Origin of the sequence: Bacteroides xylanisolvens XB1A (assembly GCF_000210075.1) — a bacterium.
GTDB classification, from domain to species: domain Bacteria; phylum Bacteroidota; class Bacteroidia; order Bacteroidales; family Bacteroidaceae; genus Bacteroides; species Bacteroides xylanisolvens.
The window spans coordinates 4519216-4559872 of sequence record NC_021017.1 but is presented as its reverse complement, the minus strand read 5'-3'; the positions used below and the strand labels follow the sequence as shown (position 1 = coordinate 4559872).

Genomic DNA, 40657 nt, shown 5'->3' with positions numbered 1-40657 from the left:
TTAGCTCTTCCGGAATAATTGATTTAAATACCTTTTTTTCACGGCGACTTTTATACTCCCACGTTTCTTCCTGTGCATCATAAACTTTTAGGAAGAATAGCCAAACCATTTGTTCAATACGCTGTGCATCACCACTAATACCTGCGTCTTGACGCATTATATTCTGTAATCGTTTTATTATATTATTAACTGCCATAAATTATGCTACATATAATTCGTTTTCTAAATCTTTAAGTGCTTTTTCAAATTTCTCCCATCCACCAAACAACTTAACTATCTTTTGAGGCTTACCGATTGTATTAAAAGGAGGGGTATCAAGTATATCCTCATTCTCAAATTCCAAAATGCCTTTATCAGCATATTTATCTAACAATGCTTCTAAAACTTGTTTAGCCACACCTTCATATCTAGATAAATAATCTCTCTTCTTTACATTATTAGCACGTTCCTTCCGCGTAAGCGGTTGCTTATCAAAAGCCACATGACATATTATATCAAAAATGTCTGCATTAAGTAAATCAGGACGCTTTTCACGAACTGCATCAAGTAAAACATTGTATTCTTTAAGTTCATCAACAATAACTTTCTTCTTATCAGCAGCAGTCCAGTTCTTTATAAACTCATCCAACGTAGCATACTTACCTCGAATATTCTTACGTGTAAAATCTGTTAAACTTTCTGTGACAAGAGTATGTCCATCAGCACCAAGGTATGAAACAATTTCTGTGTTTATCTGAATATCTTTTCCATTAATGTAATATTTCTTGCGACCATATTCCCTTGGAGGTTGGTCATGTGATACAGTCCGACGCGGACGATATGGAGGATATGTTTTACTCCCTCCACCTTCCAGCTCTGGATCACCATCAAATTCTGGATCTTTAAACAATTGGGTCACATTCCTGAAATCAAGAATTTCAAAATGCCACTTCCCCTTATCAGTACGCAACCGAGTACCACGCCCTACAATCTGCTTAAATTCTGTCATAGAACCTATTTCTTTATCAATAACAATAAGTCCGCAGGTTTTACAATCGACACCAGTAGAAAGCATTTCGGAAGTCGTAACGAGCGTAGGATATGGTTGATCTGGATCTATAAAATTATCAAGTTGTTTCTTCCCAATATTCTCATCTCCAGTGATACGCATAATATAGCGAGAATCCTTCTTGCACAAATCAGAGTTATAATTAACCAAAAGTTGCCGCATCGCCTCCGCTTCTTCTATATCTGCACAAAAGATTATAGATTTTGTCATGCGTCCTATTCTATGGAGCATTTTAGTTATGCGTCGAGCAACAATATCTCGGCGTTGCATAATAACTAACTCACGTCCAAATGTTTTCCGGTTATAAAAACCAGCTTTAATGAGATTACCTTTTATATCCAACTCATCTTCCTCGGGCGTCCATCCTTCTAAATCGATATTCAAAAAAGAGTTAGTTACTCTATACGGAGCTAAAAAACCATCTTCAATACCTTGCTTTAATGAGTATGTATACAAAGGCTCATTGAAATAGTCAAGATTATTAGCTCCTTCTTTTACTTTAGGGGTTGCAGTCATACCAATCTGAGTTGCGGAAGAAAAATACTCTAACACTTTTCGCCACTCCGATTCATCTTTAGCACTTCCACGATGACACTCATCTACAAGAATCAAATCAAAGAAAGTTGATTTGAACTCTTTAAAAGGATCGGGAATATTCTCGTCATAAGAAACTAATTGTTGATATAGAGCCATATATATTTCAAAAGAAGAGTCCATATTCTTCTTTTGAATCTTCGTCATAACTTTTTTAAAAGGCTTAAAATCTTGAGCCATAGTCTGATCTATCAAGACATTTCTATCTGCAAGATATAAGACTCGCCTTTTTAATCCAGATTTTGTCAACCGATGAATAATCTGGAAAGCTGTAAAAGTTTTTCCTGTACCTGTTGCCATTACCAATAAAATTCGATTTTGTCCACGGGCAACAGCTTCAATTGTTCTATTTATAGCTATTCGCTGATAATAACGAGGAATGTTAGTATGAGCATCCCAATAATAAGGTTCTTCAATAGCCTTTATTTCTTCCGAAGTATATTTTTTAGAATCACGTAAACGTTTTAACAGTTCATCAGGAGTTGGAAACTCATCCATATTAATATTAGTTTCCTTACCAGTAAGAAAATCATGCTCAATAAAACCGTCTCCGTTAGAACTGTAAGCAAAAGGTATATCCAGAATTTTCGCATAGTCCATTGCCTGTTGCAGTCCAGCTCCCACAGCTTTATTATTATCTTTTGCCTCAACTATAGCAATAGGATTATTTGCAGAATAATGCAATAAATAGTCAGCTTTCTTTCCTTGTTTCCGGGCATGAACATTCCCTTGAAATATTACTCGCCCATCAGTAAAGTAATATTCCATCTTTATGAGTTCTTTTTGCCATCCTGCCTTTTCAACAATAGCTGGAGTTATAAAACGTAATTTTATATCTTCCTCTGTTAATGACTTCTTATCCATATACCTAACACTTAACTTCTTATAATTGTGTATTATCGGAAGTTGCAAATCTAATTAAAATAATTAACAAGAAGAAATTATTTACTCGTTTTTGTAGAAATAATGTAATTACATAGTTTTACCAGGGGTAACACATATATTTCACAAACTATACCTATATTAAATAATCATCCTTCTGCAATGTTTAAGAAGATATTTTCCTCACAAAAAATCAGATGACTAAAAGTTACTTTCCGTACAATTCAAAGAATAAAACTAGATATAAAATTCAGTACCATGTTTAATATATTGTTTACCCAAACTAACAATAAATTTCATCAAATAAAATAACCAAAACTACAGAAACAAAAACATACACTAAAAAATAAAGCATACTTTCATTTGAATTAAACTGTTTCTTGTTATCTTTGCCTAGACGTATTCATTTAAAGAACAATAATATGGATGTTGAAATAAAAGAGAAAGAAAACCGGAGACATGTCGGACGCAATTTACAAAGGATTCGTGTATATTTAGGCATGAAACAGGAAGCGCTGGCTGCCGATCTTGGTGTAAATCAGCAGGTCATTTCAAAGATTGAGAAACAAGAGGAAATAGAAGAAGGCTTTCTAAAAAGAATTGCTGAAGTGTTGGGTATATCCGAAGAAGTCATTAAAGACTTTGATGTTGAAAAGACGATTTTCAATATTAATCATCATAATTATAAGGATGCAAATATCTCTGAAGGTGCTACTACATACGCCATCGTTCAACAAATAAATCCACTTGAAAAGATAGTTGAGTTATATGAGCGTTTATTGAAAAGTGAGCAAGATAAAATTGAGATCCTGAAAAAATATATGAAATAATCACTGCTAGATTCAGCAATCTAATATATAGAAGAATGGAAACAATAGAAAATATAAAATCAAATCACCTTCACCTTGGGAAAAAGATAGAACGTGTACGCAGACTTCGCGGTATGACTCAAACGGAGCTAGGCCAATTATTAGGAATAACCAAGCAGGCTGTTTCAAAAATGGAACAAACCGAGAAAATTGACGATGAACGATTAGAAAAAATAGCCTCTGCATTAGGAGTTACTACCGACGGATTGAAAGAGTATAACGAAGAAACAGTTTTATATAACACAAATAATTTTTACGAGAATTGCGGTGTAAAAAATGCAATTGGTAATAACCAAACATTCAATAATTTTCCCATAGAACAAACGATTGAACTCTTTGAGAAACTGTTAGAGAAACAGAAAGAACAATTTGAGAGCTTAAAAAAAGAGAAATAGATGACCTTTATAAAATACTCAACTTCGTTTATAACAATTATTTCCCTAAGGAAGTTGTAGATGAATTGATTTCCTCAAAGAACAAAGAAATTGATTGGCTAAAAATAGAGATAAAGAACCTTAAACAAGAAAGAGAAACCTTGCTGCAAATAATTAGGGATATGTATTGAGTATCCCTAATTACCAAATGTTGATAAGAAATCCCCATAACATACAAATAAAACAATCCCAACGCTTCCCATTCCCAAAATAAAGTCCTACTTTTGTGAAGAATTCTGTTTGCAATATTTACAACAGTATTTCACAAATAAAATAAACCCTACAAAATGAAAGAAGAACCCGACAGTCTGTCTGTCCCTTACAATTTTGCCCGTTGTTTCAACGCTCAATGTCCACAAGCCTCCAAATGCCTGCGCCACATAGCTACACAACTTGATACAACAGATTACCTTTATATCTCCATCGTTAATCCGGCACGTTATCCTGCGGATGGAAACCAATGCGAATGTTTCAAAACTACAGTAAAAGTCCATGTGGCATGGGGACTTAAACAGTTGCTTAACAGAATCCCCTATGAGGATGCAGTCAGTATCAGAATACAATTGGTAGGACACTATGGAAAAACGGGATATTATCGATTCTATCGTGGAGAACGGGGGCTTATGCCTAAAGACCAAGCCTACATCAGACAACTATTCCGCAATAAAGGGATAAAAGAAGAGCCAACTTACCAACGCTACACAGAAGAATATATTTGGTGAGTTGCTGTCATCTGTCACAATTTAGGGGTTAATTGTTTAGTAATGAACCGATAAGACTGTGACAGCAAGAGGTGACGGCAGGGTGATGGCATTTTTGCCGTCACCTGGTTATTAGTCTTACAACATGATAGAGTGTACCGCTACGCGTATGTTTGGAAGGTATTTCTTGCTTTTTCAGTATTCTTCCGAAGGAATTAACCCTCTTGACAGACATCGGGATTGAACTGCCTTTTTGAATATCTTCCATAATCTCCGCTGGAGACAACCACTCCCCTTCTTCAGGCTGTGCGGCACGGAAATAACGGAAGAAAAGTTGCTCTTCCGGCGGGACTTGTTCAAATTCACGGTTGTTTTCCACCATGATCTTTTCTTCCTCCTGGTCGAACCAGTAACGTTCGCCATGTTCCAATTCGTACATAGCTTGTGCGTAAAGCTGCTCATAGTCTATCGGACGGTTGGTGTCAATCACTCCGGTCACTTCGATGCAAATAAAACGACGACTGCCGGAAGGGTCGGTCAACAAGTCTTTCTGGTTACTTGTAGCTATGAATGAGGCGTACCGACGCATTTCAAGCACGGCACTGCCATGAGGTTTCTTCACATTCAGTACAGGCTTTTGCAGAATATGTTTCAGAAAGCCTTGTTGTGTCGAACTCACCTGGTCAAATTCATCGATATTGATAAGCGCAAAACGATTGAGGTAAAGTTCGGCATCTTTCTTTCGGGAGAAATCAATGCTGTCAGTATAGTAGGAACGCTCGGAAGGGGGCATTATGCTCCGGCAAAAGGTGGATTTACGTGTCCCTTGCGGTCCGACAAGTAAGGGCGAAACACTGTTTGCATACTTTTTATTGCTTCCTTTCCAATGAGAAACCATATTGAGGAACCAACGGTGGAACAAATCCATCCAATACGGATTCTTACAAGGGACGGTGGCTGCCAATGCACGAATACGGTCTTTACCGTCCCATGCGGGAAGCCGGTAGAGGAAATCTTCCAACGGGTTGAATACAGGGACGCGGTTGGAGTAAATATAACGACTAATATCCCTATCCCACAACGGGATACCTTCCATCTGTGCATCCAAAGCAATGCTGTTCAGCGCACGTTTATCGAGAGGATTGAAACGGAAACGAAAAGAAAGCCTTTCACGATATTCTACCTCACCAATTTGGGTATTATGACGGAATTCATAGCGGCGTTTCATAAATTCTTCAGTCTGCAAGGCGAGTTGCTGCTCTTTAGTCAGGCTGATATTCTTGCCGAAACCTTTGCACTCGGTATATATATTGCCAATCATTTGCCGGATAAGCTCTTCCTGTCTATACATATAGAAGTGGAAAACAGTACGTTTCACAACTTCTTCTTGTGGAAGTCCCGAAGCAAAACAGTTTTTAGCCAGTTGGACAACTAAAGGATGCCATGTGTCTTTGCTCAATTCGAGCCCCGCTTCCCGGAGATCGGCATAAGCTTTCCGAAAAGCGGCTTCGAAAAGCATCAGGAAGGCATTTTCCGCATCATATCCCGGTACGGCACGGGTCAATGGAGATTTCTCCGCCTGAACCGCTTCACGGAAAGTGGTTTCTTCGGGCATTGATGATGGTTGAGAGAGATAAAATTGGACTGAATTCGGACGATATATGATGTCCGGATCGTGGGATAATCGCGAATATTGTTCCAGAGTCGGTTCTTTGGGAAGTATATCGAACGGGATTTGGGGCTGATAACATTTCACAGCCAGTCGATAAGCATGGGCATGGAATAGTTCCGCTTCTTCCCGTGTTTTGGGAAGGGAGTTGTCCGGTCGGGTGAAGGTAGTCCATATTTTCACAGTTTTGCCACTTGAACCCATAAAAACACAACGGGTTTGTGGTTGCTCACAGGCTTTTTGTTTCACTAAAGCGATTTCCGACTTATTGGATAAAGGGCCAATGGTCAGTTCTACAATACCGTTGTAGCTTTTCATCTGTTTCTGACCGTTTACTTTTCGGAATTCAGCGGCAGGAATTATCTTGGGCAGTTTATCGGCAAACATACACCGTTCATCGGAAAGGGTATATCGCAGATGTTCTCTGAATGTAGAAACAGGACGGGATTTTATTTCTGTCTTTATCTTATTTACCAGTATATCAAGATCCATTACGCTGAGCGCTATCGTATCTTCATTCTTACGAAATTGAGTAATTTTCATTAATTTGATAATAAATTGTTTTGTCAGCGCCTTTGTGATCGTTGAGACTGCTAAATTAGTCATAATATCCGAAACCAGCAAAGAAAACAAGTTTTTAATACAGAAAATTATTGATATATCAAGCATCTCTTTATCTGAAAGAAACGGGATTGTCACGACCTAATTACGGGGCAAATTAGTTTTCTCCGCTTGAAACTACAGTTCCAGCGAAGGGAAACTATAGTTTCATCGGTGAGAAACCAATGGTTTCAAGTAATTGGAACTAGAGTTTCAAGCGTATGAAACTAAAGTTTCAAACCGCAGAACCAACAGTTTCACGCCTTGAAACCGTTAGTTTAAAGGCAGAGCACAACTCATAAGTACGGGGATAATAAATTGAACGACTTATCTTTCTATAGCTGATACTATCAAATTCCAAACAGTATCTTTGATTTTTTCTTTGTTTTTTGGGGTGACAGCATTATTGCTATCACACTGCTGTCACCTTGTGCTGTCACGCTACTAAGTTCTTATACTCTGCAAGTTAGATTATAATCTGTGACAGATGACAGATATATTTTGTTTTTTATTTCATAGGAGGGCTAGTCTTATTTCACAGGGGACAATTATTCCGTCATCATATCATATTCCACAATCTTCTTCTTACATAAGCGTTCAGTAATATCTTTCAGAATATCTATGCGGGAAATAAGATATTCCAGTTGTTCTTGTGAGATACTGAAATCTTTGTTATAGCGAGCTTCAATGTAAGAACGGCATAATAAATCAAAACATTCTTTCTCTACATCCGTATTTTGAGGAAAGACTGTAGTTAATTCCATAGAAAAACGTTTCACCATCCCACCGAGTTCCTTGATTTTATGACTCTTTGGGCGATAGTTCGTAAAGACCATCAAGATACAATTATAAAGTTTCTCACAAGCTTGATGAAGCATGAAAGCTGATAAGTTATATTGTCCTTTAGGCACGAAATATTCCTTCACACTACCTAAAAAGTCACAGGCATAAGGAAAAAGCTTATTAAATTCACTCTGCGCAATATCCCGAATCTCCTTAAAACTCAGCTTCCGTGGTTTAGCCAATTCGTGTTTGCCACTATTATAAAGCATAATGCCCTCCTTTACTATATCCGTAAAGAAATACTGGCTGACTTCCAAGTTACGGTTTACTGTATTAATATGCTCTACTATAAATTGTGGGAATGCATGACGGCGGTCTGCAAACAAGTCATGATATTTATTAGTAATACGATAGAGTTTTTCTTCCACGTGTTTAGTAGGTCCGGTCACGACGACAAGAATGTCATAATCGCTTTGATAGGAAGTATGAACACCAAATTCTATATTAGTGTCCCATAAAACATAGTTTCCCCTTGCATAACTTCCGAACAGGATAACCATCTGACAATTCCCGATGCTTTTACACACTAAATCCAGCAAAACTGTCAATTCTTCCTGTGTACATTTGGGTAAACGTTTTATAGACTTCTTCATTATCATTCTTATTTGTAACTTTACAAAGGTACGAACTTTATCATCCCTAAACTACAGAGATACAAAAAAACTTATAATAAAGTCTTTTCAAAAATCCTTCAACACTTCCATCATTGCCGGACGACGTTTATATTTTATCCGAAATTCCGCTACTATGTTTTTCACTGCAGTCTGTCCTCCCTTTAGTTTATGTATGCACGGTAACACTTGTGCGATAAATTCATAATTCCTCCGTCCCATTTTCCGTTCGGCATAGTCATTCAACGAAGAAGTATACATAGCAATCAGCTGTTCCGAATGAGTATCCTTCAAATAATGAGCATACCGCATCAATGCTTCCAGTTGATCATATCTAGTTGATGACAACAAGGTGAACAGACGCTCATTATCCTGTTCTTTCACATAGATATCAGCTTCAGCACTTCCACCGAAAGAAAAATAGTTACTAAATTCTGTTTCCTTCATCATCGCATCCAGAAAACTCTTCCATTGTTCTTTCGGAATCAGAGTTTTGAGTTTATTGTAATATGTCAGTTTATCCCTGCCTGTCACAAACAATAGACGACATGTATCAATTACTTCGGAAGTCCGGTTGGTCGTCTCGTAAATCTTAAGTTTTATTTCCAACCATTTACTATCGGTACCGGGATATATCTCTTCTTTCGCAATCTCTATTCCTTCATCCAGCAAACGGATGGCTTCATCGTATTGGCAACGGACAATCAATTTTTCAACCTCCATCTCCCGTATTTCAGTCAGATAAAGATATTGGCGGATCATTTCATTCGCTTTTTGCTCTTCATTCTGCTCCAATAATAAGTTGACTTTGCGAAGAACTAACTGATATAAATCATGAGTGTCCTTTCTTGTTTCAAGAAGTCCATCAATCAATTCCAAGGCTTTTTCTGTCGGCTGAATCGAAAGATTGATTTGCATCATAAGTTCATCTATATCATAGATTCCGTAATTTCGATAAGTAGATATTTCAGCAATCTGACGTAATTCCTGTAGAATATCCGTCTTTTGTTTCTGAGTTGTTTTAGGATGTCCAACCACTTTCATGAGTAAACCTCCTGCATGCTCACAATAAAGGGAAGTGCCAAAGTCATCATCATCGTCAATATATAGTAATTCATCCTCATAATTCTCACCGATAGAACGAAGTGTTTGAAGAGCTATGGCAATAGTACTATCCATATCTCCCAGACTCAAAAAGAAGTCTGCTTTCTTCAGAAAAACATCCATTCGATTGAAAACAGTTTCCCAATCACGACTGTAATCATTATAACGATTATGATAACGAGACTTTTTACTGTCACCGAAACTATTAAAAATCTTTTGGATTTCCGTTCTATAATCTTTTCCCTTTGATGTCGAAGACGATTCCTTGAATATAAAACGCTTCAAAAACGCTGCCTTAAATTCCGGATTCGTTGAGGCATATTCACTGATAAATGTAGAAATTTCTTGCGGACTAATGAATGACAGCAATTGTTTGATGTCCACATCGGGCTGTACAACCTCTTCTTCCTTTGTAACTATTCTCATTTTTGAAAATGCACTACGACTTACTCGTTTATTATTATCACGAATTGCCAGAAGTGCTGCCACGACATGCTTGCAGATTTCTCCATCATACGGACAATCACAGTACCAGGATTCTACTTCCTTTCCGTTCATAGATATTTCTACATTATAATCATCCGTTCCCTCTACGGTTGCAGTCCATTCACCGGGTGAGGTTTCTTCCAGTTCGGAAACGGCATCTGTATCATAATACTCTTCTCCGCGCACTAATATTCTATAGGGTACACAGCTCTCAAAATTATCTAATGTAATCATAATGAATATTTTACTCTTTTATATAACCTTCTTGTTCATACGCTTTCCCATATTTATGAATCATTGCCACCAATGGCCTTAAACGTTCGTCAGAAACCAACATAGCCCTATAACGCAAATACTGATTATCATAAAGCTGCCGGTTTCCGTCCTTGAGGCGTTTCTTCACATCCGCAGGAATGAAAAATTCCGCACGGTTGCCCAATTTGACATAGAATTCATTTAAAAAGATAGAAATGCCAGCCAAATCTATATCTCCGAAATGGATATAACGATTGGGAATTATCTTTAGCCAGTTACACAAATCCTTCGATTGCGGATAACGGGACACGAAAAGAACTTTCATTCCTTCAAACAAGTACTTTTGGGCACGGATATGCTGGAAATTCTCTCCATTCTCTATACCCACTACTACGACATCTTCAGGAATACGGAAATATTCGTAATCCTGCATGAAAATAGAAGTGCCTTGCAAGGGAGAAAGCACACATGGTTCGCCATGAAACGTAGCTTCTATAGGCGTATAACAATTGAGGAGAAAACCTTTGAACGTACGGGTATATCTCAATTTAGAGTCCCCCGCCTTCGCCACTTGCTCCGAACGCGACACTTCATCCGGACAGTTCTTCATCTCAATCCAATCTTCCAGCTCCATGCCAGAAGTATAATTCTGGGAGATGTAGATACGGCATCCTTCCGGGTCAATCATACGAAAACTACGCTTACTCCCTCGGGGAACAATAGTGATGATTCCCTCATCCATTAATCTATTTGCTATCAGTCCATCAAACTTTGTGTAAGGTATGAGCTCGCCGCCCAGCATTTTCAGAACCAGCCTCGCCATTGCCAATGTAAATAAACTGCCACTCATTTTTCTATCTTATTATAGGTTAACAATGGGACAACCTGTGTATTTGACCGCCCGTCCTTACTCAATAAATAGGTATAACGATAGTCCTCCACATTATAAGTAGTGGGAGAACTGTTTACCAACAATATATTCCGGCAATTGGCAAAATCCAGAATGCCTTTCACATTGTTGGGGTGTAACTTGCCTATTTCATCCATCATACAATGGATTTTAAAGTCACCAAACTTACGTGATGCCTTTTCTTTGAATACATTAATCAGCATGATATTGACCATGGCTTTCACCAGAATGTCCGTACCGTCGGAACCTACATTGGCTATCTTCTCCACCCATCCCGTGTCATTATCATTCTCTTTCACACGGAACTCCAGTTTGAATGTATCGGCAAGCGCCAACCGCCTGCGTCCCGGCTCGTCAAGCAGGAATTTCATAAACGACAACAAATGCCGGACAGCCACCGCATTGACATCTTCACGGGAATCCTGCGAGAACAAATCAACCTTTCCCATATTATATTGGTTCTCATCGCTAAACCGTTTAATCTCCAGCAATAACTGCATCAGTTTATCGCTGCTCTGAAGCGGGCGAAGAGCTATTTCCTTTATTACTCCGGCAAAATTCCGCTTGACAAAATCGTCGTTGATATCCTTTATTGTTCTGTGTATCTCGCTTTCATTACGGGTCAGTCCTCCCACTTCCTGCGAAATCCGGCGGATTATATCCGTATACCGTTCACTGATATGTTTCTGATAATCGGAAATCTTATCATTATCTACAAACTCGCACAGATTGGAAGCGAAATCATAGTAATCCTGTTCTCCAACCAGTTCCGTACGGAAATGAAACGTGTTTTTTGACGAGAAGTTTCCATTGAACTGCGTCACCGCTTTCTTGAATTCTTCTGTTTTTCTGATAGTGGATACGATGAGCGACTTCAACTCTTCCACAATAACATCGCAATTTTTCCGAGTAGGCTTCTCTCCTATTTCTGTCACAGAAGGCGGACAGAAAGTTTCATCTTTCCGGAACATATCCACTTTATTCAATCCATCCTCCAATAAGTGCAATTCCTTGTTAATCCGGTCGAGGTGCTCGTCCGCCCCTTTTTTCTGAACCTGCAACTTCTCCTTTTTCAGAGCGAAACGTTCGTCCAATGCAACTAGCTTCGCATCCAGTTCTTTCTTCCTGCTTCGCGTAGCAGGTTCTTTATCAAACAGCTCCTCCTTGTCTCTTTCATAAAAAAGAACTTGTGGGCGGGATTTACCTATATAATCTAATTCTTTATTTATTTCGGCAAGCCTGTCATCATACTTGCGGATAGTGACCGTATCAGCACCCTTTCCATTCAATTCATTCTCCTGCGCCTGCTTCAATTCCTTTTTCCGCTCCGCAGTTTGCTGTTTCATCCGCTCTATCTCTTGCTGAATGCCGGCAACAAACTCCTCCAGTTCCTTCCGGAGTTCCGTCCTGCTATCATTATACACTTTCCGGCAAGCTTTCAACAGTTTTTCCCGTTCCGCCAAATGCTTCTCCTTCTCGCCTTCCGCCACATAAAGACGATGACCGATATCATTCAGTTGCGCCTGTAATTCTTCGGTACATCCTCTTTTCCATTCCTCTTCCTTCGTCTTCCATGAGGCGTAATCAGCCTGCAAATTCTTCAATTTTGCAGGAATCTGCATTCGCTCGGCTTCCATCAGATGTTGTTCTTCCAAAATACTATGTATTTGCTTCGAATACTTCTTCTCCAAAGAAGAAACAGCTTCCCCCTCTTCTTCCGTCAGTCGGGTGAGACGGTCGGTACAGAGTTGCCGGGCTGCTTGTTGCCTATCGCGCTCCTGCTTCATTTCCTCGGGAGTGCGGACAGAACGCTCGATTGCTGTCAGATTGAGTGAAACGCCGAACAAAGTAGCTTCCTTATTCACTAATTGAGGTTGCAGTTCATTGTTGTACAACACCAGTTCCTCATCCGCCACCTTGCCTATCGTCTCCTGCCAATCCGGTTTGTTCTTCTCCAGCCATTCACACAAAGAACCTTTTCGTTTCTCAATCAAGGCATCCAATGTTTGCAACTGTTCTTCAATCGCGCTCCGTTCTTTACGAACGGTCTCCATCTTTGTCTGAAATTCCCATTTCAATTCTTTCACTTTCCATTCACAATCCTGCCTCAACTGCTTTATTTCTCCTTGTTGCTGACGGATGCTATGTTCCAGTTCCTTGTCCTTTTTGCGCAGTTCGTTGATGCCGTCTTCACAATCGGACATTTCCTTTTGATGGGGATGTTCGTATTTCACCTTTTGAAGTTTCAGGTTACACTGTGCCTGTTCGTCGCGCAACTGCCGGATACGATTATCCACAGTCTGCACTTTCTCTTCTTGCGTTACCCTTACTTTTTCTTCTTCCACACGAAGCTGTTGCATCAATTCTTCCTGCTTGCCGGCAATCTCCGCATTCCGAGCATTTATCCGTGCTTGCTGGCTATTCTCAAAAGTACGGAAATCAGCTTCCAGTTTCTCAAACAGCAATCGGTACTTACTCAATACGTCCTCATAAGCTCTTGTCAGTTCCGATTTCATATTCCGGACTTGTTCAAGTTCCTGAATCAGTAATTCTTCGCAAGATACCCGTTTGATGATTTCTTCAATCTGCATCTGCTCGTAATGCAGACGTTTCTCACGTATCTTTTTGAGCAAATCGTTTATTATACCTATATCCCTAATTAAGCCATCACGCTCATTGGTGTACTTTTGTTGCAGTTCACCCATAAGCCGCAGCAACCGTTCACGTTCCGTCTCCGCTTTAGCCTGTTCTTCCTTCACTAACGGAATCTCATGCAAAGCCTGTTTCTCCGCAAAGTTAAGCTCCGCACGCCCTTCACCAATCTGCTTTTGAGTATAAATCAAGTCACGATAGGCGTTCATTACTTTCTCCGCCATCTTCCGGACAGGCACTTCTCCATTCTTGTTCTTTGTAAACCAAAGCATCACGTCCCTGTATTCCTGCTCGAATTCCTTTATCTGGCTACGATAGAAGTCCAAATCGACAGAAATATCCTCATCACTCATCGAACGGATAATGGTATCTTTTATAAAATCAGCATCCAGTTTGGAATTTAAAAAGACGTTCTGTATCGTACGGGGAATATTCTGATATTTTGCACTTTCCACAATGGCAAACTTGCGGTAGGGTATCATTTCGTGCTTGCGGTTATTACCGAAAATAATGTCCCGATACATTTCATAGCTAGTCACTTGTGCAGTAATCTGAATCTTCGAACCGATATGTTCGCGGATGCGTCCCCACTCGGAATGTACCACATTGTGTTCGTCAATGAACCAGTCCTGTTGGAATGGCGCATCAATAAAACGGAAAAACACCCGTCCCTGGGATTTGGCAGCTACCACACAATACGCCCCATTCTCCCGCATCACCTCATAGATAATGTAAGAATTGGCGTATGGAAAGTAAAAAGCATCGAAGCTTTTCTTCTCCTTCGGAATGCCTAGTCTTAGTTTGTCAGCATTATAAAAGAATAGGATGGCACGGAGCAGCGTACTCTTACCGACACCTTGCGTACCTATAAAATGTACGTTCCCATCCAACTTCACTTCCGCATACGGAATATGGGCACTGTTCAGAAAAATAATCTTATTCAGGTATCTCATCTTGCACCTCCTCTGAAATTGTGATACAATCAACCAAGTCCTCCATATAATGGAAAGCCGACAATACTTTATACGTCCCGTCAAGTTCGTTTTCTTTCTCTATCAGTCCTATACTCTCCAGTTCTTTCAGCAGTTTGCCGACTACTTCATCATATTTCTTCTTATCCGAAAACAGTTTGGTTGCCTTTTCTTTCAGTTCGATATCGCATCCTATCTGAATCTCAATATCAGCGGCACGAAACAGAAAGCCCGGGCCGAATGCCGAATGATAGGTTTTCAGGAAACTCAAGTAATCAATCCACTTCTGAATTGCTTCCAGTTTACGTTCCAAATCGACTTTCGATTCCTTGCGGGTAAAGTAGTAATAACCGTCACCGCCTTCCAGATAAAAACCGATGCCTTTGTAGTAATCATAATAATCGGGCAAATCTTCCTCAATGGCATCATACAAGCGTTTCACTTGGGTAGAGACACTATTGGAAGAAATGAATCCCCCTTTGCTAAGTATATTAAATATCTCTTCAGTATATTTCATAGTCATCTGTTTTTAGCATTCAGCATACATCATTTGGCATATATTAAAGGGTATTCCACTTCATCGGAGATTTCATAAGTATCCGTAAAGCGAAGTTCGTCGGCATACTGTGACGCCAATTGGCAGAAAAAGATTAATTTCTCTCCACGTGTCACCTCTTTCCGGTAGCGATAGTTCATCACAAAAGAGAACAGGTGGGTGCTGGACGCCATAAATGAATTATGCACTTCCTGCAAGTTTACGGTATCTATCATTTGCGACTGCCCATCCAGGTATCCTTCCGGAATGGCATCTGCCAGTTGTTTCATTCCTTTCGGAGAATTTCTCTGCCGCGCGACAAGTTTCTTCAAAATCTGAAAAGCCTCATCGGAAGTCCGTAGATTATCAATGGAAAGCTTGATGCGATAACCGACCTGCGGCTCCATCCAGACAGGATTTTTTTGTGCGGCAACAGAACGGATACTTGTATGTTCTTCCAACAAGAACTGGTCTTTCAAGTACTTCAACTTCTTTACTTTCTCAAAGATACGGTTCTGATAATCTATCAGATTCAGATAATGGATGATTTGTTTCTGGATTTCAATTAGGTTATGGTACGAATCATTTAGCTGAAGTTTCACGTCACTTACTACATTCCGCATCTGTACGTCCATCGCCACCCGGAAGAAAACAGGCTGTCCGTAGTCTATCAATTCCTCACTTTTACGGATCAGCAGAGCAATATTATTCCGTTTCTCATCAAGCCGGACAAGTTTGGTTTTCTTTATCTTATAATTCGGTTCGTTCTTATAAGTATTATCCATGTTCCTTTTCAAGTCCATCACATTGCGGACTGTAGTCAGAGCGATGTTTTTCAGGCAGCGTTTCACTTCACGCTGGTAGTTGTATTTACGTTGTTCGTTATTCTCTTTCAAGTAATAGTCAATGTTTTCATTCAGTCGTGTCAGGTAATCCTGCACGAAAGATACATTGATTTCTTCATTTACTTCGAGTACATCTTCAAAGAATTTCAGATAAATATCCTCCATTTCAAGGAAGTCGCCAGTATCCCGGATAACCCCATAGTCAATCAGATAACGGATACGCTCTTCTTTGTACTCTGTCATTTCAAGCGCATAATCGTAGCGGAACGAAAGAGACTTCCGTTTGGCAAACATTTCTTTCAGAAGTTCTTTCTCCCTGTCCAGACTTTTGACAAGTTCTTCTATAGAACGAAAAGTGCTCATATTAGTTTTGTTTTTTAATGGTGTTTACTACTTCCAAATATTTACATAGTATATATTTCAGTAATAAGATATCACAAAAATAACATAAATGAAATAGTAAACCTAATTTCTGTATCAATATTTTCATTACTACAAAAATTGAGAAACTAACTCTACATATTCATTATACAACTATAAATTTCAAGTAAGAATTTGCAAAGGCAATTACTATTTATACCTTTGTGACTTCAACAGAAAATATGATTTCAATAGAGAATTAGTAACCCGTTAAAAGAGAAATTGATTATGCGTTCATTCATAGTATTTCTTTGTTTGGTCCCCACCCTCCTGTTTGCCCGACAAACTCAACTTGAGACACAGTTGAAAGAAGCCATCAAAGGAAAGAAGGCCGAAATAGGAATAGCCGTCATCATTGATGGAAAAGATACGGTAACTGTCAATAATGATATTCACTATCCACTGATGAGCGTATTCAAGTTTCATCAGGCATTAGCATTGGCAGATTATATGGGAAAACAGAAGCAATCGCTGGAAACCAGGTTACCCATTAAAAAATCGGATTTAAAGCCGGATACTTACAGTCCGCTACGGGATAAATATCCGCAGGGTGAAATTGAAATGAGTATTGCCGACCTGCTAAAATATACACTCCAACAGAGTGACAACAATGCCTGCGATATTCTTTTTGATTATCAGGGAGGTCCGGATGCCGTAAACAAGTATATCCATTCACTAGGAATTCGGGAATGTGCCATTGCCGGTACGGAAACTGCCATGCACGAAGACTTGAACCTATGTTATGAAAACTGGACTACTCCGTTAGCCGCAGCCGAATTAGTGGAAATATTCCGTAAGAAGCCATTATTTCCCAACGTGTACAAAGACTTCATTTTTCAAACAATGGTGGAGTGTCAAACCGGACAAGACCGTCTGGTTGCTCCGTTGCTCGACAAAAAAGTAACCGTAGGTCATAAAACCGGAACGGGAGATCTTAATGCGAAAGGACAACAAATCGGTTGTAATGACATCGGTTTCGTACTTTTGCCCGGTGGACGTACTTATAGTATAGCTGTCTTCGTGAAGAATTCTGAAGAAAATAATCAGGTGAACAGTAAGATTATCGCTAATATTTCCCGTATCGTTTACGAATATATAATGCAGCATTAAGATGGAGACAAAGTACGTTCGGTACAAATGAAGATAGAAACAAAGTAATAGAAATTAGAAAATTCATTTATATGAAACTACATCATATCGCTATCTGGACTTTTCGTCTGGAAGAACTAAAAGAGTTCTATGTCCGCTTCTTCGGAGGAAAAAGCAACGAAAAATATATCAATCCCAAGAAAGGATTCGAGTCCTATTTTATCTCTTTTGGAGAGGGAACAGACTTGGAACTGATGAGTCGTACAGATGTACAGAACACTCCCATTGAAGAAAACAGGGTTGGACTGACACACTTTGCTTTCACCTTTCCCAGCCAGGAAGAAGTATTACGCTTCACCGAACAAATGCGTTCGGAAGGATATACCATCGCCGGCGAACCGCGTACTTCGGGAGACGGATACTTTGAAAGTGTAGTCCTCGATCCTGACGGAAACCGGATTGAGTGCGTATATCGGAGAACTGCAAACGAATCGAAAAACAAAGCAAGACAGGAAACTGAAATAGAAAGTATTCCCCCCGTGACGCTCCATACAGAACGTTTATTTTTCCGCCCTTTCGAAGAAAGAGATGCAGAAACATTTTTCGCTTGTTGCCAGAACCCGAATCTGGGAAATAATGCCGGATGGCCGCCCCATCGTACGTTGGATGAATCCCGCCGGATACTTCATTCCACATTTATCAACCAGGAGGGGATATGGGCAGTGATACTAAAAGATACGAAACAGCTAATCGGTTCCGTAGGAATTATCCCCGATCCTAAACGCGAAAATCCGCAAGTGAGAATGTTGGGTTACTGGCTCGACGAATCTTATTGGGGCAAAGGATACATGACCGAAGCAGTGCAGGGTGTCCTCAACTATGGCTTTGAAGAATTGCGGCTTAGCCTCATCACAGCGACCTGTTATCCGCACAATAAACGTTCGCAGAAAGTACTGAAAAAGAACGGTTTCATCTACGAAGGTACACTTCATCAGGCAGAACTGACTTACAACGGAAACATCTACGACCACCAGTGCTACTACCTGCCCGGCATCTCCCAACCTACTCCGGAAGACTATGATGAAATCCTCCATGTATGGGAAATGTCCGTTCGCCACACGCATGATTTCCTGACGAAAGAACATATCCAGTTCTATAAACCACTGGTGCGGAAGCATTATCTACCCGCTGTTGAACTTTTTGTTATCCGGAATGCCAACGGAAAGATTGCCGCCTTCATGGGATTGAGTGACGAACTGATCGAAATGTTATTCGTACACCCCGACGAGCAGGGAAAAGGATATGGCAAACGATTAATGGAATATGCAAGAGACAAAAAACATATGGATAAGGTGGACGTAAACGAGCAGAATGAAAAAGCACTCCAGTTCTATCTCCATTTGGGATTCCAAATCATCGGCAGAGATGAAACGGACAGCATGGGCAAACCTTTCCCCATTCTCCATTTGCAACTGCCGGAAGCTGATTCCGCTAATAGAGATTAATTCCCCCAAACGAAAGCTACATGAACCTACGTGCAAGATTATCCGAACGAGTACACATTGAAGATATCAGAGAGGTACTCCACTTTATACAGGATGATGAACGGCTTAGAGAAGAAATCTACCAACTGATATTCGACGAAGACGCTATCGTCTCCTATCAGGCATTGTGGGTATGTACGCATTTCTCAAAGGCAGATGTAGAATGGTTGAGCCGGAAACAAGAAGAATTGATTGACGCTGCCATGACCTGCCCACACTCGGGAAAACGGAGAATGATCCTGAACCTGATATGCCAGCAACCTGCCGCCGATCCGCCACGAGTGGATTTCCTTGATTTCTGCATGGAACGCATGATATCCCGCGAGGAACCACCGGGCGTGCAATCGCTCTGCATGAAACTGGCTTATCAACTGACACGCTCCATCCCGGAACTGCAACAGGAACTACGCACAATACTGGAAATCATGGAGCCCGACTTACTGGTTCCCGCTATCCGTTCCGTACGAAAAAACACCCTGAAAGCCATGAAAGCAAAGAAAAACAGATAATTTCTATCGCTTTTATCTCACCGTTCAATTAGAGTATATTCAGATGGAATATCTGGGATATACCCGTCACCGAAATCTGGATACCGATGCAAAAAGTGAAAAAAGCAACGAGCTTATTAATGATTTGATTTCCCACCGGTCCCAACCTCTGAATAAACCTCTGTCCTTGTGAAAGGAATACATAAAAGATGGCCGCCATACAAATAATAACAAGCGCAATGACCAAATAATTAATCCCAGTTTGCAACAATTTGCCTTTAACACTGGCAGACGCCATCAAAGTAAAGATAACCGATATACTGCCCGGTCCGATACTGATAGGAAACGTGATGGGATAAAATATCTTCTGCTCGATGTTTTTCCATCTGAAACCGTCTACATTCTTACTGGCTTCTTCTTTATCAGACGAACCCGAATCGCCCAACAGCTCCATTGCCGTTTTACAAATCAGCATTCCACCTCCCAACTGAATAACAGGAATAGCCAAACCGAAAATCAACAGAAACAAATGTCCTATCACCAATGTCCCTACACCGATCATTATAAAATTGAGTGTCAGCTTCTGAATGGCTGCTTTCCGTTGTTGAGGATCGAGGTCTGTAAAAAATCCATTGACGACAAAACCATTCCCCAAAGGATTTATCACCGGAAACAGCGCCATAAACGATGACGAAAATATGATGAGAAGATTACTTAATGACATAATACCTGTTTTTTGATACTTTATTAATATCTGATATGTATCTAAAACATAAATGAAACGTTATTGTTTTGAGAATATGCTTTTGCGAGATGAATCCGCATCGGTTGAATACCTCGTGAAAGCAGCTTATAATAAACCTTTAACTAGAAATTAAAATTATGTGTACAAGAGTCGTTTATTCGGGAAAAAATGGAATGGTGGTAACCGGCCGGTCTATGGACTGGAAAACAGAAATGCACAGCAATCTTTGGGTATTTCCCAAAGGTATGGAAAGAAATGGAGAAACGGGAGCCAACTCCCTGCAATGGACGTCCAAGTATGGCAGCGTGGTGACTTCAGCTTTCGAGATTGCCAGTACAGACGGGATGAATGAAAAAGGATTGGTTGCCAATCTGTTATGGTTACCCGAGACGGAGTATCCGGTCAGAGATCAAAGTAAACCGGGACTTGCCATTACTGCATGGGTGCAATATATGCTGGATAACTTCGCCACCGTAGACGAGGCTGTCGCTTTCATTGATGAAAACACTTTCCAAGTGGTATCGGACCTGATGCCGGATGGTTCCCGCCTGGCAACCTTGCATTTATCTATTTCCGACGCAACGGGCGATTGTGCGATATTCGAATATACGGGTGGAAAGCTGACTGTTTACCACAGCAAGGAGTACAAAGTAATGACCAACTCCCCTACCTACAACAAGCAACTGGCACTAAACGAATACTGGAAATCAATAGGAGGATTGAGCTTCCTGCCCGGAACCAACCGTCCGTCCGACCGTTTTGCAAGAGCCAGTTTTTATATCAATGCCCTGCCCCAAACAGATGATGTGAGAATAGCCATAGCAAGCGTATTCAGCGTTATCCGTAATACTTCTGTTCCTTATGGCATATCCACTCCCGAATTTCCGGAAATTTCCACCACACAATGGAGAACGGTATCGGATAGTAAGAATTTGCTCTACTTCTTCGAATCAAGTCTGACACCTAATACATTCTGGGTAAACTTACGGGAAACAGACTTGTCGGAAGGAGCTCCGGTACTCAAATTATCTATCGCCAACGGTGAAACTTATCATGGAAATGCAACGAAAGAGTTTAAACCGGCACAGCCGTTCAGATTTATGGGAGTAAAAGGATAAAATTATCCCCGGAAACGATCCATCTGAAGCACATCCCAAAAGTTTTTGTATCTAACTTTTAAGACGTATTTCGATCATTTCCGGGGATAAAATCTGTTTCTTTAACAGCTTGCCATTAATTGAAATAATAAAGGAACACAGCAATTCCTTCCAGCGCCTTCTTTGGTTGGTCTTTTATTTCGATAGCAAACTTGATTTCCGCTTTTGCCACACCACGCAGATTAGTCAGCGAGTGCAAAGTAGTCACCAGACGGATGCTCTGTCCTGACAATACAGCCTGACCGAATTTCATTTTGTCCATACCGTAGTTAATCATCATTTTCAGGTTATTTACCTGGATAATCTGATTCCACAAATAAGGAAGCATGGATAATGTCAGGTAGCCGTGAGCAATCGTGCTATGATAAGGGCTGTCTACTTTCGCACGTTCCGTATCTACATGAATCCATTGATGATCCAGCGTTGCATCAGCAAAAAGATTGATACGTTCCTGCGAGAGTTCCACATAATCGGAAACACCTATCTGTTGGCCTACTAGTTTTTCGAATTCTTCGTACGAATTGATAATTACTTTTTCCATAAGTCTTATCGTTTTTATGGGGGTTATTTACTATTAAATTGGGGACAAAAATAGGAAAAATAAACTGATATGCCACCAAATTTATAAATAAAAGCAAGGAATGAAGTATTTAGGTATGTTTTACAAACCGGAAGCCTGTTTCAGTGCTTCTGTCAGAATACTGTACCCCTTACCATTCAAATGTAAATCGTCGAGAGTCAACTCCGGATTCAGCCTGCCATCCTGCAATAAACGATTGAATACGTCCAGATAGACAATATCTGTTCCCTGCAATTTTTCGTGTATCTTCCGGTTAAGGATCTGGATAAATTTATTTACGGCCGTACTGTAATCATCGTAATCATTACGCGGAAAAATACAGAAAAGATATGTTTTCAGTGAAGGGACGGCAAGAACCGCTTTTACATAACGCTCTACATATTCATCTATATTTTCATCGTTCAACTGATAAATATCATTGGTTCCGAATTGAACAACGACCTGGCAACCGGAAGTGTCTACCGCAAAAGACTCCACATAGGCCAGCCCTTCACCGGGAGCACCATAGTTCAGACATTCCCATTGTGGGAAATAGATATCCAGTGCCCAAAAAGCCATGTGACTGTTGCCAAGAAAGGCAAATTTTGGTTTTTCTTCTATCCTATCCATACAATTTCATTCAAACGTCCACGTTATCTCACTCAAACTCTCAAACAAATATAGAATAAAATTCGCGGATTTACGTTACTTTTGCAAAGGTAATCACATTCATTCATATATATAAACCGATGATACATTTTTTCAAGAAACCCGTTTCTCACCTTGCGTTGCCGGAAAAATTCACTTATCCTTTCCATTATACACCCCATCCATTGTGTGTGTTGGCTGCGGAAGAAGTGAAAGCATATATCGCAAGCCGGAAAGAATGGCAAGAGGAGTTGGCTTCCGGAAAGATGTTTGGAGTGTTGATTGTGCAAACGGACAACGGAATAACAAACAACGAAGAAAATCAGATTGGTTATCTTGCAGCTTTCTCCGGCAATCTGGCCGGAAAGAATCTGCATCCTTATTTCGTTCCTCCTGTTTATGACCTATTACAACCGGAGGGATTCTTCAAAATCGAAGAAGAACAGATTTCTGCCATTAATATCCGTATTCGTGAATTGGAAAACAGTAGTTCTTATCTCGATTCAAAAGAGAAATGGAAGATAGAAACGGAACAGGCTAAAGCTGTTTTGAATCAAGCAAAAGCGGAACTTAAAATGGCAAAGGAGGCGAGAGAGATTCGCCGCCAGTCATCTCCCGAGCTTTCCGAAGAAGAACAAGCCTCCCTGATTCGGGAAAGCCAATACCAAAAGGCGGAATACAAACGACTGGAAAAGGAATGGAAGAAACGATTGGAAGAGCTCGAAACGGAAGTCAGGTACTTCGATATTGAAATAGAACGACTGAAAACCGAACGAAAAGAACGTTCGGCAGCTTTACAAAGAAAATTATTCGAGCAGTTCCGGATGCTAAATGCCCAAGGAGAGGTGAAAGACTTATATACTATTTTCGAGCAAACGGTTCAGAAAGTTCCTCCTGCCGGTGCGGGTGAATGTGCTTTGCCTAAGTTATTGCAATATGCGTATCTTCATCAATTAAAGCCATTGGCTATGGCTGAATTCTGGTGGGGCGACTCTCCTAAAAACGAAATCCGGCATCACGGATATTATTATCCTTCCTGTAAAGGGAAGTGCGAACCGATTCTGCAACACATGTTGCAAGGATTGGAGGTAGACGAAAATCCACTGCTGAATCCTGTTCATGAAGAGGAAGAACTAGAAATCGTGTTTGAGGATGAATGGTTACTGATAGTCAATAAACCGGCAGGGATGTTGTCCGTTCCGGGAAAAGCGGAAGATAGAGATTCAGTCTATCATCGTTTGAAAAAGAAATATCCCGAAGCTACCGGTCCTATGATTGTACACCGGCTCGATATGGCTACTTCAGGATTATTACTCGTTGCCAAAACAAAAAAGGTACATCAGGATTTACAGGCACAATTCGCAAACAGAAGTATCAAGAAACGCTATGTGGCTGTGCTGGATGGAATAGTACTATCAGAAAGAACAGGAAGGATCGAACTCCCTCTCTGTTTAAATCCCCTCGACCGTCCCCGACAAATCGTTAGTAAAGAATACGGAAAAGAGGCGATTACAGAATACAAGATTATCAGTGAATCAGAAAAGATCATTGATGAATCAGAAAGGAGTATCAATGAGCCAAGAAAATACACCCGGATTGTCTTCTATCCGTTGACCGGACGCACACATCAGTTACGAGTACACGCCGCCCATCCGGAAGGCTTGGGATGCCCCATACTTGGAGACGAACTCTACGGAAAGAAAGCAGACAGACTATACCTCCATGCCGAATATATAGAGTTTCGCCATCCCATATACGGAGACATTTTCCGTATACAGAAAAAGGCCGATTTCTAAATTCAAACAAAGAAATATTCCTAGCCTGAAAAAAGACAATTATGCAACAGTCTGCTGTACAGTCGAACTCGTAAATACCTGCTTCTTCAACCTGCGATAAACGTAGATAAAGGCCGGCACGAGGAATAAGTCTGCCGCTATCCAAGCCATCGGATCACCGTAGCAGACAGCAATAAAACCGAATACCGGTACGGCATAGAGACTGACAAGAATACGAGCAATCATCTCCGCCACTCCGGAGAACATGGCAAGATTGGTAAAGCCCACTCCCTGAATGGTATAACGCAAGATGCACAACAAACCAAGCATCGGGAAGAACATACAGGAGACATGCAGGAACAACTCCGTATCCAGCAGAATCTCCGTTTCCGACGGGTCTACGAAGATCAACGCGAAATATTTAGCCCCTACCATCAGAAGAAGGAACGTGAAGGCCGCATAAATAATCATCATCAGAGCACTAGCCTTGATTCCCAACCAAATACGTTCCGGTTTACCCGCTCCGTAATTCTGTCCGCTATATGTAGCCATCGCAATGCCCAAACTTTCGAACGTACAGATAAAGAACATCTTGATGCGCATAGCAGACGTAAAGGCTGCCACACACGCCGTTCCCAAGGCATTATTCGCACTCTGAAGCATGATGCTGCCGATAGCCGTGATAGAAAACTGCAATCCCATAGGCACACCGATGTAGAGCAGCGTCTTAGCCAGTTTCGACTGGAACCGGCGTTCTTTCGGAGTACCCTGCAATATTTCAAACTTCCGGTACATATAAATGTAGCAGAGAACAGCCGACAATCCTTGCGAAAAGACAGTAGCAATAGCAGCTCCCGCCACTCCCCAGTCAAGTACCAGAATACAGAACAAGTCGAGAATGATATTCAGAACAGCAGCAAACAGCAGAAACCAGAAAGGCGTCTTACTGTCTCCCAACGCACGGATAATGCTCGAAAGAAGATTGTAGAAAAACGTACACGGCACACCGATGAAAGTGACAAGCAGATAAGCATAAGCCCCTTCAAAAATATTCTCCGGTGTACGCATGATCCGAAGAATATCCTCACATAAAATACAGGTGAGAAGTGCAATTACCACCGACATTCCCGCAGCCAGTTTCAGACTGACAGCCACATAACTGCGCATCGTACTGTAATCCCGCGCCCCAAACTTCTGCGCAACGGGTATTCCGAACCCTCCGCAACATCCATTGCAGAACCCGAGAATGAGAAATACCACTGACGTGCTTGCTCCAACAGAAGCTAACGCGTTTATTCCCAAGAACTTTCCTACAATTGCAGCATCAACAAGCGAATACGTTTGTTGCAACAGATTGCCGAGTAAAAGCGGCAGTGTAAACTTTAAAATGAGAGGTAATGCCGGCCCTGCCGTCATTTCTTTAGAAGTTGCCATACGTCTATGTTCTAAAATTGGGCGCAAAGATACATAAAATCCAACGAATTAATCCTTGTTTCCCGTCCCTCTTTTAGTTGACATAAATCAAAAAATTGTGATTAATCACTAAACAGTTAATCACTTAATAAGTCGTTTAGGCGAACCATGCCACGAACAACCCAGGCAGAAAACCTCTGTCAGGTCGAACCCTTCCATCGAATCTTCCGGATATTTGGGAACGACTTCACCATTTTCGAGCACATAAACCAGCAGCCTTTCCCCCTGTTCATTCTTCACATACATGGCTGCAATCTTGCATTGCGGACATAATAACTTTTTCATGCCGCAAAGATACAGATTGTTTCCGTCATCCACAAGCTCTTCAGAAGATGTTTCAAAAAGCCTGTTCATGATTTACCATCAGAAAAGAAAATACCCACCAAAAAGATGCATTTTAACAAAATACGCCTGTGATTCTGCATAATCTTCGCTATCTTTGTCAATCCAAAGTGTAAAGAAGAAAGAGATGAAGGTATCACGCATCGCACACGAAAAGAAAACAGTAGAGTTAATGATCCGCCTCTATTGTCGGAAAAAAGAAAAAACAAGACTCTTTGTACCGACTGTGAAGAGTTGCTTCGCTATGCGCATGCCCGTCTCGACCGTTGTCCGTTTGGAGAGAAAAAGGGTGCATGCAAAGAGTGCACGGTACATTGCTACAAGCCTGTCCTGCGCGAACGAATGCGACAGGTAATGCGTTTTTCCGGACCGAGAATGTTGTTCTATGCACCCTGGCAAACCATACGACATTTATTGAACCTATAACTTACTAAAAAAAATCAGTAATGAAAAAAGCCATTATCATAGGGGCCACCTCCGGTATCGGACAAGAAGTTGCAAAATGCCTGTTACTGGAAGGCTGGAAAATAGGAGTAGCCGGCAGACGGCAATCTTCTCTCGAAAACCTGCAACGGGCAGCACCGGATCAAATTCAAATCCAAGCATTAGACGTAACCCAAGAGGATGCAAGCGAAAAGCTGAATCTGCTCATCGACAAACTAGGCGGCATGGATTTGTTTCTTCTTAGTTCCGGCATCGGTTTCCAGAATATGGACCTGAACATGGAAGTAGAACTGAACACAGCACACACCAATGTAGCAGGCTTTATCCGAATGGTAGATACCGCTTTCACGTACTTCAAGAAAAACGGAGGCGGACATCTGGCCGTTATCAGTTCCATTGCCGGAACGAAAGGGCTCGGAGTTGCTCCTGCCTATTCCGCCACCAAACGTTTTCAAAACACTTATATAGATGCGCTCGAACAACTGTCATACCTGCAAAAGCTACATATCCGTTTTACCGATATTCGTCCCGGATTTGTAGCCACCGATTTACTGAATGACGGAAAGCATTATCCACTGCTGATGGACGCCGCCGAAGTGGGCCGTCATATCTCCTGGTCGCTGAAGCGCAAACAACGGGTAGCAGTAATCGACTGGCGTTACCGGATTCTGGTGTTTTTCTGGAAAATGATTCCCCGCTGGATGTGGAAACGCCTGCCGGTAAAAACAAATTAACCCCAAAAGTGAACAAGCCCGGAAATGAACAGGTAATTAGCAAGATCGGATAACTCCTATTCCAATAATTCTACCTATATTTGTCCTGTAACATAAACTTATAATCTAACAAAAAAAGATGGAACAAAAAATTTGTCAGAGTTGCGGTATGCCGATAGACGACTCAACTTTTGGAAAAGAAGCAGACGGTAGCAAGAATCAGGATTATTGCCACTATTGCTATGCGGACGGACATTTCACGAAAGAGTGTACGATGGACGAAATGATCGAACTCAACCTGAATTACCTCGATGAGTTTAATAAAGACTCGGAAGTGAAATACACGGTGGAAGAAGCACGTAAAACGATGAAAGAGTTCTTCCCCCAGTTGAAGAGATGGAAATAATCAATCATGAATATAGAAATGTGTCGAAAATAACCTAAAACCATATCTCGACACATTTTTACATTCTAAAGCTTTTTCACTGAAATCAATCACTATTGCCATTCAGTTCCGGATGGCGTTCCAACCACTTCACTGCGTAAGAACAGGTGGCTTTCGGTTTCATTCCGTTGGCTATTGCGTAGTCGTACGCAGCTTTCACCAATGCAGCGGCTATTCCGCGACCTTCTATCGGGCGGGGCACGATGGTATGAATGATGTCGAGAGAATCACCTAAGAGGCGATATTGCACAAAGGCGGTACGACCGTCTACTTCTGTCTTAAACAAATGCTGTTCGGGCTGATGAATAATTTCGTAATCCATAATCTATGTTGTTTTAAAGTTCATTATTGTTTTAAGTACTCTTGCCTAATAATTATCTATTATCAGGCACGGATTTTACGTTTTTTTTTCAAAATGACGCATAGATAAAGCAACAGTGTTCATCAGCGTAATTCGTGCCTAGATTTATTATATAAACTAATTATGAAAGCATATTTATAATCAAAATTGTTCTATCCATTGCAACCGGTTGGTATCGTAACCGCGGCGTTCGGCAGCGGTGACGAGTTTCTTTTTGATTTCCTCGGGCAGTTGCGGCGTGCGGCTTAGTATCCAGAGATATTTATCGGTGCTGCTGCCTACAAGGGCATAGTTGTAATTCTCTTCATCCAGCTCCAATATGTAATAATCAGAGTAGAAATTAAGGAAGAAAGAAACTTTCAGTTTACCCGGTTGCGCGGGATCGGGTATCTTGGCGTGTCCGTTGGCAGTCTTGCAGATATCATAAGGAGAATTGCGCTTGCATCCCCGGTTCTCCACACGAATCGTACCGTCGGGACGAAGCGTGTAAGTGGCCGTGACATCTACCAGTCCGTGTTCGAAACGGTTCTCGTAGCGGGCTATTTCGTACCAAAGTCCCATATATCGGTTCAGGTCGAGAGAGGGGACCGTGGTGTGATCCGTACCTTTAAAAAGACGTTCGACAGTAGGGATGGAAAAACGAAACCCGGCTTCCGTCAGACGTGTCGGGCGGACTTTCTGACCGGCTGTAAGGAAAGAGGCCGCTTCACCGTAAAATATACGGAAAGCCCGCTGCGGAGCAATAATCGTTGTCCATGCCTGATAAGCTTTTCCCATCTCACGGGTAAAAGAATATTGCGAAATCTGTTGCGGAGCGACCAGATTATACACACCCCGCGTTTCTTCATGGGCAATAAAAAACTCCATGGCACGGCAAAGGTCGTGCATGGCTATCCACGGGAAAGACTGGGTGCCGGGACCGATGGCGGTAGCTACCTTCGTGGCTTGCAAAGGACGAAGCATCTGCTGCATCGCTCCCCCATCCGGAGAAAGCACTACGCCAAAGCGTGTAATGACGAGCCGGGTAGGTTGGGGACAGTGTTTGGCTTCTTTCTCCCATGCATAACAGAGATCGGAAAGAAAACCGTCGCCGCGGGTACGGGTATATTCGTCCGCTTCCACTTCCGGAGGATAATAGCCCACGGCGGAAGCTGAAATCATCAGTTTCGGTTTTGTCTTGACGGCATTTAACGCACGGATAATACGGTGCGTCACCACAATGCGGCTGTTGAACAATTCCTGTTTGTACTCCGGTGTCCAACGCTTATTGATGGGTGCGCCAGCCAGGTTGATGATTACGTCGCAATGCGTCAATGTCTGAATCAAATGTCCGGACATACCTTCGCGAAACATCGATCTTCCCAAGGGAATAATCCGGTGTCCGCCCTTTTCTGTGAGATAATTGGAAAGATGTTTACCTATATATCCGGTAGCTCCGGTCATTGCTATATTCATCTTGATTCATTATTTATTTTAACTCTATTAGAAAAACGTATAAAATGCAAGAAAAGTTCTTTGAAAAAAACAAAATGGGGCTATCTTTGCAAGGCAGACTTTAATACTGAAAGAAAAAAAATCTCTGAACAGACTGACAAAGAGAGAGAAAATTTGTTCTATCAAATAAAGGAGACGATGAACGGCATCTACAAACAGGGCGGACGGAATACAGAAAGCGATCTGTTTGGAGAGAATGGCAAGTATGTGAACAGTCCGACAAAGTCTGAACAAGAAACTGAATGGTATTAACTGAAATAATGAAATAAATAAATGAAGAAACAAACTAAAATCAACTATATTCTTACGCTCATATTAGTATTTTGCATCGGCGCATCCATTCCTGTATTGACAGGCAGCAGCCAGGTGACCGAACAACATTCCGCCAAATCGGAAGTTCCTTATTGTGTCACCTCGCCCACCGTTCCCGCCCAGGTTACTTTTGACGGAGAAACCATTGACCTCCGCCGCTATGACCGCCGCGAACGGATGGATCGTGAGATGATGGCTTTCACCTATATGCATTCCACCACCATGCTACTGATAAAACGTGCCAACCGATACTTCCCCATCATAGAACCGATACTGAAAGCCAACGGCATCCCCGACGACTTCAAATACCTGATGGTAATCGAAAGTAACCTGAACAACATCGCCCGCTCTCCGGCAGGAGCAGCAGGACTGTGGCAGTTTATGCCCGCCACCGGACGGGAATTCGGACTGGAAGTGAACGACAACGTAGACGAACGCTACCACATTGAAAAAGCAACCGTAGCCGCCTGCAAATATTTCAAACAAGCGTATGCCAAATATGGAGACTGGATGGCTGTCTCCGCCGCCTACAATGCCGGACAGGGACGTATCTCCTCCCAACTCGACAAACAACTGGCAAGTCATGCCATGGACTTATGGCTGGTAGAAGAAACTTCCCGCTATATGTTCCGCATATTGGCAGCCAAAGAGATATTCAACAACCCGCAACGTTACGGGTTTCTGTTGAAGCGGGAACATCTGTATCCGCCCATTCCCTACAAAAAGGTGACCGTCTCCACTAGCATCAATGATTTGAATGATTATGCCAAATCACAAGGTATCACATACGCACAACTCCGTGATGCCAACCCCTGGCTGCGCGACACCTCATTAAGGAACAAGACCGGAAAGACATACACCCTCTATATTCCTACACAAGAAGGTATGTATTACGATCCGAAAAAAACAGAGGCCTATAATAAACAATGGGTGATTGACTGAAAATCCTCTCCCCTAACCTCTTCTCATAGCGGAAAACGGAGTTTGCACTGCCCATTCACAGCCAAACAACCTCTTTCTACAAGAAGATGCCGGAGGAACGTCCAAATAGCATTTAGTATGAACTGTTAGTATGAAACTGAAAGAAAGAATCCATCGTTTTTTACATGACGAAAAACTGAAACGAAAGTTGTACGTCATCATCTTCGAATCGGACACTCCCGCCGGGAAACTGTTCGACGTGATTCTGATCGGCTGTATTCTAGTCAGCGTACTGCTTGTCATCATCGAAAGCCTGAAAGGACTTCCCAGCTTTCTGACGACTCCGTTCGTCATTATGGAGTACCTTTTCACCGCTTTCTTCACTTTCGAGTACCTGACGAGAATCTACTGCTCGCCCCGTCCCCGGAAATACATATTCAGCTTCTTCGGAATCGTAGACTTGCTAGCCACCCTTCCGCTCTACATCGGCCTGCTCTTCCCCGGTGCACGCTATCTGCTCATCATCCGTGCTTTCCGCCTGATACGGGTATTCCGTGTCTTCAAGCTCTTCAACTTTCTGAATGAAGGCGAACGACTACTCACCGCCTTACGCGAAAGCAGCAAGAAGATTGCGGTATTCTTCTTATTTGTCGTCATCCTGGTGACTTCCATCGGCACGCTGATGTATATGATTGAAGGAACACAACCCAACTCCCAGTTCAACAACATCCCGAACAGCATTTACTGGGCTATCGTCACCATGACTACCGTAGGCTATGGAGACATCACCCCCGTCACCGGTCTTGGGAAGTTCCTTTCCGCCTGTGTCATGCTAATCGGTTACACAATTATTGCCGTACCGACAGGGATCGTATCTGCCTCCATGATGAAAGACTACAAACGCAGAAGAGACAAAGAATGTCCCAACTGCCATCGCTCCGGACACGAAGACAATGCCGAGTTTTGCAAATATTGCGGACATAAATTGAATAATGACTAAACACATAGAGTGACAGATATAACCAATCATTATCAATAAAAAGATTAAATTATGGATACAATAAAAAGATTACCAACACACCCAGGTGATATATTGAAAGAAGAATTGGAATGTCGCAGAATCTCTCAAAAGAAATTCTCGGAAATTCTGGGAGTTCCCTATACAATGCTTAATGAAATTTTAAATGGGAAAAGACCTATTACCAGTGATTTTGCATTAATGATAGAAGCCGCTCTAAACATTAATCCAGAACTACTCATCAATATGCAAGCACGATATAATATGGCTCTGGCACGTGAAAAGAAAGCACTTTCAAACCGATTAAACGAAATACGAAAAATGTGTGCCTCATTGCTATGAGTTCTTGCCAATACGCTCGAATAAAACAATAAACACACAGCCTACCGCATAACAAGCTATGTCCGCCCAATCGAACGTAGAGCCCAGAATGATTCTGGCTGCACGGTTCGTGATCCCCAATGTTTCCACCAACCGGAAGTATTGCAGCACTTCCACAAAACAGGCAAAAAGAAAGACATAAAACGACATCCGCGGAATTCCTGTCGGGAGAAATATCCTCACAAAACTATACACCAGCACTACCACCAGCATATCTCCGACATAAGGACGTATAAAATTGTCACGCACATACAAAGCTATCAATACCTCGATGCAAAAGATCAGCAGAAAGCTGATTATATAAAAAAATCTTTTCTTCATTATTCACTCAATCACAGGGTTAAACATTCATTTGAGTCTGCGAATATACGATAAAATAGATCGAATACGTTCAAATATTACTAAATGATTGATCCATAAAAGAGAAATAATTGTATATTTATAGTTCCAAGTATTTTTCCACAAACAATAAAAAAACAGAAAGGAGATTGAACACATGATGTTGAACATAGATTTCGTCATTCGTTTATTGGTCGCCGGCATACTGGGGGCGATCATCGGACTGGATCGTGAATACCGTGCCAAAGAAGCCGGATACCGTACTCATTTCCTCGTATCGCTAGGCAGTGCCCTGATTATGATTGTTTCCCAATACGGATTTCAGGAGATTATAAAAGAAAGCAGTGTCACGCTCGACCCCAGTCGTGTGGCGGCTCAAGTCGTCAGTGGTATCGGATTTATCGGTGCGGGAACCATCATCTTCCAAAAGCAGATTGTACGCGGCCTGACTACCGCCGCAGGAATCTGGGCAACTGCCGGTATCGGACTGGTAGTAGGCGCAGGAATGTACACCATCGGCATTGCTGCCATGGTATTGACCCTCATCGGACTGGAATTACTTAGTTACCTGTTTAAAAGCATCGGAATGAAAAGCTCGATGGTTTCTTTCTCTACTTCCAACAAAGACACTCTGAAACAGATAGCGGACAGATTCAACTCTAAAGACTACCTGATAGTCTCTTACGAGATGGAAACGTTGCATAAGGGTGAAGCAGAGTTTTATCAGGTGAGCATGGTAATCAAGTCGAAACGAAATAACGATGAAGGACATTTGCTTTCATTGATACAGGAGTTTCCGGAGGTAACAGTGCAGCGAATTGAATAAGTCCCTTTACAAAAAACAATAGAGACAAGAAAAGCAGAAGAAACAAGGAGGAGTATTTTAATTCTAAAATATAAAGAGATGAAAACCTATTTCTGCTTTTCCGTCAGATACTTCCAATAACGTACAGGCATATCCTGCCTGTGCTTTCTCGGATTCATACGTTCTTTGATACAAATGGCCTTGAAATAAGTTTTCCAGAGTTGTTGGAAAAGTTTCTCATCCTTGTCCATCAGACTTTCATCCAGCATCCCCGTAATCAGATGGGATTCACGGCTGTCATCATCAAACGAGATGGTTGTCACCTCCTGCAAGTCATAATAAAAACCATAACGGCGTTTCATGTCGTAGATAATCCACTTCTGATCGGCAAAACGGTCTTTGAAATGGTGGACGGTAAGAGGAAGCGCATTATACTGCGGTTCGAAAGCCGCAAAGAATGTACCATCCGCAGCTTTCTGAAAACGGACAAACTGCATCAGGTGCACACGTTCGCCATCCACTTTCTTCCATATTTGCGCCAATCGCAAAACGTCCGGATCGCCAAAATTGGTTTCGATGGAACGGGGTGAGTCGATCGCTTTACGGATATAACGAAAAATGAGCATCCCTACCTCCGGAAGCTCCGACAGCCAACTTTGTGTGAGGCAGCCCAAAGCAGATACAGAGACTTTCTTCTGCAATCCCCGCCACACACGCCCTGCCTTCTCTTCATCGGTGACTACGGTATGCAACTCATCATAAAATAAGGGCAAAGCATCTCCTTCCGACAACAAATCATCGGGAAAGGTCTTGCGAAAATAGGCGTCGAACACGGCAGTCAGCAGACCATCAAAGCTTTTATCGTAAACAAAAAATTTCAAGATTTATGATTTCTGATTTATGATTTATGGGTTATGAATTATGATTTATGATTTATGGGTTATGACTTCCGGGTTATGATTTATTTTAGGCACGGATTACAGGGATGAATGCGGACTCTTTGTAGCAATGACAACACTAAAAACCGTGTAATCTGTACCTAAATTATTATATAAGCTAATCAACATACTTAGTAATTCGTTTAATCAGAATTCATAAATCATAAATCAGAAATCAAGTCGTAATTGGCGTTCATCCACTTTCTTTTTTGGTTTTGGGAGCAATAAGCTACGTACCCGTTGCGGCGAAAGTTCGTTCACAGTCAGCATTTGGAGAGGCAGTTCTTTGCAGGTGATGAAATATTGCGCCTTCTTCATCACCACTCCTATCTTCTTCAGTTCATAAAAACCCAGTCGCGAAAAACGGCGGGAGGCGACAATCAACTTCGCCGACTTCACTCCCACTCCCGGCACACGGAGCAACATTTCGTAGTCCGCTTTGTTGATGTCGACAGGAAACTGTTCGGGATGGCGCAAAGCCCACGAGAGTTTCGGGTCTATCTCAAGGTCGAGATCCGGATAGGCATCATCCACAATTTCGTCCACCTTGAATTGGTAAAAGCGCAATAACCAGTCAGCCTGATAGAGCCGGTTTTCACGTACCAAAGGCGGTTGCTTCAATGCCGGAAGACGTTTATCGTATGTATTCACAGAAACGTAGCCCGAATAGTAGACACGCTTCATGGTCGGCCGTCCGTAAAGAGCCGACGAAAGGAAAAGAATATCTTTATCCGACTCGGAGGTAGCGCCTACAATCACCTGGGTACTTTGTCCCGCAGGCGCGAAACGGGGTGCATGGCGAAACTTCTGCCGTTCTTCCTTACTCTCCAACACACCTTGCTGAATGTATTTCATCGGAGCAAATACACTTTTATGATCTTTCTCCGGTGCAAGGAGTTTCAGGTTTTCTTCTTTGGGAATTTCGACGTTGACACTCAAACGGTCGGCATACAGCCCGGCCTCATTCACCAATTCACGACTGGCACCGGGAATACTCTTGAGATGAATATAACCGTTAAACCGGTACACTTGCCGCAAATCTTTGGCTACACGCACCAGTCTCTCCATCGTATAGTCCGGATTGCGGACCACTCCGGAACTAAGAAACAACCCTTCAATGTAGTTACGACGATAGAATTCCATCGTCAGTTCCACCAATTCCGAAACGGAAAATGTGGCGCGGGGAAGATCGTTGCTACGCCGGTTGATACAGTAGGCACAGTCGTAGATACAATAATTGGTAAGCATGATTTTCAATAGCGAGATACACCGCCCGTCCTCGGCAAAGCTGTGGCAAATCCCCCATCCTCCGACAGTGTTTCCCAGCGTGCCCGGCTTATTGGAGCGCACCGTACCACTGGAAGAACAAGAAACATCGTACTTGGCAGATTCCGCAAGTATCTTCAGTTTAGCTAAGACGTTTTCGTTCATAATTCCCAATCTTGATTCTTTTCGCAAATATACGATTTAATTTGAGACGCGTATAGAAGAAAAAAAGTTTAGCAAATATATCAATACAAAATAAGTCAAATTTTATGATACAAAAAGCTACGCTTAAAAAAGGAGTTTAATAGATACAATATTTTATTACATAGATCAAATATGATAATAAAATAAATCGATTATTTTATCACAACAAATATATTTTCATTAACTTTGCAAAGTCAACACAAGAAGTGTTGCATTAATAAACAATTTAATTTTACACAAATGAAGACTTCAAACGAAAACGAAGAAGAAATGGAAGAACGAGAATGGGTTATCAATGGTTTTAAAACCTTCTCTGCCGTAGCGCAGGAGTATTTTCCCGAATATTCTAACGCTGACACAGCCAGCAAAAGAATGAGAAACGAAATAGAACTCGACAAACTGCTCTTCGACGAATTAAAAGCCGCACACTACGTACACGAAACAACACGTCTAAGTCCGAAGCAACAGCAGATCCTTTTCATGACCTGGGGACCGGAAAAAATAATCCTACGTTAGCGCATCACCCATAAGTAAAGATTTACTGCATCCTGACACCTCCGAAAACACAGAAAAAACGTGTTGAACGAACTATATTATATAGATTATTATATTTTAGTATTTATATATGTTCGGTTGGTGGTTCGCCTACTTTTTTTCGAGCGTTGCAAACGCATGACAGACAAGCAGTTGAGCCACCTTCAGGGGGTGTTCGTTTGGCTGTTCGATTTTTTGTCAAAAAAAATACTAAAAAGAAAGCCGCATGTTCCCGAACAGAGCCTCTATTTACGGCAAACAGAGGTTCTATTTCTAATAAACAGAGGCTCTGTTTCATCCCAACAGAACCTCTGTTTTTCTATTCATTCCCCCAATCTCATCTTTTACACCCGCGCGGTGTCACACAGAACAACATTATTTCCGTCCTACAGCCCCCAATACAGCCCAAATACCACCATACCGTTCAAAACACCCCCATTCCAGCCAAAAAAGATTTGCACGAACAGCCATTCATGCACTACCTTCGCAGCCGCATCCGACAATGTGTGCACATGGGAATAACCCCAAACAACAAGTAAATAAAAATACGCCTCAATGAAACAACTTCCAGAAAATCTCCTGCACGAAGGCTACATCCTGATTCCCAAAACACTGTTAAAACGTCAGATAAACGACAAAGCTCCGGGAGAACTGGAAGCGCTCCTCCAAGTCCTGATACACGCCAACTACTCGGAAACCACGTACAAGATTCAGCAGATCGACATCGTATGCCAACGCGGAGAATCCGTCATCAGCCAGCAACACTGGAGCCAACTCTTCCAATGGAGCCGATCCAAAACCCTCCGCTTCTTTCAAAAAATCCAGGAAGAGGGCATTATCAAGATCATCCCGCACCAGAAAGGAATCTTCCACATTCATATCAACAACTATGATTTCTGGACCGGCTGCATCTCTCCGGAAGCCCGCGAAGAAAAAAAGAAAGAAAAATCCGAAGTGTTCGACGTTTTCTGGGATAAATATCATGAAACGATGCAAAAACCCAAACAGTACGTCGCCCGTGCCCGCCGCGAATGGGACAAGCTCACCAAAGAGGAACAGCAGACAGCCATCGACCACATCGAGGAAGTCTACTACCACACCAACGACACACGTTTCATCCCCCTTGCCGCCACCTACCTGAAAGACAAGGCTTTCTTAAACGAATATATAGACTAAAAAACATCGAAAAGAAATGCAACCACACGCCAGCGAACTCGAAGAAGCCATCATTGGAGCCTGCCTGATAGAACAGGAGGCTCTGCCACTCGTAGCCGACAAGCTACGTCCCGAAATGTTCTACGACGATCATCATCAGCTGATCTTCGCCGCCTTGATAGCCATGTATCAGGCAAACAAAAAGATAGATATTCTCACCGTCAAAGAAGAGCTCACCCGTCGCGGAGTGCTCGAAAAGATAGGCGGGCCGTATACCATCGTACAACTAAGCAGCCGGGTAGCTTCCTCCGCCCACATCGAGTATCACGCGCAAATCGTCCACCAGAAATATCTGGCACGCGAAGCCGTAGTCGGCTTCAACAAACTCCTCACCTGCGCCATGGATGAAACAATCGACATCGACGACACCCTCATCGACGCGCACAACCTGCTCGACCGTCTCGAAGGCGAATCCGGACACCACGACCATATACGCTGCATGGACACCCTAATGACCGACACGCTGAAAGAAGCTGAATTGCGTATTGCCAAAAGCGTGAACGGCGTCACCGGCATCCCCACCGGACTGACCGAACTCGACCAGAAAACGGGCGGTTTGCAGGATAGTGATCTGATAGTGATTGCCGCCCGGCCTTCCGTAGGTAAAACGGCTTTTGCCCTACACCTGGCACGCAGTGCGGCAATGGCGGGCAATGCGGTGGCCGTCTACAGCCTTGAGATGCAAGGGGAACGCCTTGCCGACCGATGGCTGGCAGCAGCAAGCAACATCAATCCTTACCGGTGGAGGAACGGAATACCTACCTCACAAGAGATGGAAAATGCCCACACCGCAGCTTCAGAACTATCGGGACTCCCCATCTACGTGGACGACAGCACTTCTGTCAGCATGGATCACATTCGCTCAAGTGCCCGGCTACTGAAGAGCCGCAATCAGTGTGACGCAATTATTATCGACTACCTGCAACTCTGCGACATGGCTACCAAGCAGGCCAACCGCAACCGCGAACAGGAAGTGGCACAAGCCACCCGGAAAGCCAAGTTGCTGGCCAAGGAGCTGCATATTCCCGTCGTACTGCTTAGTCAGCTGAACCGCGAGTCGGAGAATCGTCCCGGAGGACGTCCGGAACTGGCACACCTGCGCGAGAGCGGAGCTATCGAACAGGATGCGGACGTCGTGATGTTGCTTTACCGACCGGCCATGCAACGCGTCGTCACCGACCGGGAAAGCGGTTACCCGACAGAAGGACTGGGGGTGGTTATCGTTGCCAAGCAGCGTAATGGAGAGACTGGGAATGTATATTTCGGACATAATCCGTCGATGACAAAAATATATGACTATGTTCCGCCATTGGAATATTTGGAAAAACATGCTAAATAAAGCGGTATATTGTATAAATAATCAAGACAATTTATCAAAATAGTATTGATACATATCCGGTGCAAAACTTTTTATATTATCAGAGAAAATAAAACCATATTTACTTGACTTCTCCTCTCTGATTTTGTATATTTGTAGTATCAAAAAGAAAACATATAATTATTCACTTAAACCTTAACTTTTCAAATTTATGGATGTATTAGTAGAACGCTATCAGCGCAAAAAGTATGTAAATCAGGAGGATGCTCCGTTACTGTATTACATACGTCAGAAATCGGGCAATGTAAGAGTGATGGACGTTGATACGATGGCTACCGCCATCGAAAGTAAATCGTCACTGACTGCCGGAGATGTGAAACACACCATTGAGGCATTTGTGGAACAGTTGCGCCTGTCGCTCACCCAGGGCGATAAGGTGAAGATTGACGGATTGGGTACGTTCCACATCACGCTGACTAGTGACGGTACGGAGACTATGAAAGATTGTACGGTGCGCAGCATCCGCCGTGTCAATGTCCGCTTTGTTGCCGACAAAGCGTTGAAGCTGATGAATTCGAGCCATACGAGTACACGAAGCGAAAACAACGTGAACTTCGTCCTGGGCGGAAAGGGCGATGGAAGCGATTCCGGAAACGGTGGTTCGGACGATGATTCCAGCAGCGGTTCGGGGGGCAATAAACCGGGCGGTGGAGAAGCACCGGATCCAGCAGCGTAAATAAGCTGCCCGCTCTATCTTCTTTGGCAGAATGAAACTTCATCCTTAGAAAAAACAGTATCACATGGTTTCAGGAACTGATCCATGTATGGTTCCTTGCCATGTGGTTGCTGTTTTTCTGTTTTTCTCTTTCCCGCATTTTCTCATTTTCTTTATTTCTCCATTTTCTTTCATTCTCGTGTTTTTTAGTTTTCCTATTTTTAGTTTCTCTTATTTTTTAATTCTCAATCTTTAATTTTTAATCTTTAATTCAAGAAAGATGTTAGACAAAATCATTGATATTATTACAGCCATCCTCCCTTTTTTCGGAGGTCGCAAAAAACGTCAGCAAATGATGCAGGACGTCAAAGAGTTCAGCGAACTAGTGAAAGAGCAGTATGGCTTCCTTATGAAACAGCTCGAAAAGGTGCTCAAGGATTATTTCGATTTGAGCGACCGTGTGAAGGAAATGCACTCGGAGATTTTTTCATTAAAAGGCAAACTTTCGGAAGCTGTCACTTTACAGTGTGTCAATAAAGAGTGTATTCAGCGCAACAATGGTTCCGAATCTGCATCATCATCCACTTCTTTAATACCTGCCTAACGCATGAGAACTATTAATCTGATTGTCGTGCATTGTTCCGCTACCCGCGAGGATAAATCTTTCACCGAACATGATTTGGACGTTTGTCATCGTCGCCGCGGCTTCAATGGTGTGGGTTATCATTTTTATATTCGTAAGAACAGGGATATTAAGTCTACCCGTCCGTTAGAACGGATCGGTGCGCATAGCCGTGGTTTCAACCGGGAAAGTATCGGTATCTGCTATGAAGGCGGACTGGACTGCATGGGACAGCCGAAAGACACGCGCACTTGTTGGCAGAAACACTCGCTACGGGTTCTTATCCTGACTTTATTAAAGGATTTTCCGGGATGCCGTGTCTGCGGACATCGTGATCTTAGTCCTGATCTTGACGGAGACGGT

At 42.2% G+C, this 40657-nt stretch carries 40 protein-coding genes and 1 pseudogene; 22 read left to right on the top strand and 19 right to left on the bottom strand.

The window, feature by feature from the left end; translation table 11 throughout:
• On the bottom strand, positions 1–196 hold a 196-nt coding region (locus tag BXY_RS17465; protein WP_208946838.1), incomplete at its 3' end, for a type I restriction-modification system subunit M N-terminal domain-containing protein.
• Between the two features lie 3 nt (positions 197–199).
• Positions 200–2506, bottom strand: a complete 2307-nt coding sequence (hsdR, locus tag BXY_RS17460) for an EcoAI/FtnUII family type I restriction enzme subunit R (protein WP_015532542.1) — start codon at positions 2504–2506, stop codon at positions 200–202.
• Between the two features lie 440 nt (positions 2507–2946).
• Here hsdR and BXY_RS17455 point away from each other — a divergent pair, with 440 nt between their 5' ends.
• From BXY_RS17455 to BXY_RS17445, 3 genes are all read left to right on the top strand, one after another.
• Entirely contained in the window at positions 2947–3354 is a 408-nt protein-coding gene (locus BXY_RS17455; RefSeq protein ID WP_004302000.1) for a helix-turn-helix domain-containing protein, read from the top strand.
• A gap of 35 nt (positions 3355–3389) precedes the next feature.
• The gene (locus BXY_RS17450) at positions 3390–3788 is read left to right on the top strand and encodes a helix-turn-helix domain-containing protein (RefSeq protein WP_004301999.1); all 399 of its coding nucleotides are present in this window, start codon (positions 3390–3392) and stop codon (positions 3786–3788) included.
• 326 nt (positions 3789–4114) lie between these two features.
• Positions 4115–4549, top strand: coding sequence for a DUF6078 family protein (locus BXY_RS17445; RefSeq protein WP_004316548.1), 435 nt, complete (start codon positions 4115–4117; stop codon positions 4547–4549).
• Between the two features lie 100 nt (positions 4550–4649).
• Here BXY_RS17445 and BXY_RS17440 read toward each other — a convergent pair whose 3' ends face one another.
• The 7 genes from BXY_RS17440 to BXY_RS17410 form a co-directional block, all read right to left on the bottom strand.
• The gene (locus tag BXY_RS17440; protein WP_134993551.1) at positions 4650–6740 is read right to left on the bottom strand and encodes a BT4734/BF3469 family protein; all 2091 of its coding nucleotides are present in this window, start codon (positions 6738–6740) and stop codon (positions 4650–4652) included.
• 605 nt (positions 6741–7345) lie between these two features.
• Complete coding sequence (locus tag BXY_RS17435) at positions 7346–8233, bottom strand: HEPN domain-containing protein (protein ID WP_015532540.1); 888 nt, start codon at positions 8231–8233, stop codon at positions 7346–7348.
• An 87-nt stretch (positions 8234–8320) separates the two neighbouring features.
• Positions 8321–10075: an SWIM zinc finger family protein gene (locus BXY_RS17430; protein WP_008644395.1), complete on the bottom strand. Its 1755-nt coding sequence runs from the start codon at positions 10073–10075 to the stop codon at positions 8321–8323.
• Between the two features lie 10 nt (positions 10076–10085).
• Positions 10086–10946: a DUF7281 domain-containing protein gene (locus BXY_RS17425; RefSeq protein ID WP_008644393.1), complete on the bottom strand. Its 861-nt coding sequence runs from the start codon at positions 10944–10946 to the stop codon at positions 10086–10088.
• Entirely contained in the window at positions 10943–14611 is a 3669-nt protein-coding gene (locus BXY_RS17420; protein WP_015532539.1) for an ATP-binding protein, read from the bottom strand. The genes BXY_RS17425 and BXY_RS17420 overlap by 4 nt, the downstream gene beginning before the upstream one ends.
• Positions 14595–15146 (bottom strand): condensin complex protein MksE, encoded by a 552-nt coding sequence (locus BXY_RS17415; RefSeq protein WP_004308256.1) that lies wholly within the window; start codon positions 15144–15146, stop codon positions 14595–14597. Before BXY_RS17415 ends, BXY_RS17420 begins: the two co-directional genes overlap by 17 nt.
• Before the next feature lie 29 nt (positions 15147–15175).
• Positions 15176–16372, bottom strand: coding sequence for a hypothetical protein (locus BXY_RS17410; RefSeq protein ID WP_004320669.1), 1197 nt, complete (start codon positions 16370–16372; stop codon positions 15176–15178).
• A 285-nt stretch (positions 16373–16657) separates the two neighbouring features.
• On the opposite strand from BXY_RS17410, the gene bla reads away from it, so the two are divergent.
• The 3 genes from bla to BXY_RS17395 all read left to right on the top strand — a co-directional run bounded on the left by bla (position 16658) and on the right by BXY_RS17395 (position 19571).
• Positions 16658–17539: a class A beta-lactamase, subclass A2 gene (gene bla, locus BXY_RS17405; protein ID WP_015532538.1), complete on the top strand. Its 882-nt coding sequence runs from the start codon at positions 16658–16660 to the stop codon at positions 17537–17539.
• Positions 17540–17610: 71 nt separating this feature from the next.
• Positions 17611–19023, top strand: a complete 1413-nt coding sequence (locus BXY_RS17400; protein ID WP_015532537.1) for a GNAT family N-acetyltransferase — start codon at positions 17611–17613, stop codon at positions 19021–19023.
• A 20-nt stretch (positions 19024–19043) separates the two neighbouring features.
• Positions 19044–19571: a hypothetical protein gene (locus BXY_RS17395; protein WP_004308260.1), complete on the top strand. Its 528-nt coding sequence runs from the start codon at positions 19044–19046 to the stop codon at positions 19569–19571.
• A 28-nt stretch (positions 19572–19599) separates the two neighbouring features.
• Here the strand turns inward: BXY_RS17395 and BXY_RS17390 are convergent, their stop codons facing one another.
• Positions 19600–20274, bottom strand: a complete 675-nt coding sequence (locus BXY_RS17390) for a MarC family protein (RefSeq protein WP_004308261.1) — start codon at positions 20272–20274, stop codon at positions 19600–19602.
• Between the two features lie 158 nt (positions 20275–20432).
• On the opposite strand from BXY_RS17390, the gene BXY_RS17385 reads away from it, so the two are divergent.
• Entirely contained in the window at positions 20433–21413 is a 981-nt protein-coding gene (locus tag BXY_RS17385) for a linear amide C-N hydrolase (RefSeq protein ID WP_004308262.1), read from the top strand.
• Between the two features lie 115 nt (positions 21414–21528).
• Here the strand turns inward: BXY_RS17385 and BXY_RS17380 are convergent, their stop codons facing one another.
• Together BXY_RS17380 and BXY_RS17375 are read right to left on the bottom strand one after the other, a co-directional pair.
• Positions 21529–21993: a MaoC family dehydratase gene (locus tag BXY_RS17380; protein ID WP_004308264.1), complete on the bottom strand. Its 465-nt coding sequence runs from the start codon at positions 21991–21993 to the stop codon at positions 21529–21531.
• A gap of 120 nt (positions 21994–22113) precedes the next feature.
• On the bottom strand, positions 22114–22641 hold the full coding sequence (locus BXY_RS17375) for an SGNH/GDSL hydrolase family protein (RefSeq protein WP_008771180.1): 528 nt from the start codon (positions 22639–22641) through the stop codon (positions 22114–22116).
• A 119-nt stretch (positions 22642–22760) separates the two neighbouring features.
• On the opposite strand from BXY_RS17375, the gene BXY_RS17370 reads away from it, so the two are divergent.
• Positions 22761–24455, top strand: coding sequence for an RluA family pseudouridine synthase (locus BXY_RS17370; protein WP_015532535.1), 1695 nt, complete (start codon positions 22761–22763; stop codon positions 24453–24455).
• A 39-nt stretch (positions 24456–24494) separates the two neighbouring features.
• Here BXY_RS17370 and BXY_RS17365 read toward each other — a convergent pair whose 3' ends face one another.
• Positions 24495–25868 carry an MATE family efflux transporter gene (locus tag BXY_RS17365; RefSeq protein ID WP_015532534.1) on the bottom strand — a complete coding sequence of 458 codons (1374 nt, stop codon included), beginning with the start codon at positions 25866–25868 and terminating at the stop codon, positions 24495–24497.
• Between the two features lie 120 nt (positions 25869–25988).
• On the bottom strand, positions 25989–26192 hold the full coding sequence (locus BXY_RS17360) for a hypothetical protein (protein ID WP_225472758.1): 204 nt from the start codon (positions 26190–26192) through the stop codon (positions 25989–25991).
• A gap of 184 nt (positions 26193–26376) precedes the next feature.
• On the opposite strand from BXY_RS17360, the pseudogene BXY_RS17355 reads away from it, so the two are divergent.
• The 3 genes and pseudogenes from BXY_RS17355 (at position 26377) to BXY_RS17345 (ending at position 27812) form a co-directional block, all read left to right on the top strand.
• Positions 26377–26675 (top strand): annotated as a pseudogene (locus BXY_RS17355) (nitrous oxide-stimulated promoter family protein).
• Positions 26676–26695: 20 nt separating this feature from the next.
• Positions 26696–27427 carry an SDR family NAD(P)-dependent oxidoreductase gene (locus BXY_RS17350; RefSeq protein ID WP_015532531.1) on the top strand — a complete coding sequence of 244 codons (732 nt, stop codon included), beginning with the start codon at positions 26696–26698 and terminating at the stop codon, positions 27425–27427.
• A 118-nt stretch (positions 27428–27545) separates the two neighbouring features.
• Complete coding sequence (locus tag BXY_RS17345; protein ID WP_004314772.1) at positions 27546–27812, top strand: zinc ribbon domain-containing protein; 267 nt, start codon at positions 27546–27548, stop codon at positions 27810–27812.
• 85 nt (positions 27813–27897) lie between these two features.
• Here the strand turns inward: BXY_RS17345 and BXY_RS17340 are convergent, their stop codons facing one another.
• Together BXY_RS17340 and BXY_RS17335 are read right to left on the bottom strand one after the other, a co-directional pair.
• Complete coding sequence (locus BXY_RS17340) at positions 27898–28173, bottom strand: GNAT family N-acetyltransferase (protein ID WP_004314771.1); 276 nt, start codon at positions 28171–28173, stop codon at positions 27898–27900.
• 180 nt (positions 28174–28353) lie between these two features.
• Complete coding sequence (locus BXY_RS17335) at positions 28354–29667, bottom strand: TIGR01777 family oxidoreductase (RefSeq protein WP_008021110.1); 1314 nt, start codon at positions 29665–29667, stop codon at positions 28354–28356.
• A 60-nt stretch (positions 29668–29727) separates the two neighbouring features.
• Between BXY_RS17335 and BXY_RS23645 the strand changes: the two genes are divergently transcribed.
• The 4 genes from BXY_RS23645 (at position 29728) to BXY_RS17315 (ending at position 32299) form a co-directional block, all read left to right on the top strand.
• A complete protein-coding gene (locus tag BXY_RS23645; RefSeq protein WP_032851589.1) occupies positions 29728–29958 on the top strand; it encodes a hypothetical protein in 231 nt (76 codons plus the stop codon).
• Positions 29959–29979: 21 nt separating this feature from the next.
• A complete protein-coding gene (locus BXY_RS17325) occupies positions 29980–30960 on the top strand; it encodes a lytic transglycosylase domain-containing protein (RefSeq protein ID WP_008021109.1) in 981 nt (326 codons plus the stop codon).
• Positions 30961–31090: 130 nt separating this feature from the next.
• On the top strand, positions 31091–31939 hold the full coding sequence (locus tag BXY_RS17320) for an ion transporter (protein WP_009040786.1): 849 nt from the start codon (positions 31091–31093) through the stop codon (positions 31937–31939).
• Positions 31940–31990: 51 nt separating this feature from the next.
• The gene (locus BXY_RS17315; protein ID WP_009040788.1) at positions 31991–32299 is read left to right on the top strand and encodes a HigA family addiction module antitoxin; all 309 of its coding nucleotides are present in this window, start codon (positions 31991–31993) and stop codon (positions 32297–32299) included.
• Here the strand turns inward: BXY_RS17315 and BXY_RS17310 are convergent.
• Complete coding sequence (locus BXY_RS17310) at positions 32294–32659, bottom strand: ribosomal maturation YjgA family protein (RefSeq protein WP_009040789.1); 366 nt, start codon at positions 32657–32659, stop codon at positions 32294–32296. The genes BXY_RS17315 and BXY_RS17310 overlap by 6 nt on opposite strands.
• 175 nt (positions 32660–32834) lie before the next feature.
• Here BXY_RS17310 and BXY_RS17305 point away from each other — a divergent pair, with 175 nt between their 5' ends.
• The gene (locus tag BXY_RS17305; protein ID WP_015532530.1) at positions 32835–33503 is read left to right on the top strand and encodes an MgtC/SapB family protein; all 669 of its coding nucleotides are present in this window, start codon (positions 32835–32837) and stop codon (positions 33501–33503) included.
• A gap of 86 nt (positions 33504–33589) precedes the next feature.
• Here BXY_RS17305 and BXY_RS17300 read toward each other — a convergent pair whose 3' ends face one another.
• Entirely contained in the window at positions 33590–34363 is a 774-nt protein-coding gene (locus tag BXY_RS17300; RefSeq protein ID WP_074909538.1) for a TIGR03915 family putative DNA repair protein, read from the bottom strand.
• Between the two features lie 225 nt (positions 34364–34588).
• The gene (locus BXY_RS17295) at positions 34589–35851 is read right to left on the bottom strand and encodes a putative DNA modification/repair radical SAM protein (RefSeq protein ID WP_015532529.1); all 1263 of its coding nucleotides are present in this window, start codon (positions 35849–35851) and stop codon (positions 34589–34591) included.
• 279 nt (positions 35852–36130) lie between these two features.
• Between BXY_RS17295 and BXY_RS17290 the strand changes: the two genes are divergently transcribed.
• The 6 genes from BXY_RS17290 to BXY_RS17265 all read left to right on the top strand — a co-directional run.
• A complete protein-coding gene (locus BXY_RS17290) occupies positions 36131–36406 on the top strand; it encodes a DUF4248 domain-containing protein (RefSeq protein ID WP_008644351.1) in 276 nt (91 codons plus the stop codon).
• Positions 36407–36979: 573 nt separating this feature from the next.
• Complete coding sequence (locus BXY_RS17285; protein WP_015532528.1) at positions 36980–37600, top strand: hypothetical protein; 621 nt, start codon at positions 36980–36982, stop codon at positions 37598–37600.
• A 16-nt stretch (positions 37601–37616) separates the two neighbouring features.
• Complete coding sequence (gene dnaB, locus BXY_RS17280; RefSeq protein ID WP_009040791.1) at positions 37617–38978, top strand: replicative DNA helicase; 1362 nt, start codon at positions 37617–37619, stop codon at positions 38976–38978.
• A gap of 190 nt (positions 38979–39168) precedes the next feature.
• Positions 39169–39693, top strand: a complete 525-nt coding sequence (locus tag BXY_RS17275) for an HU family DNA-binding protein (protein WP_015532527.1) — start codon at positions 39169–39171, stop codon at positions 39691–39693.
• A 259-nt stretch (positions 39694–39952) separates the two neighbouring features.
• Positions 39953–40276 (top strand): hypothetical protein, encoded by a 324-nt coding sequence (locus tag BXY_RS17270; RefSeq protein ID WP_004314756.1) that lies wholly within the window; start codon positions 39953–39955, stop codon positions 40274–40276.
• Between the two features lie 3 nt (positions 40277–40279).
• The coding region (locus BXY_RS17265) for an N-acetylmuramoyl-L-alanine amidase (protein WP_243442498.1) at positions 40280–40657 on the top strand (378 nt) is incomplete at its 3' end.

Coding starts and splice junctions, on each gene's coding strand:
- BXY_RS17385 (WP_004308262.1), top strand. CDS start 20,433: ATGTGTACAAGAGTCGTTTATTCGGGAAAAAATGGAATGGTGGTAACC.
- BXY_RS17350 (WP_015532531.1), top strand. CDS start 26,696: ATGAAAAAAGCCATTATCATAGGGGCCACCTCCGGTATCGGACAAGAA.
- BXY_RS17290 (WP_008644351.1), top strand. CDS start 36,131: ATGAAGACTTCAAACGAAAACGAAGAAGAAATGGAAGAACGAGAATGG.
- BXY_RS17375 (WP_008771180.1), bottom strand. CDS start 22,641: ATGGATAGGATAGAAGAAAAACCAAAATTTGCCTTTCTTGGCAACAGT.
- BXY_RS17400 (WP_015532537.1), top strand. CDS start 17,611: ATGAAACTACATCATATCGCTATCTGGACTTTTCGTCTGGAAGAACTA.
- BXY_RS17455 (WP_004302000.1), top strand. CDS start 2,947: ATGGATGTTGAAATAAAAGAGAAAGAAAACCGGAGACATGTCGGACGC.
- BXY_RS17410 (WP_004320669.1), bottom strand. CDS start 16,372: ATGAGCACTTTTCGTTCTATAGAAGAACTTGTCAAAAGTCTGGACAGG.
- BXY_RS17380 (WP_004308264.1), bottom strand. CDS start 21,993: ATGGAAAAAGTAATTATCAATTCGTACGAAGAATTCGAAAAACTAGTA.
- BXY_RS17340 (WP_004314771.1), bottom strand. CDS start 28,173: ATGGATTACGAAATTATTCATCAGCCCGAACAGCATTTGTTTAAGACA.
- BXY_RS17430 (WP_008644395.1), bottom strand. CDS start 10,075: ATGATTACATTAGATAATTTTGAGAGCTGTGTACCCTATAGAATATTA.
- BXY_RS17440 (WP_134993551.1), bottom strand. CDS start 6,740: ATGAAAATTACTCAATTTCGTAAGAATGAAGATACGATAGCGCTCAGC.
- BXY_RS17450 (WP_004301999.1), top strand. CDS start 3,390: ATGGAAACAATAGAAAATATAAAATCAAATCACCTTCACCTTGGGAAA.
- BXY_RS17360 (WP_225472758.1), bottom strand. CDS start 26,192: ATGAAAAAGTTATTATGTCCGCAATGCAAGATTGCAGCCATGTATGTG.
- BXY_RS17425 (WP_008644393.1), bottom strand. CDS start 10,946: ATGAGTGGCAGTTTATTTACATTGGCAATGGCGAGGCTGGTTCTGAAA.
- bla (WP_015532538.1), top strand. CDS start 16,658: ATGCGTTCATTCATAGTATTTCTTTGTTTGGTCCCCACCCTCCTGTTT.
- BXY_RS17345 (WP_004314772.1), top strand. CDS start 27,546: ATGGAACAAAAAATTTGTCAGAGTTGCGGTATGCCGATAGACGACTCA.
- BXY_RS17320 (WP_009040786.1), top strand. CDS start 31,091: ATGAAACTGAAAGAAAGAATCCATCGTTTTTTACATGACGAAAAACTG.
- BXY_RS17445 (WP_004316548.1), top strand. CDS start 4,115: ATGAAAGAAGAACCCGACAGTCTGTCTGTCCCTTACAATTTTGCCCGT.
- BXY_RS17390 (WP_004308261.1), bottom strand. CDS start 20,274: ATGTCATTAAGTAATCTTCTCATCATATTTTCGTCATCGTTTATGGCG.
- BXY_RS17435 (WP_015532540.1), bottom strand. CDS start 8,233: ATGAAGAAGTCTATAAAACGTTTACCCAAATGTACACAGGAAGAATTG.
- dnaB (WP_009040791.1), top strand. CDS start 37,617: ATGCAACCACACGCCAGCGAACTCGAAGAAGCCATCATTGGAGCCTGC.
- BXY_RS17310 (WP_009040789.1), bottom strand. CDS start 32,659: ATGAAGAAAAGATTTTTTTATATAATCAGCTTTCTGCTGATCTTTTGC.
- BXY_RS17305 (WP_015532530.1), top strand. CDS start 32,835: ATGATGTTGAACATAGATTTCGTCATTCGTTTATTGGTCGCCGGCATA.
- BXY_RS17370 (WP_015532535.1), top strand. CDS start 22,761: ATGATACATTTTTTCAAGAAACCCGTTTCTCACCTTGCGTTGCCGGAA.
- BXY_RS17295 (WP_015532529.1), bottom strand. CDS start 35,851: ATGAACGAAAACGTCTTAGCTAAACTGAAGATACTTGCGGAATCTGCC.
- BXY_RS17415 (WP_004308256.1), bottom strand. CDS start 15,146: ATGAAATATACTGAAGAGATATTTAATATACTTAGCAAAGGGGGATTC.
- BXY_RS17420 (WP_015532539.1), bottom strand. CDS start 14,611: ATGAGATACCTGAATAAGATTATTTTTCTGAACAGTGCCCATATTCCG.
- BXY_RS17365 (WP_015532534.1), bottom strand. CDS start 25,868: ATGGCAACTTCTAAAGAAATGACGGCAGGGCCGGCATTACCTCTCATT.
- hsdR (WP_015532542.1), bottom strand. CDS start 2,506: ATGGATAAGAAGTCATTAACAGAGGAAGATATAAAATTACGTTTTATA.
- BXY_RS17275 (WP_015532527.1), top strand. CDS start 39,169: ATGGATGTATTAGTAGAACGCTATCAGCGCAAAAAGTATGTAAATCAG.
- BXY_RS17335 (WP_008021110.1), bottom strand. CDS start 29,667: ATGAATATAGCAATGACCGGAGCTACCGGATATATAGGTAAACATCTT.
- BXY_RS17325 (WP_008021109.1), top strand. CDS start 29,980: ATGAAGAAACAAACTAAAATCAACTATATTCTTACGCTCATATTAGTA.
- BXY_RS17285 (WP_015532528.1), top strand. CDS start 36,980: ATGAAACAACTTCCAGAAAATCTCCTGCACGAAGGCTACATCCTGATT.
- BXY_RS17270 (WP_004314756.1), top strand. CDS start 39,953: ATGTTAGACAAAATCATTGATATTATTACAGCCATCCTCCCTTTTTTC.
- BXY_RS17395 (WP_004308260.1), top strand. CDS start 19,044: ATGAACCTACGTGCAAGATTATCCGAACGAGTACACATTGAAGATATC.
- BXY_RS17315 (WP_009040788.1), top strand. CDS start 31,991: ATGGATACAATAAAAAGATTACCAACACACCCAGGTGATATATTGAAA.